Annotated in this window: 57 protein-coding genes, 3 tRNA genes, 1 other RNA gene and 9 pseudogenes (1 of these 70 running past the window's edge); 21 read left to right on the forward strand and 49 right to left on the reverse strand. The window is 52.6% G+C overall.

The window, feature by feature from the left end:
• Positions 1-46: 46 nt before the first annotated feature.
• The 5 genes from NSS88_RS00560 to NSS88_RS00580 form a co-directional block, all read right to left on the reverse strand.
• On the reverse strand, positions 47-223 hold the full coding sequence (locus NSS88_RS00560; RefSeq protein WP_230581318.1) for a hypothetical protein: 177 nt from the start codon (positions 221-223) through the stop codon (positions 47-49).
• A gap of 189 nt (positions 224-412) precedes the next feature.
• Positions 413-979 (reverse strand): YdhK family protein, encoded by a 567-nt coding sequence (locus tag NSS88_RS00565; protein WP_061580971.1) that lies wholly within the window; start codon positions 977-979, stop codon positions 413-415.
• 126 nt (positions 980-1,105) lie between these two features.
• The gene (locus NSS88_RS00570) at positions 1,106-1,663 is read right to left on the reverse strand and encodes a TVP38/TMEM64 family protein (protein WP_015374808.1); all 558 of its coding nucleotides are present in this window, start codon (positions 1,661-1,663) and stop codon (positions 1,106-1,108) included.
• A gap of 31 nt (positions 1,664-1,694) precedes the next feature.
• Positions 1,695-2,375: a response regulator transcription factor gene (locus tag NSS88_RS00575; protein WP_055358988.1), complete on the reverse strand. Its 681-nt coding sequence runs from the start codon at positions 2,373-2,375 to the stop codon at positions 1,695-1,697.
• A gap of 2 nt (positions 2,376-2,377) precedes the next feature.
• Complete coding sequence (locus tag NSS88_RS00580) at positions 2,378-3,751, reverse strand: sensor histidine kinase (protein WP_055358969.1); 1,374 nt, start codon at positions 3,749-3,751, stop codon at positions 2,378-2,380.
• Between the two features lie 216 nt (positions 3,752-3,967).
• On the opposite strand from NSS88_RS00580, the gene NSS88_RS00585 reads away from it, so the two are divergent.
• The 3 genes from NSS88_RS00585 to NSS88_RS00595 all read left to right on the forward strand — a co-directional run bounded on the left by NSS88_RS00585 (position 3,968) and on the right by NSS88_RS00595 (position 7,206).
• Entirely contained in the window at positions 3,968-6,061 is a 2,094-nt protein-coding gene (locus NSS88_RS00585) for a DNA topoisomerase III (protein WP_341082487.1), read from the forward strand.
• Positions 6,062-6,181: 120 nt separating this feature from the next.
• Complete coding sequence (locus tag NSS88_RS00590; protein ID WP_049626148.1) at positions 6,182-6,379, forward strand: hypothetical protein; 198 nt, start codon at positions 6,182-6,184, stop codon at positions 6,377-6,379.
• The gene (locus NSS88_RS00595; RefSeq protein ID WP_033014158.1) at positions 6,379-7,206 is read left to right on the forward strand and encodes a serine/threonine protein kinase; all 828 of its coding nucleotides are present in this window, start codon (positions 6,379-6,381) and stop codon (positions 7,204-7,206) included. The genes NSS88_RS00590 and NSS88_RS00595 overlap by 1 nt, the downstream gene beginning before the upstream one ends.
• A 180-nt stretch (positions 7,207-7,386) precedes the next feature.
• Here NSS88_RS00595 and NSS88_RS00600 read toward each other — a convergent pair whose 3' ends face one another.
• Together NSS88_RS00600 and NSS88_RS00605 are read right to left on the reverse strand one after the other, a co-directional pair.
• Positions 7,387-7,629, reverse strand: a complete 243-nt coding sequence (locus NSS88_RS00600; RefSeq protein ID WP_049626149.1) for a hypothetical protein — start codon at positions 7,627-7,629, stop codon at positions 7,387-7,389.
• A gap of 30 nt (positions 7,630-7,659) precedes the next feature.
• Positions 7,660-7,926 (reverse strand): hypothetical protein, encoded by a 267-nt coding sequence (locus tag NSS88_RS00605; RefSeq protein ID WP_033014171.1) that lies wholly within the window; start codon positions 7,924-7,926, stop codon positions 7,660-7,662.
• Positions 7,927-8,079: 153 nt separating this feature from the next.
• Here NSS88_RS00605 and NSS88_RS00610 point away from each other — a divergent pair, with 153 nt between their 5' ends.
• Positions 8,080-8,286 (forward strand): hypothetical protein, encoded by a 207-nt coding sequence (locus tag NSS88_RS00610; protein ID WP_033014172.1) that lies wholly within the window; start codon positions 8,080-8,082, stop codon positions 8,284-8,286.
• A gap of 152 nt (positions 8,287-8,438) precedes the next feature.
• Here the strand turns inward: NSS88_RS00610 and NSS88_RS00615 are convergent.
• The 3 genes and pseudogenes from NSS88_RS00615 to NSS88_RS00625 all read right to left on the reverse strand — a co-directional run bounded on the left by NSS88_RS00615 (position 8,439) and on the right by NSS88_RS00625 (position 12,431).
• Positions 8,439-9,225 (reverse strand): annotated as a pseudogene (locus NSS88_RS00615) (ABC transporter ATP-binding protein).
• Positions 9,222-9,530: pseudogene (locus NSS88_RS00620) on the reverse strand (nitric oxide synthase oxygenase); the annotation flags it as partial. The pseudogenes NSS88_RS00620 and NSS88_RS00615, both read right to left, overlap by 4 nt.
• Positions 9,531-10,313: 783 nt before the next feature.
• Positions 10,314-12,431 carry a YhgE/Pip domain-containing protein gene (locus tag NSS88_RS00625; protein WP_121678224.1) on the reverse strand — a complete coding sequence of 706 codons (2,118 nt, stop codon included), beginning with the start codon at positions 12,429-12,431 and terminating at the stop codon, positions 10,314-10,316.
• A gap of 355 nt (positions 12,432-12,786) precedes the next feature.
• Between NSS88_RS00625 and NSS88_RS00630 the strand changes: the two genes are divergently transcribed.
• Together NSS88_RS00630 and NSS88_RS00635 are read left to right on the forward strand one after the other, a co-directional pair.
• The gene (locus NSS88_RS00630) at positions 12,787-13,845 is read left to right on the forward strand and encodes an IS630 family transposase (protein WP_339239467.1); all 1,059 of its coding nucleotides are present in this window, start codon (positions 12,787-12,789) and stop codon (positions 13,843-13,845) included.
• 325 nt (positions 13,846-14,170) lie between these two features.
• Positions 14,171-14,677, forward strand: coding sequence for a QueT transporter family protein (locus tag NSS88_RS00635; RefSeq protein WP_033014176.1), 507 nt, complete (start codon positions 14,171-14,173; stop codon positions 14,675-14,677).
• A 425-nt stretch (positions 14,678-15,102) separates the two neighbouring features.
• Here NSS88_RS00635 and NSS88_RS16695 read toward each other — a convergent pair whose 3' ends face one another.
• From NSS88_RS16695 to NSS88_RS00695, 12 genes and pseudogenes are all read right to left on the reverse strand, one after another.
• A complete protein-coding gene (locus tag NSS88_RS16695; RefSeq protein ID WP_053532807.1) occupies positions 15,103-15,555 on the reverse strand; it encodes a multidrug resistance efflux transporter family protein in 453 nt (150 codons plus the stop codon).
• A 144-nt stretch (positions 15,556-15,699) separates the two neighbouring features.
• A complete protein-coding gene (locus NSS88_RS00645) occupies positions 15,700-15,828 on the reverse strand; it encodes a hypothetical protein (protein ID WP_259463347.1) in 129 nt (42 codons plus the stop codon).
• A pseudogene (locus tag NSS88_RS00650) lies at positions 15,828-16,502 on the reverse strand (branched-chain amino acid ABC transporter permease); the annotation flags it as partial. The pseudogene NSS88_RS00650 and the gene NSS88_RS00645, both read right to left, overlap by 1 nt.
• Positions 16,503-16,529: 27 nt before the next feature.
• Positions 16,530-17,273 (reverse strand): NAD-dependent protein deacylase, encoded by a 744-nt coding sequence (locus NSS88_RS00655; RefSeq protein WP_033016746.1) that lies wholly within the window; start codon positions 17,271-17,273, stop codon positions 16,530-16,532.
• Between the two features lie 73 nt (positions 17,274-17,346).
• The gene (gene nfsA / locus NSS88_RS00660; protein ID WP_033016745.1) at positions 17,347-18,096 is read right to left on the reverse strand and encodes an oxygen-insensitive NADPH nitroreductase; all 750 of its coding nucleotides are present in this window, start codon (positions 18,094-18,096) and stop codon (positions 17,347-17,349) included.
• Between the two features lie 95 nt (positions 18,097-18,191).
• Positions 18,192-18,392, reverse strand: a pseudogene (locus NSS88_RS00665) (pirin-like C-terminal cupin domain-containing protein); the annotation flags it as partial.
• A 186-nt stretch (positions 18,393-18,578) separates the two neighbouring features.
• Complete coding sequence (locus tag NSS88_RS00670; RefSeq protein ID WP_033016743.1) at positions 18,579-18,908, reverse strand: type II toxin-antitoxin system PemK/MazF family toxin; 330 nt, start codon at positions 18,906-18,908, stop codon at positions 18,579-18,581.
• Positions 18,908-19,177, reverse strand: a complete 270-nt coding sequence (locus tag NSS88_RS00675) for an AbrB/MazE/SpoVT family DNA-binding domain-containing protein (RefSeq protein WP_023634676.1) — start codon at positions 19,175-19,177, stop codon at positions 18,908-18,910. Before NSS88_RS00675 ends, NSS88_RS00670 begins: the two co-directional genes overlap by 1 nt.
• A gap of 239 nt (positions 19,178-19,416) precedes the next feature.
• Positions 19,417-19,506, reverse strand: a tRNA-Ser gene (locus tag NSS88_RS00680).
• Between the two features lie 9 nt (positions 19,507-19,515).
• Positions 19,516-19,588: transfer RNA gene (locus NSS88_RS00685), tRNA-Ala, on the reverse strand.
• A 10-nt stretch (positions 19,589-19,598) separates the two neighbouring features.
• A tRNA-Pro gene (locus NSS88_RS00690) sits at positions 19,599-19,675 on the reverse strand.
• Between the two features lie 34 nt (positions 19,676-19,709).
• Positions 19,710-20,003 carry a hypothetical protein gene (locus NSS88_RS00695; RefSeq protein WP_235434201.1) on the reverse strand — a complete coding sequence of 98 codons (294 nt, stop codon included), beginning with the start codon at positions 20,001-20,003 and terminating at the stop codon, positions 19,710-19,712.
• A 151-nt stretch (positions 20,004-20,154) separates the two neighbouring features.
• Here NSS88_RS00695 and NSS88_RS00700 point away from each other — a divergent pair, with 151 nt between their 5' ends.
• Positions 20,155-20,409 carry a hypothetical protein gene (locus tag NSS88_RS00700; RefSeq protein ID WP_235434202.1) on the forward strand — a complete coding sequence of 85 codons (255 nt, stop codon included), beginning with the start codon at positions 20,155-20,157 and terminating at the stop codon, positions 20,407-20,409.
• Positions 20,410-20,679: 270 nt separating this feature from the next.
• Here NSS88_RS00700 and NSS88_RS00705 read toward each other — a convergent pair whose 3' ends face one another.
• From NSS88_RS00705 to NSS88_RS00745, 9 genes and pseudogenes are all read right to left on the reverse strand, one after another.
• A complete protein-coding gene (locus NSS88_RS00705; RefSeq protein WP_033016739.1) occupies positions 20,680-21,660 on the reverse strand; it encodes an ABC transporter permease in 981 nt (326 codons plus the stop codon).
• Positions 21,653-22,567: an ABC transporter ATP-binding protein gene (locus NSS88_RS00710; RefSeq protein ID WP_053532806.1), complete on the reverse strand. Its 915-nt coding sequence runs from the start codon at positions 22,565-22,567 to the stop codon at positions 21,653-21,655. The genes NSS88_RS00705 and NSS88_RS00710 overlap by 8 nt, the downstream gene beginning before the upstream one ends.
• Complete coding sequence (locus NSS88_RS00715) at positions 22,564-23,361, reverse strand: SGNH/GDSL hydrolase family protein (RefSeq protein WP_013145381.1); 798 nt, start codon at positions 23,359-23,361, stop codon at positions 22,564-22,566. Before NSS88_RS00715 ends, NSS88_RS00710 begins: the two co-directional genes overlap by 4 nt.
• A gap of 9 nt (positions 23,362-23,370) precedes the next feature.
• On the reverse strand, positions 23,371-23,670 hold the full coding sequence (locus NSS88_RS00720; RefSeq protein ID WP_061567432.1) for a transporter suffix domain-containing protein: 300 nt from the start codon (positions 23,668-23,670) through the stop codon (positions 23,371-23,373).
• A 230-nt stretch (positions 23,671-23,900) separates the two neighbouring features.
• Positions 23,901-24,046, reverse strand: a pseudogene (locus NSS88_RS00725) (MBL fold metallo-hydrolase); the annotation flags it as partial.
• Positions 24,047-24,632: 586 nt separating this feature from the next.
• Complete coding sequence (locus tag NSS88_RS00730) at positions 24,633-25,520, reverse strand: sulfite exporter TauE/SafE family protein (protein WP_055358982.1); 888 nt, start codon at positions 25,518-25,520, stop codon at positions 24,633-24,635.
• A 263-nt stretch (positions 25,521-25,783) separates the two neighbouring features.
• Positions 25,784-27,142: a type I glutamate--ammonia ligase gene (gene glnA / locus NSS88_RS00735; protein WP_055358983.1), complete on the reverse strand. Its 1,359-nt coding sequence runs from the start codon at positions 27,140-27,142 to the stop codon at positions 25,784-25,786.
• Positions 27,143-27,333: 191 nt separating this feature from the next.
• Complete coding sequence (locus NSS88_RS00740) at positions 27,334-27,723, reverse strand: gamma-glutamylcyclotransferase family protein (protein WP_061580520.1); 390 nt, start codon at positions 27,721-27,723, stop codon at positions 27,334-27,336.
• Between the two features lie 259 nt (positions 27,724-27,982).
• A complete protein-coding gene (locus tag NSS88_RS00745) occupies positions 27,983-28,546 on the reverse strand; it encodes a thioredoxin family protein (RefSeq protein WP_061580519.1) in 564 nt (187 codons plus the stop codon).
• Positions 28,547-28,927: 381 nt separating this feature from the next.
• Between NSS88_RS00745 and NSS88_RS00750 the strand changes: the two genes are divergently transcribed.
• The 3 genes from NSS88_RS00750 to NSS88_RS00760 all read left to right on the forward strand — a co-directional run bounded on the left by NSS88_RS00750 (position 28,928) and on the right by NSS88_RS00760 (position 31,606).
• Positions 28,928-29,932: an LLM class flavin-dependent oxidoreductase gene (locus tag NSS88_RS00750; RefSeq protein ID WP_033016728.1), complete on the forward strand. Its 1,005-nt coding sequence runs from the start codon at positions 28,928-28,930 to the stop codon at positions 29,930-29,932.
• Between the two features lie 4 nt (positions 29,933-29,936).
• A complete protein-coding gene (locus tag NSS88_RS00755) occupies positions 29,937-30,584 on the forward strand; it encodes an MOSC domain-containing protein (protein WP_061580518.1) in 648 nt (215 codons plus the stop codon).
• Between the two features lie 143 nt (positions 30,585-30,727).
• Entirely contained in the window at positions 30,728-31,606 is an 879-nt protein-coding gene (locus NSS88_RS00760; protein WP_289493462.1) for an IS982-like element ISGsp1 family transposase, read from the forward strand.
• Between the two features lie 494 nt (positions 31,607-32,100).
• On the opposite strand, the gene NSS88_RS00765 is transcribed toward NSS88_RS00760, so the two are convergent.
• Genes NSS88_RS00765 through NSS88_RS00775 form a run of 3 tightly spaced genes read right to left on the reverse strand, consistent with a single transcriptional unit; the run spans position 32,101 to position 36,082 of the window.
• Positions 32,101-33,204 (reverse strand): GerAB/ArcD/ProY family transporter, encoded by a 1,104-nt coding sequence (locus tag NSS88_RS00765; RefSeq protein WP_341082506.1) that lies wholly within the window; start codon positions 33,202-33,204, stop codon positions 32,101-32,103.
• Between the two features lie 53 nt (positions 33,205-33,257).
• Positions 33,258-34,460: a Ger(x)C family spore germination protein gene (locus NSS88_RS00770; RefSeq protein WP_341082507.1), complete on the reverse strand. Its 1,203-nt coding sequence runs from the start codon at positions 34,458-34,460 to the stop codon at positions 33,258-33,260.
• A complete protein-coding gene (locus NSS88_RS00775) occupies positions 34,457-36,082 on the reverse strand; it encodes a spore germination protein (RefSeq protein ID WP_341082508.1) in 1,626 nt (541 codons plus the stop codon). The genes NSS88_RS00770 and NSS88_RS00775 overlap by 4 nt, the downstream gene beginning before the upstream one ends.
• A gap of 125 nt (positions 36,083-36,207) precedes the next feature.
• Here NSS88_RS00775 and NSS88_RS00780 point away from each other — a divergent pair, with 125 nt between their 5' ends.
• Positions 36,208-36,435 carry a hypothetical protein gene (locus NSS88_RS00780; protein WP_341082510.1) on the forward strand — a complete coding sequence of 76 codons (228 nt, stop codon included), beginning with the start codon at positions 36,208-36,210 and terminating at the stop codon, positions 36,433-36,435.
• A gap of 69 nt (positions 36,436-36,504) precedes the next feature.
• Here the strand turns inward: NSS88_RS00780 and NSS88_RS00785 are convergent, their stop codons facing one another.
• The 4 genes from NSS88_RS00785 to NSS88_RS00800 all read right to left on the reverse strand — a co-directional run bounded on the left by NSS88_RS00785 (position 36,505) and on the right by NSS88_RS00800 (position 39,858).
• A complete protein-coding gene (locus NSS88_RS00785; protein WP_055358637.1) occupies positions 36,505-38,211 on the reverse strand; it encodes an ABC transporter permease in 1,707 nt (568 codons plus the stop codon).
• On the reverse strand, positions 38,186-39,085 hold the full coding sequence (locus NSS88_RS00790) for an ABC transporter ATP-binding protein (protein WP_049626705.1): 900 nt from the start codon (positions 39,083-39,085) through the stop codon (positions 38,186-38,188). The genes NSS88_RS00785 and NSS88_RS00790 overlap by 26 nt, the downstream gene beginning before the upstream one ends.
• The gene (locus NSS88_RS00795; protein WP_061567361.1) at positions 39,082-39,459 is read right to left on the reverse strand and encodes a GntR family transcriptional regulator; all 378 of its coding nucleotides are present in this window, start codon (positions 39,457-39,459) and stop codon (positions 39,082-39,084) included. Before NSS88_RS00795 ends, NSS88_RS00790 begins: the two co-directional genes overlap by 4 nt.
• 120 nt (positions 39,460-39,579) lie before the next feature.
• Complete coding sequence (locus tag NSS88_RS00800; RefSeq protein WP_055358638.1) at positions 39,580-39,858, reverse strand: YetF domain-containing protein; 279 nt, start codon at positions 39,856-39,858, stop codon at positions 39,580-39,582.
• Positions 39,859-40,119: 261 nt separating this feature from the next.
• On the opposite strand from NSS88_RS00800, the gene NSS88_RS00805 reads away from it, so the two are divergent.
• Complete coding sequence (locus NSS88_RS00805; RefSeq protein WP_341082515.1) at positions 40,120-41,199, forward strand: GerAB/ArcD/ProY family transporter; 1,080 nt, start codon at positions 40,120-40,122, stop codon at positions 41,197-41,199.
• A 260-nt stretch (positions 41,200-41,459) separates the two neighbouring features.
• On the opposite strand, the gene NSS88_RS00810 is transcribed toward NSS88_RS00805, so the two are convergent.
• On the reverse strand, positions 41,460-42,896 hold the full coding sequence (locus NSS88_RS00810) for a DDE-type integrase/transposase/recombinase (protein WP_095859072.1): 1,437 nt from the start codon (positions 42,894-42,896) through the stop codon (positions 41,460-41,462).
• A gap of 168 nt (positions 42,897-43,064) precedes the next feature.
• On the opposite strand from NSS88_RS00810, the gene NSS88_RS00815 reads away from it, so the two are divergent.
• The 6 genes and pseudogenes from NSS88_RS00815 to NSS88_RS00840 form a co-directional block, all read left to right on the forward strand.
• On the forward strand, positions 43,065-44,597 hold the full coding sequence (locus NSS88_RS00815) for a spore germination protein (RefSeq protein ID WP_341082516.1): 1,533 nt from the start codon (positions 43,065-43,067) through the stop codon (positions 44,595-44,597).
• Complete coding sequence (locus NSS88_RS00820; protein WP_033015181.1) at positions 44,594-45,742, forward strand: Ger(x)C family spore germination protein; 1,149 nt, start codon at positions 44,594-44,596, stop codon at positions 45,740-45,742. The genes NSS88_RS00815 and NSS88_RS00820 overlap by 4 nt, the downstream gene beginning before the upstream one ends.
• Before the next feature lie 121 nt (positions 45,743-45,863).
• Positions 45,864-46,001 (forward strand): annotated as a pseudogene (locus tag NSS88_RS00825) (MFS transporter); the annotation flags it as partial.
• Positions 46,002-46,149: 148 nt separating this feature from the next.
• A pseudogene (locus NSS88_RS00830) lies at positions 46,150-47,082 on the forward strand (histidine kinase dimerization/phospho-acceptor domain-containing protein); the annotation flags it as partial.
• A gap of 135 nt (positions 47,083-47,217) precedes the next feature.
• A complete protein-coding gene (locus tag NSS88_RS00835; protein WP_095859072.1) occupies positions 47,218-48,654 on the forward strand; it encodes a DDE-type integrase/transposase/recombinase in 1,437 nt (478 codons plus the stop codon).
• A gap of 264 nt (positions 48,655-48,918) precedes the next feature.
• A pseudogene (locus NSS88_RS00840) lies at positions 48,919-49,296 on the forward strand (ATP-binding protein); the annotation flags it as partial.
• A 56-nt stretch (positions 49,297-49,352) separates the two neighbouring features.
• Here the strand turns inward: NSS88_RS00840 and NSS88_RS00845 are convergent.
• From NSS88_RS00845 to NSS88_RS00880, 8 genes and pseudogenes are all read right to left on the reverse strand, one after another.
• On the reverse strand, positions 49,353-49,559 hold the full coding sequence (locus NSS88_RS00845) for a DUF6501 family protein (protein WP_014195730.1): 207 nt from the start codon (positions 49,557-49,559) through the stop codon (positions 49,353-49,355).
• A gap of 146 nt (positions 49,560-49,705) precedes the next feature.
• The gene (locus NSS88_RS00850) at positions 49,706-49,933 is read right to left on the reverse strand and encodes an NETI motif-containing protein (protein ID WP_050488636.1); all 228 of its coding nucleotides are present in this window, start codon (positions 49,931-49,933) and stop codon (positions 49,706-49,708) included.
• Between the two features lie 64 nt (positions 49,934-49,997).
• Entirely contained in the window at positions 49,998-50,147 is a 150-nt protein-coding gene (locus NSS88_RS00855; protein ID WP_079936670.1) for a DUF2639 domain-containing protein, read from the reverse strand.
• Positions 50,148-50,280: 133 nt separating this feature from the next.
• Positions 50,281-51,993 (reverse strand): DHA2 family efflux MFS transporter permease subunit, encoded by a 1,713-nt coding sequence (locus NSS88_RS00860; protein ID WP_061581025.1) that lies wholly within the window; start codon positions 51,991-51,993, stop codon positions 50,281-50,283.
• A gap of 10 nt (positions 51,994-52,003) precedes the next feature.
• Positions 52,004-52,642 carry an HlyD family secretion protein gene (locus NSS88_RS00865; RefSeq protein ID WP_061581026.1) on the reverse strand — a complete coding sequence of 213 codons (639 nt, stop codon included), beginning with the start codon at positions 52,640-52,642 and terminating at the stop codon, positions 52,004-52,006.
• A gap of 2 nt (positions 52,643-52,644) precedes the next feature.
• On the reverse strand, positions 52,645-53,085 hold the full coding sequence (locus tag NSS88_RS00870; RefSeq protein WP_011231100.1) for a MarR family winged helix-turn-helix transcriptional regulator: 441 nt from the start codon (positions 53,083-53,085) through the stop codon (positions 52,645-52,647).
• 205 nt (positions 53,086-53,290) lie between these two features.
• Positions 53,291-53,479: non-coding RNA, 6S RNA (ssrS, locus tag NSS88_RS00875), on the reverse strand.
• A 152-nt stretch (positions 53,480-53,631) separates the two neighbouring features.
• A pseudogene (locus NSS88_RS00880) lies at positions 53,632-53,946 on the reverse strand (TetR/AcrR family transcriptional regulator); the annotation flags it as partial.
• A gap of 33 nt (positions 53,947-53,979) precedes the next feature.
• Between NSS88_RS00880 and NSS88_RS00885 the strand changes: the two are divergent.
• The gene (locus NSS88_RS00885; RefSeq protein ID WP_013145420.1) at positions 53,980-54,228 is read left to right on the forward strand and encodes a hypothetical protein; all 249 of its coding nucleotides are present in this window, start codon (positions 53,980-53,982) and stop codon (positions 54,226-54,228) included.
• 6 nt (positions 54,229-54,234) lie between these two features.
• Positions 54,235-54,369 carry a hypothetical protein gene (locus NSS88_RS00890; protein ID WP_020755515.1) on the forward strand — a complete coding sequence of 45 codons (135 nt, stop codon included), beginning with the start codon at positions 54,235-54,237 and terminating at the stop codon, positions 54,367-54,369.
• Positions 54,370-54,418: 49 nt separating this feature from the next.
• On the opposite strand, the gene NSS88_RS00895 is transcribed toward NSS88_RS00890, so the two are convergent.
• Entirely contained in the window at positions 54,419-54,610 is a 192-nt protein-coding gene (locus NSS88_RS00895) for a GNAT family N-acetyltransferase (RefSeq protein WP_082432201.1), read from the reverse strand.
• A gap of 253 nt (positions 54,611-54,863) precedes the next feature.
• Here NSS88_RS00895 and NSS88_RS00900 point away from each other — a divergent pair, with 253 nt between their 5' ends.
• On the forward strand, positions 54,864-55,121 hold the full coding sequence (locus NSS88_RS00900) for a DUF6154 family protein (RefSeq protein WP_049624278.1): 258 nt from the start codon (positions 54,864-54,866) through the stop codon (positions 55,119-55,121).
• Positions 55,122-55,286: 165 nt separating this feature from the next.
• Here NSS88_RS00900 and ilvA read toward each other — a convergent pair whose 3' ends face one another.
• Positions 55,287-55,863 carry the end of a threonine ammonia-lyase gene (ilvA, locus tag NSS88_RS00905; protein ID WP_055358454.1) on the reverse strand. Its footprint extends 632 nt past the window's final position, so only the last 577 of its 1,209 coding nucleotides appear in the window; its start codon lies off the right edge, out of view — the gene reads right to left on this strand; the stop codon is at positions 55,287-55,289.

Consider the following 55,863-nt stretch of genomic DNA (forward strand, 5'->3'; position numbering starts at 1 on the left):
CCGCCTCTTTTCGCTCGGGCGACAGCTAGAGACGGGCGTCCTTTCATCATAGACGGCGCCCGTCTTCCTTTTTTCGTGTCCAACCGTTCCCACGATATTCGTCCCATGCCCGCCAGGCCATGATCGCCATGCCGAGCGCGAGAATCAGCGCCTGTCCGTCCATCCGGTGTTCCGTCCATAAGTGATGCCCTGCCGCTCCGATGCCGTAAAGCACCCAAACCACTGAAAACCACATAACTCCCAACCAAAATCTCCGCATCGTTTCTCCCTTTCTTTCTCCCGTTTTGAAAAAATAGGGGATTTTCGTATAATTATACCACAATTTTCACAAATGAGCCGAAAAAAACAAGCCATTCCCCTATGCTCCAAGGGAAATGGCTGCGCGTTTTGCGGAAACACCGATGATGATTCGTTAGTTGGCCGGCGACAGCTCGTCTTCGGTCACCCATTTGTGGTTGGTCACTTTTTGACCAGTTTCCGTATCGATGTAATCGACCATATACACCGTCGTTTGTTTCGCCGAATCAATGACTGCTTTGGCCCCTTTCATCCCTTCCATGTGATCGGCATTCAAGACGACTTCATCGCCCGGCTGGAACGGTTTGTCTCCGGCGTTTTCGATTTCTTCGTGAACGACCCATTTATGGTTTTTCACTGGGTCCCCGCCTGTAGTTGGGGTGTATGTGACCGTATAGACGATCGTGTCAAAGGCACCGGTGACAGTCGCCTTGGCTCCATCCATTCCCGGCATATGGTCGGCATGGATGATGACTTGGCTTCCAACCGGATACTTTGGTTGTTTTGCCTCCTTCAATCCGGCCGGCACCTCTTTGGAGCCCGAGTGATTCATTCCTTCATGCCCGGTGTGAGAAGCTGTATGTTCCTTTGGCGCTTTGTTGTCGTTGGCACCGGTGCAGGCCGATAACAAGAGCGCTGCCATAACTGAAGTTGTTCCCAATAACATTTTCCAGTTTTTCATCGTTTTCACCCTCCTTGCCTTGTTAGCATACCGGACTTTTGTGCAGATTTTGTGGAGATGGCCTTGGATTTGCCGCTAAAGGCCGTATGGCGCCTAGGCTGACTGTCCTTTTGGGCGGGGGCTGTTTCACCCCGCTGCTTTTTGCCCTATCTTTCGCCAGACGAACCACAAAAGAACGATCGATGCAACAGCGAGCATCAGTTTGCCCGCCCAGGCGGCCTCGAGGAATTGATGGACGGCATACGCTTCCATCCATAAAGCCGGGAGCTTGCCGAGTGAGCTAGCCGTTGCAAACACAGAAAGAGACGTGCGGCCGATGGCAGCAACGAACGTCACCGCCCCGGATGGCACAAACGGCAACAGTCGAAGCGCGAAAATAAGCCCAAACGCCTCCTTGCCACTTGCATGGAGCAACGGCTTCACCTTGGGATGGGAAAGCCATGTCGTCTCGCTCCATCGGCGAAGTCCTTTTCGATACAAGACAAACGAGACGACCGCTCCGATCGCCTCGCCGGCAAACGACACCCAAAAGCCGGGCCAAAATCCGAAAACGGTCAAATTGGCGGCAGTTAAAAAGGCGCTTGGGACGACTCCGAGCACGCTGATCACCACATTGCAGGCTAGACTCAAGAAGTACGCCGCTCCGCCGTATGCTTGAAGGAACTCAATCATCCGTTCTTCCATTTGACCCAAACGCCTCTCTTTCCGAAAATGGTTATGACTTGCGCCCTTCCCATTTGTAGCCGACGCCCCAGACCGTCTGCAAATAGTCGTCCACTGGGAACCCCGCTTTCCGCAATTTTTCGCGGATGTTTTTCATGTGGGAGTCAACGGTCCTCTCTTCCGTATCAGCGAGATAGCCCCATAGCGATGCGATGATTTGCCCGCGGCTGAACACCTGATTCGGGTGCTTTAACAGCAGCCCCAAAATGGCAAATTCTTTCGGCGTCAACGCAATCGGCTTATCTTCGTAGCGGACCGTATGTTCCTCTTCGTCCCATACAAGCCCGGCCGCGCGAATGGCGGAACGACCGCCAGCTGTACGGCGCAGCACCGCTTCAATGCGAGCAAGCAGTTCCCCCTCGTCAAACGGTTTCGTCACATAATCGTCCGCTCCGATTTTCAATCCTTGGACAATATCCGCCGTCTCATCGCGAGCGGTGACCATCATGATCGGCACATTCGAAAACGATCGAATGCGGCGGCACGTTTCCCATCCGTCGAGTTCTGGCATCATGACATCAAGCAGCACCAAATCGGCGTGATGGCGCCGCAAATAGTCAATGGCTTCCGCCCCTGAACGCCGTTTCACGCAACGGTAGCCGTTCGGCGCTAAATACAATTCCAATAAATCGAGCATCCGCTCTTCATCATCAACCAACAGCAAGGTATACATCATTATCCCTCCGGCAGCGTAATGAGGATGGTCGTTCCTTTTCCTTGTTCGCTTCGAGCAGCGATCGTTCCCCCGTGCGCCTCGACGATTTCTTTGGCAATCGCCAAACCGAGTCCGGTCCCGCCGCTTGTCCGCGACCGCGATTTGTCAACCCGATAAAACCGCTCGAAAATCCGGGGCACATCTTCCGGTGGAATACCGGTTCCTTCATCGGACACGGCAATGACGATTCCTTGCTTTTGAAGGTGAACGGCGACGGCCACCGTCGTGCCAGAAAACGCGTACTTTCGTGCATTGTCAAGCACATTGATCATCACTTGCTCGAACCGCTGCCGATCAATCGCAGCCATGACCGAACCGGGGCACTGGCACACAAGCGACAACGATTTTTCCTGAAACGCGGGGCGCAGTTTTTCACACAATTTTGTCAAAAACGAACAAAGATTTGTCGGTTGCTTTTCAATCTGGAACGAGTGTTGCTCCAGTTTGGCTAATTCAAACAAATCTTTGACCATCTTTTCGATCTTTTCCGCTTCTTCGTAAATGATCGCCATATAGTTCGCCCGTTGCTCCTCAGACAGATGCGGACGCCTAGCAATGTCGGCGTATCCTTTCACATACGTCAGCGGCGTGCGCAATTCGTGAGAGATGCTCGCTAGAAATTCGCTCCGCTCTTGTTTCAAATACGCCAAATCGTTGGCCAGCGTTTGAATCGCTCTCCCGAGTTGCGCCAGCTCGTCGTTGCCTTTCATCTCGAGGCGGACGGAAAAATCCCCCCGGCTGAGCGCTTCGGTCGCTCGCTTCATGCGAAGGAGCGGCATCGTGATGGCGCGGGAGAAAAAGGCGATGGTCAACACGGTGATCGCCACCGACAGCACGCCAACGACAATAAAATGATGCTTCAGTTTATACACCATCGTCCGGATCGAGCGAGTGTCTTGAAACATATACACATATCCCCTTGTTTTCCCCCCGATTTGAATCGGGCTGACGGCTGCGATATGCGACGCCCGCTTCCAGTCGGTTTCGACCATCATTCCCCGGCGGGGAATATGACGGCCGTTCGTTAAAGGAATGAGGCGCTTGGCAAACGGAACAATGCCGCTAGATGCCGATACAATTCGGCGCCGGGCGTCCGTGATGGCGACATCGGTTTCCGCCTCTGATTCCATCATCACGACATGCGCCAACGTCGTTCGATCGTTATTTTTCTCCAAGACGTTGCGGTGGCTGTTTCCCCGCGCTATCAGTTGCGCGAATTCTTCCTCGATGCGCGCATGGACGAGCGTAGCGTAGAGGGAAACGAACAGCACCATTTCAATGGCCAAGACAAAGGCAAAAAACAGCATTCCGAGTTTCCATGACAGTTTTCGCACGGATTCCTCTCCTCATCCATCAAGTCCGAGTGTCATTTCAATTTTACTATTTTATTTGGCAAATGTGCAGAAAGTGTGGAGATGCAGCTTTGCGCCACGCCAAGGCGTCTTGTCCCGCCAAGGAGACAAACCTTGACGGATGCGTCTTTTTCCTTCTTCCTTTATACTTAAGAAGCAGACTATGCTCATGTAGAGACGACAGAAAGGGGTTTATCGATGAAATCGCTCGTGTTAGCGGAAAAGCCGAGCGTCGCCCGCGACATCGCCCGCGTGCTCGGCTGCAAGCAAGCACATAAACATTATTTTGAAGGAAAGCAGCACATTGTCACCTGGGCACTCGGCCATTTAGTGGAGCTGAAGATGCCGGAAGACTACGACCGAAAATACGAAACATGGCGGCTGGAGGACTTGCCGATCATCCCAAAGAAAATGGGCTTGAAAGTCATTCGGCAAACAAGCCACCAGTTTCGCGCCATTGAACGGTTGGCGAAACGACCGGATGTGAAAGATGTCATCATCGCGACCGACGCGGGCCGCGAGGGGGAACTGGTCGCGCGCTGGATTTTAGAGATGATCGGTTGGACGAAGCCGATTTGGCGGCTATGGATTTCGTCGCAAACCGACCGCGCCATCCGCGACGGCTTCCGCCAACTCAAGCCCGGGGTGCAGTTTGAACGCCTGTATCAATCGGCCGTCTGCCGCGCGGAAGCCGACTGGCTGATTGGGTTAAACGTCTCGCGCGCCTTGACGACCAAATACAACGATCCGCTCTCAGCCGGGCGGGTGCAGACGCCGACGCTTGCGATGATCATCGAGCGCGAACGCGAGATCCAATCGTTCGTTCCCGTGCCATATTGGACAATTCGGGCCAAGATCGGGTCCATCACAGCCGTATGGGAGCGGCATGGCGGACATCGTCTGTTTGACCAAGACGAGGCCAACCGGCTGATGACTCGTCTCAAAGGCCAGCCGGCGCGCGTCACATCGATCAAACGGAAACGAAAAAGCGAGTCCGCCCCGTTGCCGTATGACTTGACCGAACTGCAGCGGGACGCAAACAAGCGGTTTGGCTTTTCGGCGAAAAAGACGCTCTCGGTGTTGCAGCGACTGTACGAACAACACAAGCTTGTCACGTACCCGCGCACCGATTCGCGTTATTTGCCAAGCGATATGGAAGCGACGATGACCGAGCGGTTGTTGGCGATGAAATCCGGTTATGAGGACGTCATCGTTCCGCTTCTCGCCAAAGGCAAAGCCAAAGCAGCCAAGCGGGTATTTAACGATGACAAAGTAACCGATCATCACGCCATCGTTCCAACGGATGAGCGGCTCGACCTTAGCAGGCTGTCCACTGATGAGCGCAAGCTGTATGATCTCATCGCCCGCCGTTTTTTGGCGCTTTTCTACCCGCCGCATGAATCCGAAACGACGACAGCCGTCTTTGACATCGGCGGCGAAACGTTTGTCGCCAAGGAGACGGCGGTTGTCAACGCCGGATTTCAAGCCGTTCTCAGCAAAGAAGACAACAAGGCCCAACCAACGTTGCTGCATCTCGCGGAAGGCCAGACGCTCCCATCAGTGCAACTTGAGCTGGAACAATCGTTCACGGAACCGCCTGCCCGTTATTCGGAAGCTGACTTGCTCGCGCAAATGGAGAAATACGGGCTCGGCACGCCGGCGACAAGAGCGGACATCATCGAACGGCTGGTTGAAACCGAAGTGGTCGAGCGAAAAGACGGACGGTTTTATCCGACGAAAAAAGGGAAACAGCTGATTGAGCTCGTCAATGAAGAGCTGAAATCGCCGGAATTGACCGCCCGCTGGGAGCGGGAGCTGGAGGCGATCGCCCGCGGGAAAGGAAATCCACAACAATTTTTGGCCAACATCCGCCGGCAAACGCAGCAGCTCGTTGCCGAAATTAAGCAAAGCGAGCAGGTATACAAAGCGCCAAACCTCACGAATCTGACGTGTCCAGAATGCGGCGCGCTTTTAAAAGAGCGGAAAACGAAAGACGGACGGATGCTTGTCTGCTCGAACTTACAATGCCGCTACCGCCGTCGGCGCGATCCGAAACTGTCGAACCGCCGTTGCCCGCAATGCCACCGGCGTATGGAAATGCATGAAGGAAAAGCAGGACTTTATTTCCAATGCCGCCCGTGCAATATTGTCGAAAAAGCGGACGAGACCAAACGCATTGCCGCCAAAGGCAGCGAACGGGCGCTGCTGAAAAAATACAGCCCGGCCAACGAATCGTTTGGCACGAGTTTAGGGGAGCTGCTCAAGCAGGCGTTGAACGAAAAAAAGGAATGAGGTTGCCGCACCGCGCTAGGGGCTAATGCCCCTGGCGGTTTCTTTTTCATCTTTGAATCTGAAACCTCCCTCTCATTGCCTCGTATATATAGATAAATCTATCACAAAGGAGCGATCACGATGTTGAAAAAATGGCTAAAATCCCTTTTCGGCCATCCCCATCATCCGTCGCACTACCATAAACATTACAGCAGCAGCGACCACCATTATTGCAACCCGACGTATCATTCGCACCACCACCCGTCCCAGTACGGGCATCATCACTACAAAAAGAAACATCATAGCGGCAGCTTCTTCTCAAGCTTTTTCGGCAGCTGATGAAACGGTTTTTTGAACGCCATCCGTTCGTTTCCCGCTGGGTTGATCGGCCGCATCGGGGCGGGAAGGTGCTTTTGGGCCGCTATGAAATCATCGAAGAGCTTGGGATGGGAAGCTACGGCATCGCCTACAAAGGGCGCGATCACCTGACAGGCCGTCTTGTCGTCATCAAACAAGCGCGGCGGACAAAAGGCGAAGACGGCCGCCGCTTGCTTCAACGCGAAGCTGACGTGCTCGCCCACCTGCGCCACCCGCAAATTCCGAGGCTGTATGATCGGTTTGTGGAGCGCGGACAGCCGCATCTCGTGATGGAGTATATCGACGGAGAAACGGTGGAAGACCAGATTTTCAAGCTGGAAGCCAAGTACACGGAACAAGAGGCGTTTCGATTGTTAAAGAAGGTGCTTGAGGTCGTCCGGCACGTCCATGCTTTCGGCATCGTCCACCGCGATTTGCGCATCTCGAACATCATTTGGCGCGATGGAACGGCGGCGATCATCGATTTCGGCTTGGCCTGCCGCATCGGCGAACCGGTGGATTTCCGCGATGACGACCCGCTTGAGAAACGGTTGCGGCGCGAACCGCATCCACGAAGCGATTTCTATGCCCTTGGACACTTCACCTTGTTTTTATTGTATTCTGCCTATGAACCGACAAGTGACGAGGAAAAAAGCTGGGAAGAAGAGCTCGATTTATCACCAAACGCTCGTCGGATCTTGCGGAAAATGCTGCAGCTGGATGCGCCGTATGACCATGTTGACGAGTTGATCGACGACGTGGATCAGTTGCTCGCAGAACCCATCCGGAATCAAGCAGGGGCGCTTTGACGTTTGATCGCACCGTTCCCCGACCAGCCACCCCTTTTCCCCATTTGGAAAGGGGGCTGTTTCAACACCATGCTGTTAAGGAAAAAAGAGGAGCCGCAGTTTTGGCTCCTCGTTTATCCATCGATAAGGTCAGCGGCGCTACTGGTGGTTCGGCCTTCATCATCTCCCCTGTCTTGAAATTTAGAAAAAGAACGATCGACACACGGAATCCAATGACTGCAACCGCTCGATCAGCCCCTGCAAATCGCACGTATGGAGCGTATCGCTCAGTTCGCGGCCTTCCTCCGTCACCAAGTACAAGTGAATTTCCATGCATCCGTCCCAGCGAACGTTGGCGTCAAGCCACCCATCTTCGCTCTCGAGCTCCAGCCCGACCGTCTCCCCTTGGTCATTTTCGTGTTTTGTTTTGATGACCCATACCATCCTTTGTTCCGCCCTTTCCTGTTCGCCGCCTCACTCTTGTTGTTCCGCCCCGATTCCTGACACCGGGGAGCCAGTGGACGTATGTTCATTCACCCAACGGAGTGCCGCGTCCACCACTGCATCGGCGTCAGAAAGCTGGGTGCGGTGCTCAATGATCCAATTGAGCCCGTCTTGCGGATCAAGGTTATGTTGTAAACATTCCACCAAAAATGATTGGACACATGCCACATCGCTCCACTCCCACGCTCCGCACTGGCGGCGCCAAATCGCTTCGATCGCATCTTTCCCAAATTGCATTGAGTTCCTTCCCTCCTGTTGCCCATATTGTCATCCATAGTATGCCTACAACAGATGACAGGGCTCCACAAAAGAAATTGGCGGGAAAGGATTTGATTTCCATTTGTACGGCATCCATCAATGGCCATACTGAGAATATGGAGGTGTTGGTTCATGAGAGAACCTTGGGAAGAACGCAGCGCCGCTTCCAACCTGCCGCGCTATACCCCGGGAATCGGCGTTCCCGATGAAATGAGTCCGATTCGCGATATCGCCCGCGGCTTTGAAAACGGACGGCCGCCGGTCATTGAAATCACGCCCGCTGACGGCCGCCAACAAGCGGACGATATCGATTTTCCGCCCGTTGACCGGGCGTTTTGAAACGTCGAGCCACAAAAGAGGATGTCACGCTGCTTGGCGGACATCCTCTATGCGTTGATGGCGCTATGCGGGTTGAAAATTGAGAAACAGGTGGAGCTACCATTATTTTGTACTAAATCACCAACCTCCTAGCGGTGGAGGAATCGGCCGGCTCAGCGGCGCACAGACGCCCACGGCCGCCCGTTCTCCCAATGAACGCGCATATGGAGGCGAAACGCCGCTGAAAGCCGCTCATCGGTCAGCACATCCTCTTTTCGCCCAGCGGCGGCAATGCGCCCGTCTTGCAAGAGCAGCACATGGGTGATCGATCCCACAATCTCTTCAATATAGTGGGTGACGTATAATACATGGCACGGACGGGACACGACCTGTTCGATCAAGGAAAGCACTTCTTCACGCGCCAATAAGTCTAGGCCAACGGTCGGCTCGTCCAAGATCAGCAGCTTCGGATTCGCCATCAACGCTCGGGCGATCAATGTTTTTCGCTTTTCTCCTTGCGACAGCGTCGCGTATCGCTTCCCTTTTACCGCTTGCAGGCGGAACGATTCCATCAATGCCTCCGCTTGATCCCGGATCCTCGCTAGTTACTGCATCATACAGGCCAATCGTTGCAAACTTGCCGCTGATGATGACATCTTCAACTGTTTCCGTTTGCAGCGTGTCGTGAAATTGATCAAGGAGCGCGCTGCTGACAAACCCGATGTGCCGGCGCAACTCCGGCAGACTCGCCTGTCCAAACCGATAGCCCAATACTTCAACATCCCCGCTCGTCGGGTACTGATAGCCGGTGACGATATTGAGAAGCGATGTTTTCCCGGAGCCGTTTAGTCTAAGAATCGCCCATTGCTCGCCTTCTTTTACTTCCCAGTTTATATCGCGCAAAATCATGCGCTCTCCTCTTGCCCATGACACATCGCGCATGCGGATGATGACGGTCATTGTTCCTCTCCCCTTTGTGGTTCGTATGGACGGTCCTGATAGAAAAAGTTGGGCAGCATCATCGTGTTGTCATACGACCGATGAAAAATGTGCGTTGTTGCCGGAGAAAGAGGCGGAATCAGCCATGTCCAATCGCCGGTGACATGGCGGCCGGCTGCTTTCTCTTGCTGTTCAAACAACTGAAATTGGCGCGCGGCGGTATGATGGTCAACGATGCTGACGCCCGCCTTTTTGTAGGAATACAAAACCGCGATATTCAATTCGACCAACGCCTTGTCTTTCCATAATGATGCGTTGGAGTTGGTGTCAAGCTATGATAAACTGTTCTGCTTTTGTCATCAACTGCTCATCGTGCTGTCTGAGCTTATCGCTCTCGATCGTTACCATATATGCTTCTTTTCCTCCACTTCGCCGTCATTCCAATTCCAATCAAGAGGCAAATTCCCCCGACCCACCACATTTGCTCGATAAACATCGAAATCGCCAAAAAAATGAGCGCAAAACCAAGCAGTCGACGGATCGACATGATTCTCTCCCCTTTTCCCCGCCATCGAGCGCTCTCCCATCGCGCAAAAGCAGCAGTGAACAATGCTTGGGAGACGTCTATCCTACGGGGCAATTGAGAGTCAACTACCCCCACTTCGCGAACGCTTGAAGTGGGGGCTTGCAACTCCCCAGAAGTGCAAACGGACTTCGTCCTCCTTCCTTGACTTGGGGTTGCATCAGGGGGCAGGTTGACGACTGCCCAACGACGCAGGTCATGCCTGCATCGTTACCGATTCTCTCGGTGTGTCTGTTGGCAGTACTTGGCTTCCACACACAACAGACAGACCTACGCTCGATGTTTTGCGGTTGCAACGTTTCCTGCAACCAACTCCATACATCGAGCAGCTGTGATTGGAGTGCCTTTATTGAACGGTTTTCTCCATGCCTTTATTCTATCATACACAAAAGAAAGGGGGAACACACATTCCTCTCCCACTTACTCCCTTTGGTCGTTGAAGTGGGAGTCTCCTGCGCGAAATAGGATGAAGCAACGCTCTCGTCCCTATTGTAACAGATGCTTCCATAAAGAGAACAGACAATTTTCAATGAAACAAACCACTTTGAACAGCTTTTTCCTTCAGCACGCGCATCCACGTGCTTAACGGGCCTTTCAACACAAGCCCAGCCAAAAGGGCGGCAACGGCAAACAAGAGAAGCCGCTTGACGTCATGCTCAACATTTTCCCATACGATCCCGCCGACTGCCTCGCGCATGATGTCAATGGCGTAGGTAAACGGCAGCCAAGGGTTTAATTGCTGAAAGAACGGAGGAATCAGCTCAATCGGATACGTGCCTCCCGCTCCGGCAATTTGCAAGACGAGCAACACAATCGCCATCGCTTTTCCCACATTGCCGAACAAAGAAACAAGCGAAAAAACCACCGCCATAAAGACAAAGCTGCACAAAAGGCCGAACGTCATGAACCATCCCGGCTCACGGACGAAAATATTCGGCAAGATGAAAGCCGCTCCAGCTGTCACGACCATCGCCTGCAAAGCATTCAGCGTCCAAAAGGTCAACAGCCGTCCGACATATTGTTCCCGCTCATTCGCTTCCGAAAACGAAGAAGGATCGGTCGACAAGACGGAAACAAGCAACAAACATCCTACCCATATGGCCAGCACCGTGTAAAATGGATTCATGCCCGAACCATAGTTCGGCAGCGGGAAAAGGCGGAACGTTTTGACGTCAACCGGGTGAGCAAAAAACGCCCCTTTCGCCTGTGGATCTTGTTTCAACAAGCGAATCAGTTCGTCGATGTCGGTTTCTCTTTTGATTTTCGATAGGAAGGCGGCCAGCTCGCGGACCTGGCGGGAGAGAAATGGATATTGAGCCTGTGCGGTCTTTAGCGCTTGTTGCGCGGCCGCTAAATCACGATCTGTGTTTGACAACCATTGCTCTGCCTCATGTAACGCTTGATCCATGCGAAGAAGCGTTTGTTTCGCTTGGCGCACCTGTTCCCCTGTTTGATTCCATTTTGCCCGCAGCATAGGTAGCAGCCGTTGGCGATATGCTTGATCAAGTTGCTGCGCCTGTGCGTCCAATAAGGCCATTTGTTCACGCAGGTGAGTGATCTTCCCTTCGACGCCTGTTGGATGTTGTTTCACTAGCGCCGCTGTTTCTTGAATAGACGCTAGCGTCTGCTCGATACGGCTGACTGTGCGTTGCACAGGTTGAAGCGAAGAGGAATCAATCATCCCCTCCCATGTTCTCAACGTTCGGCGCAATTGCTGAACCAATGGGCTCGCGTCTGTTGCCGCCTGTTGGATGAGAGCCGCCCAACGCGCTTGCTTTTCCGGTGTATCGAGGGACTGTGGCGTCTGCTCTGCAAAGGAATAGAGCGCATGAACCGCCATTTCCACCGGCTTTTCCCATAAGTGCGATGAAGCATTGACTTGCATGAACAACTTCTCAACGCGGCCTGTCCATTCTAAACCGCGCCGCACCGTTGTTTTGGCAGCCGGCAGAAGCTCGCGGCCTGTACGAACTAGTGATCTTGCCTCTCCCACATCGCGATCTAGGGCTTTCAATTGTCGTTGAATCGTTGGCAATTCGTTTTCCAAACGAAACACGAACGCTTCAACGCGGCGAATGGTAGGAAGCTGCTGTTCGAGCGTCACTCCCGCTTGGTGGAACAAGGAAAACAATGCGGTATTGACCACCCTCACAAACTCATCGCTGACTCGCGCTGACAATGTACTTGCTCCGCGCTCCGTGATTTTGGGAGCGATGGCGTTCCGTTTGTCGTTTTCATAATAGTAAATAACCGCCCTTTTCGGACGTTTCTGCACTACAGTGGCTAATTTAGCCGAGAAATCAGCCGGAATGACGATCGTCGCAAAGTAGTCTCCCCTCCGAACGCCTTCCATTCCTTTTTTCCGCGTGACAAATCGCCATCCCAACTGGTGGTTGTTTTTTAAGGTCTTGACGATCTCATCGCCGGCGTGAAACCGGTGACCGGCGAGCTCCGCCCCTCGGTCTTCGTTCACGACGCCGACCGGTAAATCCTCTGTATGGGCATAAGGGTCAATCGAAGCCTCTACATTGATCCAAGCGTAAAGCGATGGAAGAACGATCAGACCGAGAGCCAATATGGATGCGGCCCAGTTGGTCGTGAGATGTTTCAAATCGCTCATATAAATGCGCCATGCCTGTTTCACTTTGATCCACTTCCTTTCAAGTCGATCATGCTGTTGTTAGTATGAGCGGATCACGGAAAACTAAACCAACTTGGCCAGTCCTAACGAGGTTGACGATCGACGCCATCGTGCTCGCCACGATGGTCGGCGGCGGCTGGATTGCTTGCGGCGCAGATCGCACTCGGCCCCTTGTTGTCTGGTTTGACCTCCCGCCTGCTATTGTGACCATCCATTTTCTCATAGCGTTTCTCTTGGCTGGCGCTGCTGTTGATCGATCTATATATATGCTCATTGAAAAGTTAACCTTCGTATAAGTGGTGCCCACTCCGGTTATACTGCTCCTAAGGAAAAGCATGGAAAAGGAGCGGAATTCTGCATGAAACGTCTCAAAATCACCAACGATCACGGATGGACACCTCGGACACTTCGCAAACAGGAACGGAAAATCAAAAACACCCTTCTTCGCCAACGGGTGATGGCGGTTCGCCTGGTCATGGAAGGCTATTTGGGCAAAGAGGTGGCCTCCATGGTCAACGTGTGCCGACAAACCGTTTCCCATTATGTGTCGCTGTTCAACGAAGGCGGTCTGGAGCTCTTGCTTCATCGGGATTTCGCCCCCGGGCGGGAGCCGTTTCTCACCGAAGAACAGCAGGAAGAGATCAAACAGCTTGTGTTGACCACCACTCCCGCGGAACTGGGCTGGGACGTCGCTTCGGCGTGGAACACCAAACTCCTGCAATCCTATGTCGAAAAGCACTTCGGTGTTTCCATTTCCCGCGAAGCGTTGCGAAAACTCCTGCACCGCAAAGGGCTGTCGTGGACACGGCCGACCTACACATTGGCGAAAGGCGATCCGGATCGACAAAAGAATTTTGAGAAACAGATCGACTTCATAAAAAAAAACTTAATGGATCCTGATTCGGTCTTGTTGTACCTTGATGAAACACATATCCGCTCTTACCATGTCTTGCGGTCCACATGGTCGGAAGTCGGCCGCCAAAAACAAGTGCCGACGTTCGGCCATCATGCCCACGTATCGCTGTTTGGCGCGGTCAACATCCACGATGGCGAAACGGTGCTTCATCAAACGACCGCTGCCAATGCCGCGACGTTCTTGGATTTCTTGAGAATGCTCAAAGAGCGCTATCCGGACCGTCTCATGGTCTTGGTGTTGGATAACGCCCGCATTCACCATGCCAAAATGGTCAAGGAGTTTTTGCAGGAAGAAGGGCAGTGTTTTCACTTTATTTACCTTCCTCCCTATTCGCCACAGCTGAACCCGATCGAACGCTTATGGAAATGGCTGAAAGATACGGTGATTGCCAATGTATTTCACAAGGATCGCAACGATATCATTCAAGCCATTACTCGGTTTGTCCACTACATCCACGAACGTCCGGAGGAAGTGCTGCAGCGCTTAGGGTGTGCAGGATGACTGAGAAGTTAACTCTTCATGTTGCATGTATATATATAAGTTGCAATTTTGTTTTACATGGCATTGTTCGCTCTTCTTGTCACCGTGCCAGCTTGTTAGGTGATAAAGTAAAGACGGGACATGGAGGTCGGAAATTCTTTATTACAACCTATGCGACCGGTCCGCCAAATGACGTCAAGCCGAGGCGAAGCGCCGTAATTGCGACCTCCCAGACGGAACCGTATCGGTCTGCTGCTTGTTTCTTTGCAGCCATGGATCCCGCTCCTTTCGTTCACGAGAGTGGTATGCTACAATCATATCATCATGCACGAGAGGAGAGGATACCATGAACGTTCGAACGATGGCGACAAACGGTTTGATCGCCGCCGTGTATATCGCCGTGACGGCATTCATCCAGCCGTTTGGCTTTACGAACATTCAGTTTCGCGTCTCAGAAATGTTAAACCACCTAGTCGTATTCCGCCGAACATACGCCGTGGGCATCGTGCTCGGCGTCTTTTTGGCCAATTTGTTTTTCTCGCCGATTGTCGCGTATGATCTTGTATTCGGCGTCGGCCAGTCGGTGCTGGCGCTTCTCATCACGATTGTTTCTATGCGTTATGTCGAGAACATTTGGGCGCGTATGGCGATCAATACGTTGTCGTTTACCGTGACCATGGCCATCATCGCCTTTGAACTAAAGCTCGCGCTCGGCTTTCCGTTTTGGCTCACATGGCTGACGACGGCCATTGGCGAGTTTGTTGTCATGGCGATCGGCGCACCGATCATGTATGCGGTTGGCCGCCGGATCGCTCCAGAAGCCTTCCGGGCCGCTGACGGCCGCAACGACTGACCAAGTGTTCCTACGGCATCGAGCGCACCGCCCATTCGATGATCAATGAACAGACGGCGGCAAGCATCGACGCCGCCGTCATCGTGTGCGCCCGGCACGGGTGCAGTCTATAGGGTGAAAGTCCCGAACTGCGAAGGCAGAAGTAGCAGTTAGCTTAACGCAAGGGTGTCTGCGGCGACGCAGAATCTGAAGGAAGCAGGCGGCAAACTGGGATGAATACGGGGGCGAAAGTGAAGGATGGTGAGGCTGACAGCAACCCCTCCGCCCCATACGACAAGACCCACGGGCGTCATAAGCACGTCCCAGTCGCTAATCCAGAGATAAATCACAGCCGCATGGCAGGCCAGCAGCGCGTATATAGATGCAATTTGAAGATTTACCATTTGCAGCTTTTATCGACTGTCAGGCGACCGAACAACGCCGCTTCACAGACCCATATATGGATCTGTGAAGCAGGTGGTTGTTCGGTCTTCCGTCACGCCTTGGCGTGACGGGGCAAGCCATAGGCTTGCCTTCGACAGTCGAAAATGGACAAACCGCTTTTCCGTCAAGGATATGTTAAACTTCTTCGTTGCATCTATATAGATGCTCGTTTTCACCGCTCTCCCTCCACCCGATACGAAGGCTGGGCCTTCGAAACAGCCGAAACCGACCGTCTCCCAGACGATCCATGTCCATGGATGGCGCTTCATGTCGCGCCAAACCGGACCGAGATTGCGGCGGGCAAGAAGAATGACAAACAACAGCGGAACCATAAAGAAAAAACGAAGTGACGAGCTCCATGTCCAACTCCCGCCAGCTAGTTCCATAGACCGGTTCAATATGAACGTAACGGCAAAAAAGAACGAGGCGGCAAGGCCGAGGGCCATTTCCCGCATGGTCGGTCTCTCCTCTCCTGTGATTAGATTCATCATGTGGCAGGGCAGTTTTATTTTATTTCATTATTGAAAATTTTTCTATTTGTTTCTTTGATTATTTAGAACATAGTTTTTTTATGATAATAAGTACACAATAAGAATTGATCAACCCGAAACAGTGCTTCCAGGCGGCAATTCTATCATTAACGAATCAAAAAACGTCATAATGCGAACGATGTCAGCCGGCGCCGCAAGAACGGCGATCCATAAGCGCCGGTTGGCGAATACAGCCATCAATGTCCCTCCTTGGCAAACAGTCCGTTCGGTTTGACCGTTAAAATGATGACGAGGATGGCAAAAGCGATAATGTCTTTGTAGTCGTTCGACACATACGTCGCTCCCAAGCTTTCGCTGAATCCCAAAATATAGCCGCCGACAATGGCGCGGGAATGCTTCCCATGCCGCCGAGAATGATGATGCCAAACGCTTTCAAGATGACGAGATGCCCCATGCCGGGAAACACAAGGTTGATCGGCGAAGCGAGCGACGCGGCGAGCGCTGCCAAACTGCCGGAAAGGAAAAACGTCAGCATGGCGACTTTATTCGTGTTAATGCCGCCCAAATTCGCCCCTTCGCGGTTTTGCGCCATCGCGATGATGGAAGACCCGATGAACGTCTTTTTCAAGAAGAGGTAAACAAGATCATGATGATGACAGCGGATGCGATGATGAGGATGCGTTGAATGGTCAATGTGAATCCGAACAACGTGACGACATCGCCATACGGAGTCGGCATCGTCTGATAGTCCGCCCCCAGACGAACTGGGCGAATGCCTCCAAAAACAACAAAATGCCAATCGCCGCAATTTTGTCATGGAGCGGCGATGCGTCGCGAAGCGGATAAAACACGAGCCGCTCCATCAAGACGCCAAGCAGCCCGACCGCCGCCATCGATGCGACGATCGGCATTTCTTTCGTGTCATGGAATCTATCGATCTATTCCGCCTGTATTTGCTTGCGCACGCTAGCGACCGTTTCCCCGATTCCGCCATAAATGACAAGGTCAAACATCCCGTCCATTCTTGTCGCTGTTTTGTTGATCAATACTTTCCTTGTTGCCGGCGATTCGGCGGCGACATAAAACGGGATTTGATTCGCGGGCGCCACTTCCAAACTTGTTCCCATCGCCAGAAGCAAGTCGCTGGCGGCCGCCGCAGCAAACGCTTCTTCCATGCGCGGCACGAGCCCGCCAAACAAAACGACATCCGGTTTGACAATCGTCTGGCACTTTTCACAGCGCGGCACCTCGTGACGGTTGATAAACGACAGATCATACTTGTTGCCGCATGACGGGCATGTCGCCGTCTGCAGCGTGCCGTGCAGCTCAATGACATTCGTGCTTCCTGCTTTCGTATGCAGCCCGTCAATATTTTGCGTCAAAATCGTCACCGTCTTGCCCATCTCCTCAAGCCAGCAGAGAAACCGATGCCCGTCATTCGGGGCAAAGCCGCCCATCATTTTTAATGAAAACATCCGCTTGAATCGACGCCAAAAATCAATCGGATCTTTTTTGTAATAATGCTCTGACAAATAATATTCGACATGGTCCTCTTGGGCGTAAAGGCCGTTTTCGCTGCGAAAATCAGGAATGCCGGACTCCGTGCTCATCCCGGCCCCGGTCAGGACGGCGATTGTATTCGCCTCTTTGATCCATTGCGCCAGTTGCCGGATTTTGTCCACTCTCGTTCTCTCCTTTCTTACGAACCTCTTGGACTTCGGGAATGGGAGCTGGGGGCTCCCGCCTGCAGCGAGGCTACCGTAAATTGAACCCTTTCCCTTCCACAAACTCCTTCATGTACATCCGGACTTGGCGGCTGAGCATATCGGCCATCTGCCCGGTCCATGTGTCGCGGCGGCGGCCGTTTGTCCGCTGCTCATAATACGCCGAAACCGTTTCGTTGTAGCGTTGCAATTGTTCGAGGAATCGGGCGCGGTCTTGGTTGTATTCGTCCTCATGATAAACGTGTTCAAACGGCAACCGCGGCTTTTGATCCGGCGTTTGTGCAGGATAGCCGACGGCAAGCCCAAACAGCGGAATGACCCGCTTCGGCACATTTAGCAGCGCACATACTTCCGGCAAGTTGTTGCGCAGCCCGCCAATGTAGCAGATGCCAAGCCCCATCGACTCCGCGGCAATGGCGGCGTTTTGCGCCGCAAGCGCCGTGTCAATCAGCGCAACCATAAACTTTTCCGTACTCTCAAGCGATGGAAGCACGTCTTTTCCTTCTAGCTCGCCAATGAGCTCATGGCGGTGAAAATCAGCGCAAAAGACAAAGAAATGGCCGTTATGCTCGACATAGGATTGATTTCCCGCCAACTCGGCGAGCTTCCGTTTTTTCTCCGGATCTTTCACCCCGATGATCGAGTACGCTTGAACATAGCTTGAAGTGGATGCCGCCTGGGCGCATTCGACGATCGTGCGGATTTGTTCATCCGTGAGCGGCCTGTCTTCAAACCGGCGGATCGAACGGTGCTGGAGAATCGTTTCGATGACTTGGTTCATGACTATGTCCTCCTTGAACAACCCAACGGCTTCTTTTTGTGAACATGATAACAAAAAAGAAAGAGCCATACAACGAATCGGCTCTTTCCCTTCCATTATCGCCCAAACCGCCCTTCCTGGTAATCGCGAATCGCCTCGCGGATTTGTTCCGGCGTGTTCATGACGAACGGCCCGTAGGCGACGACCGGTTCGTTCACCGGCTCGCCGGCATAAAGAAGAAGGCGGAGTTTTTCGCGGGCGGTCACGTTTAGCTCCGTTTCCTCGCCGCAGTTGTGGCGGCTGAAAAACAGCATTTGTGCAAAATAATCTCCAGTGTGTCAATCCATGCAAAAAAGCGGGACGATCCGCCTTCTTTTCGTTGCTCGATTCTGCCTTTTTAACAAAATATCCGAAGGAAGTCTCCCGCCTCAAGGAGCGTGAAGGGCAAAAATGTACGCAAAAAGTATGCTAAAAGTGAACAAAAGGCCAATATAAATGGCCTTTCACGAAAGAAAAGTATGAATCAGATCCAAGCAATCCGAAACAACTTCATTGGGCGCCCGTCCTACTATTTGAAGCTGTCGGGCGCGCCAATCTAAACTTTTGACCTGATCGGTTAAAATCACGCCTTCAACGGCCAAGCCTGATGGCAATTCCACTTCAAATGGATATCCTTTTTGTTGCTGGGTGATCGGGCAAAGCACCGCAAACCCTGTCAATTGATTGAACCGCTTTGGTGATAGAACGATGCCGGGCCTTTTTCCTGCCTGCTCATGCCCTGCTTGTGGATTGAAATTGACGTAAACAAGATCCCCACGATCCGGCGCTTGCATCAGAACAATTCATTCCCTTCTGTTCCAAAATCAATTTCAGCATGGCGATTTTCCGGCGTGATTTTAGCCAAAAGTTCCTCCAATGTCGGCTTTTTCTTTTTCGGGATCAACTTGATCGCTTGGTTCTCAACGATCACCTCCACTTCTGATCCTTGATGAAGCGCTAAACGTTCAGCAATCACGCTTGGGATACGAACCGCAAGGCTGTTTCCCCATTTTTGAACTGTTATTGTCATGATTGACACTCCTTTCTGTTTGTTTAATTCCACTATACCTCTCTCCTTTCATTTCGTATATACATAGTATATACATAAATTCAAAAAAAAAGATGCCATCGAGACGGTGTTTTCGATTCGAAACGAACGATTACGATTGATGATAAGACGCTGAACATGTTAAAAGATTTGAAGAAAAGTCAAAAGGATTCCGAAAAAATGAAAAAACGACTGCCAACGCAGTCGTATCAAGGGGTTCATGATTTACAATTTGACAGGATGGATATTAGAAATGGAGGAAGAGGGATTCGAACCCCCGCGGGCTGTGACACCCCTAGCGGTTTTCGAAACCGCCCCCTTCAGCCAGACTTGGGTATTCCTCCGTATGAAAATGGAGCCTATCGGATTCGAACCGATGACCTCCTGCGTGCGGGGCAGGCGCTCTCCCAGCTGAGCTAAGGCCCCATGTCTATAATGGTCGGGAAGACAGGATTTGAACCTGCGACCTCACGGACCCGAACCGTGTGCTCTACCAAGCTGAGCTACTTCCCGACATAGGCTGGTTTACCTTGCGACAATTCATATTCTATATGAACCTCAAAGGAAAGTCAATAGTTTTTTTATCTTTTTTTCGCCATAACGGATGAAAATTGATCTTTTTTCTGAAACGACCTGCATAGCTGCCGCTCCTTTTTTCTACTACTAAAAACACAGCAACCGTGTAAAGGAAAGGGGGCGCTTTGTGAAACTCATTCCGCCGGCGCGGCGCAAACGGGCGCATTTGTCGCAATTGACAACCATCCATTTCCATTTGCGTCATCCGCTTGTCGTCGCCTTTTTTTCCTTTTCGTTTCCGGGTTTCGGCAATTTGATGCAGCAACGCTACGCCACGGCCTTTATGTTAATCCTCTGGGAGCTGTTTATCAACACAAAAGCCCATATCAATACAGGTATATTATACTCGCTGCTTGGCGATTTTGAAAAGGCAAAAGCCGTTCGAACGATGGCTCATGTTTTATGTGGCCATCTACATGTACAGCATTTGGGACAGCTACCGCGGCTCAGTCGACATGAACAAGCTGTATTTGCTCGCCGACCGCGAAGATGCGCCGATCTCTTCCATACCGAATGGGATCGTGCTTCTCATCCGTTGCGATGAACAGCAATGGCCGGCCGTGGAGCATATAGATGCAACAAAGAAGTTTAACATATCCTTGACAGAAAAGTGGTTTGCTCATTTTCGACTGTCGAAGGCAAGCGTGTGGCTTGCCTCCGTCACGCCTTAGCGTGACGGAAGACCGAACAACGACTCGCTTCACAGACCCATTCATGGGTCTTTAAGCGGCGTTGTTCGGTCACTCGACAGTCGGATGCAATGACCGGCAAAGACGAAAAATGTTAAAGCTTTAAATTGCATCTATACAGTTGCTGCGGGGCCATCACGCGCTTGGACTCGCCGGCGTTCACGACAAGCAGCCGAATAGATAGGCATTTCATCCCCTTTCACTGAAAAACCCGAGGGAACACCCCCTCGGGTTTTCGCCGCTCTGCCGTTTTCAATAGACATCTCGTCGCATAAAGACAAAAAAAGCGACAAGAAGCCCTGCAAGCCCCCAGACAGCCAGCACGGCCATCGAAAAGCCAAGCGTCATCCCCTCAATCGGCGGAGCCGCTCCTTTTATGTAATCCGTCAGCCGCAAATTGACCATAAACAAATATTTTGCCGAATGCCACGACGACACCATGTTCGACAAAATCGCGCCAGAAATCAATGCTGCCAGCATGATGCCCATCACCGCCGCCGTGCTCCTAAGCAGCACGGAAAACATAAACGTCAGTGTGCCGACGACAACGCTCACAAACGCTGCCAGCCCGAGCTCGATCAAAATGTATTTCCATTGCGGAATCATGTGGACATTCGCTGTATTGAGATCCTCTCCTTGCTGGACAAATCCGGTCAATAGCGGCAGACGGAAGCCGCCATATCCAAACACGAGTCCGGAGATGGCATACGACAGCACCGCCGCCATCAGCATAATGAGCGACACCGACAGGAGCAACGCGATATATTTGCTCAACAAAATTTTCCACCGCTTCACCGGCCGAACGAGAAGCAGCTTGATCGTTCCAGCGCTTGCCTCGGACGACACTAAATCGGCCGCAACCACCATCACTAAAAGCGGCAAAAACAAGTCGATGGCGTTTTCGATAAACGTGCGCATAAACGTCGGCGCTCCAGGGGCGGACGGATTAATGTTGTGCTCTAAGTAGTACTGCTGCTGCTTGAGGCGGATTTGCAAGTATTTCTGCCATTCCTCAGACATGCTCGGCGACTGCAAGCGGTTTTGCAAATCGACGATTTGCTGCTGCAGCTGCGTCCGCCAGTCGGTCGTGCCAAGCCGTTTTCTCAACTCTTCCGTCTCGCGGTATTGGGCGTATGTAAACAAGGCGACGAGCACCACAATGATGGCGGCGATCACCCATAGCCGCTTTTTGCGGACGATTTTCAACATTTCATTATACACGAGCTTACTCAATCGTTTCGCCCCCTGTCAGCTCGATAAACAAGTCCTCGAGCGTCGGCAGCCGCGGTTCAATTTCCGAAACCGAGACGCCGGCTTGGACAAGCTTGGCGTTCCAAGCGGCTAGTCTCGACGGCTCATATGGCGTGACGATCGTCTCTTCATCGGCGCGCAACACCTCGGTTTCCGCCGCTAACAGCGCCCGCGCCCGATCCGTTGGAGCGGCTTTCCAGACGACGCGCGCCTGTTGGTTTAACAGCCGCTCAACCGTGTCCACGGCCAAGAGCCGTCCTTTCGCCATAATGGCGACGCGGTCGCACATTAATTGAATTTCACTTAACAAATGCGATGAAACAAGGACGCTCAACCCTTCCGTTTCCGCCAAAAAGCGGATGAAGGCGCGCATTTCGCGAATGCCGGCCGGGTCAAGGCCGTTGGTCGGCTCGTCCAAAATGAGCACCTTCGGCTTTCCAAGCAGCGCCTGAGCGATGCCGAGCCGCTGCCGCATGCCGAGCGAATACGTGCCCACTCGGTCATGGATGCGCTGTTCAAGGCCGACGAGCTTCGCCACTTCCATGATCCGATCTGCACCAATTCCCGGTATCATGCGGGCGAAATGTTCAAGGTTTTCCCATCCTGTTAAATACGGATACATTTCTGGGTTTTCGACGATGCAGCCGATCTGGCGGATCGCGTCGGTAAACTGGCGGTGAAGATCATACCCGCAAATCGCCACCGTCCCCGACGTCGGCCGAATGAGCCCGACGAGCATGCGGATCGTCGTCGTTTTCCCCGCGCCGTTCGGCCCTAAAAAACCGAATACTTCTCCCTCATGCAACTCAAACGAAATGCCTTTAATAATTTCCTTGCCGCGAATCGTTTTCCGCAGCTCTTTGACCGCTAACGTCACCTGTTTGGTCATTGCTCACCCTCCTCCGTCAACGTGATGAGCGAGGCGACGCGCTCTCCAATCCGCTTGTAGCCTGCCGCGTTTGGATGAAAATGGTCGCTGTACAAATAGTCGTTGACATGGAGGGCAAACAAATCAAACGTCGGCACCGCGACGATGTTCGGATAGCGGGCCGCCACTTCCGCTGATGCAAAATTCCAATCGCGCACAACCGCCGACGTCCGTTTGGCATCGTCTAAATCGCCAAACGGGTTGTACAAACCGATCGCAAAAATGACCGCTTCGCTGTTGAAGCGGCGCAGCGCGGCGAAAATGCGGTCTAGGTTGGCTACATATCGCCGTTTCGCCTCATTCAGCTGCTTTCGATCCAGTTTCAACGCTTCCCCGCCTTGAAACAAGTCGTTGCCGCCGATGGTCATCACAATAAGATCCGCCATGGCGACTTGCCGCTGAATCTCAGGCTGGCCAAGCTGGCGAAGCAGTCCGTCAGAGCGAAGGCCGCGGATGGCCAAGTTCGTCACACGGATCGGTTTGTCCGTTTGCCGACGAAGCTCATCGACCATATAGCCGACATACCCTTTTCCGCTTTCATCGCCCGTTCCTCTCGTCAACGAATCGCCAAGAGCAACAATATCCATTTTCTCGTCATGTTGCCTTGTTTCAGCCGTCGGCGGCCGTTGTTCTTTCGTCGGCGGCTTGGCGGCCGAAAAAAACTGGTCTTGCACCGCCAATGCCAGGCCGCCAAGCCAAAGCACTCCGGACAGGGCGGCAACGGCTATGAGAAGCGCAACTGTGCTCCGTCGCATGCAACCACCTCATTTCTTCATCGTTGTCATCTCTCGCGATCCGTCTTGGCGTTGTTCGCCATCATTGGTTTGATCCGACAACCGCCGTTTTATTCGCCAATGTTTCGGATCCCAATACTTCTTCAGCTTCGACGCCGCTTCCTTTCCAACCAACAGCGCCCCGATCCAAAACATGATTTCCGCCGCCACAATGGCAACCGCAACGATCGACGCTTTGGCCGCAGTCGAAAACGGTAAAAATGGCGCGATGGGCGGAATGACCCCAACGACGAACGATGCGATGATGAGCCCGACGCCAATGTGATGCATGACGGACCGCCTCTGTTTCACTCTTCCGGTCCCCCTTGCTCATGGACGCTCTTTCCAACAGGAATCAGGATCGCTTATTTCCACTCTAACATATACACCGCGATTTCACGAAATGATCCGCCTAAAAACCGAACACACAAAAACAGTTTTTCCTGTTTTTCCAATTTTCGCTTTCCCGTCAAAAAAGAAACCCAGCCGAATCGGCCAGGCCAATCGAATGATCACCGTTGGGTGACGATGATATAGCGAATATCAGACGGATCAATATAAAACGCTTTCAACCCAGCAAGCAATACGGCACCGACGGGCTTGGCCCTGTTTCCACGATCGCCAAGTTCTCTTCGTGAAGCACGTATGTACCGGTGCGCCGCGGCATGCGCAAATCATACAAATCGATGAGTGAAATGCGGCGGCCGAGATCAAGCGGCTGTGCCTTGTTCCCTCTCCCCCTTTGGTTGATGATGCCGAATATTTTAACTTCCCTCCGAAAGAAGTCTCCTACTTCTAAACGTGAAGGTGCGCCAGCACCAGTGAAAGTGGGAGATGAATTTCGGTTGGCGTTAGCCAACGAATAGGATAGAATATGGCTAGAACGGACACCTTCGGAACGAAGGGAAGCGTAAAGGGTTCTTGTGTGTGGCTTACCGTTCAGCGAACACACACAAGTCGCTTGAAGCCCCCACCTCTAAGCGAAGCGTAGGTGGTGGGTAGTTCACCATAGAAACCGGCTTCCCGCTACAGGGGTTGATAAAAAAGCAGCCCCTGCCCAGAGGGCAAGAGCCACCTTCTCGTTTCAACTGTCGTCAACGGGGCAACAACTGCTCCGCGCGCTATTTTTGAGGGCAGGCGCTGTCGACCGTTGCCCTTTGCAGCACGAACAAGCTCCCTGATGCTCAACCCGATCGCATCCAACGCTGCCGCCAACGGAAAGACACTGTCGTTTGCCAAGCGCCCCCTAATGCTTACGACGCCAACTCCCTGCCAGTCGCCTTTCCTTTCCGTCCATTTCTGATCGCCACCCATACTGCCGCCGCCCAGCCGATGACGATGAGGCCGTACACAGCAGGATAAACCGGCGCCGGGGCTTCCCAAGCGTGCAGAAGCGTGCGAACGTTTGTCAAAATAATCAATCCGCCAACCAACACTCCAAGCAAATGGGACGGCAGTTTACGCACAAGCCAAGCCGCGATCGGCGCAGCGATGACCCCGCCAGCCATGAGCGTCAGCACCCAGTGCCAGTTCACTTGCTCCCAACCAAGCGAAATGACGAATCCGAGCGTCGCCGACAGCGCGACGGCAAATTCGGATGTATCGACGGTGCCGACCACCTTGCGCGCTTCCGTGCTTTTATTGGCCAACAACACCGGCGTCGCAATCGGCCCCCATCCTCCACCGCCGGTCGCATCAAGGAAGCCAGCCACCAATCCGAGAGGGACGAGCTGCTTATTGGACCACTGTTTTCCGGGCGTCGACGGCGCACGTCCGTTCAACACTAAAAATCGATAAATAATGTAAAAACCAAGCGCCAACAAAAACAAGGATACATATGGTTTAATCAAATCTCCCGGCAAGTTGCTTAAAAAGCAGGCTCCGACAAACGCGCCGACCGACCCGGGAATGATGAGCCTAAAGGCCATGCGGCGGTCGATGTTGCCGAACTTCCAATGGGAAACGCCAGATGCCGCCGTCGTCACCACTTCCGCCAAATGAACGGACGCCGAGGCGACGGCCGGAGCAACGCCGAACGTCAATAACAACGTCGACGACGTGAGGCCATACGCCATTCCAAGCGAGCCGTCAATCAGCTGGGCGATAAATCCTACAAACACAAAAACGATCAGTTTTTTCATTGGTTTCCCTCCGTTTGCAATGGTTGAGCGCGTTACTTATAATTTAAATCTCATTATTCATAGATGTCAACTATGAATTTAAAAAATAAAAAAATGCAGTCATCTTTTCCTCCCCACGCGCAAGATGACGTTGCGAACACCGACGGCTTGGCGGCCGACGGGCGGAAGGCGCCGCGCGGCCGTCCATCAAGACAAACAGCCGCCTGCAGAAAAAAGGCGCCCCGAATATGGCGACGGGGCACCTTTTGGATGGTGGCTTTCGATCAGAACTTTCCTTGATACCGCTCGACTTCCCAAGCATGAACCGCCGTGCGGTAGCTGTTCCATTCGTCTTTTTTCATCGCGACGTATTCGTTGAATACGTGCTCGCCAAGCGTCGCGCGGCCGATTTCTCCGCTTTCTAGCGCTGCGATGGCCTCGCCCAAGTTTTCCGGCAAGTTGTCAATGCCAAGCTCCGCACGTCGTTCTTCCGACATATGGAAGATGTCTTCATCAATCGGCGCCGGAGCGGTTAACCCTTTTTCGACACCGTCAAGGCCAGCGGCAGCGATGATGGCATACGCCAAATACGGATTCGCCGACGGATCCGGGCAACGGAGCTCAACGCGCGTCGCAACGCCGCGTTTGGCCGGAATGCGGATGAGCGCCGAACGGTTGGAAGCGGACCAAGCGATGTAGCAAGGCGCTTCATACCCTGGCACAAGCCGTTTGTACGAGTTGACAAGCGGGTTCGTAACCGCCGCGAAGTGTTTTACGTTTTTCAGCAAGCCCGCGATGAATTGGTACGCTGTTTCTGACAACTGGTTCGCATCGTTCGGATCAAAGAACGCATTTTCCCCATCTTTGAAGAGGGAAATGTTGACATGCATGCCTGAACCGTTGATGCCAAACACCGGTTTTGGCATAAACGTCGCATGGAGGCCGAACTTGCTGGCAATCGTTTTGACAACCCATTTGTACGTCGTCGCATTGTCAGCCGCACCGAGCGCATCGGCATATTTGAAGTTGATCTCATGCTGGCCTTCCGCCACTTCATGGTGCGACGCTTCAATCGTAAAGCCCATCGCTTTTAAGGCGCGGTAAATTTCAAGGCGAACGCGTTCGCCCAAGTCTTTCGGAGACGGTTCGAAATAACCGCCGCCATCATGGAGCTCGAGCGTCGGATTGCCGTTTTCATCGGCTTTGAACAGGAAAAACTCCAGCTCCGGACCGACCGAGATCGTATATCCTTTTTCCGCCGCCCGCTCGATCGTTTTTTTCAGCACGTTGCGCGGGTCGCCTTCAAACAGCGTGCCGTCCGGATTGGTCACCGAGCAGAGAAAGCGCGCTTCCGCATAGCCTTCCTCGACCGTCCACGGCAAAACAGCAAACGTATTCAAATCCGGAAGAAGATACAAGTCGGAACGGTTGATCGGCGAGAAGCCTTTGATCGACGAACCATCAAACATGATTTTCCCTTCGACAACATCATCAAGCTGTTCAGCCGTCACGGTCACGTGCTTTAAGATCCCTTCAATGTCGACAAACTGCAAATGAAGAAGTTCAACGTTCTTTTGTTGGATCGTTTCTTTAATTTGTTCGAGCAATCCCGTTTGGGTGGAGGAAACGAACGTTTTTGACATGTCACATTACCTCACATTCGTACGTTTATTTTTCTAACATGCTTTTATTATAGAAAAAGAGTGGCCGTTTGGCAACACTTTTTTAGCAATTTTTCTGTATTTTTATAACGATTTTTTGCAATCGTTTTCATATTCATGTAAAAAATAAACAGCCCAGAGGATGACCGTTCCTCACAGGCTGTTTCTAGATGTTACATTTTCTCCTCACGCCGCCGCCATGATCCGGACGGAATAAGCGGCAAGCCGGCCGCTTTTTCCGGCGGATAGACGTACACATATCCTTCGATCGGTTTACGCGCGTCGCGAACCCACACCCGTTCGTATTCGTTATCGCGCCGCCCTTCAACGTAATCCTCGAGCTCATCCATTGCCTTGAGCCCTTCTTCCGTCACCGTCAGCCACTCCCCTTCCACTTCCCCCTCTTCTCCAAGCACAAGCGCGGGGTACGGACCAACATTGTATAAGCGGCCGTTTACTTTCCCTGGACACGCGGCGCGAACGTATGGAGCGGCCACTTCATGGCTTTCTTCGCCAGTCAGCAACGTTCCATACACAAACACCCGATATCGCCCTTCCGCCATCTCCTCGTTCTCCTTTTGTTTACATAACATAAATTACGAAAACTCAAGGAAAGGAAACAAAAACAATGGAAGCCCTTCCTCTCATCCATCCTTGCCGCTCCGAGGCGGCGCCAGTGTGAATTTGTTCAGTAGATCGCGGTCACAAAAATGCCGTGCCGGCTGCACTCGCAAGCCAACGGCACGGCGGTGGCGATTCCGCAACGAACGAATGATGCTTTTTCCATCATACCCGCTTCACAATGAAAAGTCAAGCACATTGTTACAGTGCTTGTTTCCATTTAATGCTGCAGCCGATGCTCGGCTTCTGCTTTTCCGGCACCGGGCGGCCCTCCAACAAAGCATCCAGCGCGGTGCGGATCGACTCCCCGGTGACCGGGATGCCGTTGTTCGGGCGCGAGTCGTCCAACTGGCCCCGGTAGACGCATTTCAGATCCCGGTCGAAAATGTAAAAGTCCGGGGTGCAAGCGGCGTCGTATGCTTTCGCCACCTCTTGCGTCTCATCGTACAAATACGGAAACGGATAGCCGAGCTCTTCCGCCACCTTTTTCATGTTTTCGGGTGAATCTTCTGGATACTGTTCCGCATCGTTGGAGTTGATGGCGACAAACGACACCCCTTTGGGCATATAATCGTTCGCGAGGCGAACAAGCTCGTGCTGGACATGCTTGACAAATGGGCAGTGATTGCAAATGAACATAATGACAGTTGCGACGTCCGATTTCACATCCTCAAGACAAACGACGTTGCCATCGATGACATTCGTGAGGGCAAACGGGGGCGCTTGTTTGCCAAGCGGAAACATATTCGATTCGACAGCTGGCATCAACAACACCCTTTCTCCAATATTTTCTTTCATTATATCAAAAGGAAGGCGGGTGTCACAAATCCAGCGCCCAAACCGAACTGCACAGCTCGGCATATGATGCCACATAGACGACGGAAAGGAGGCGTTTGTGCATTGATTTATATGAATAAACACATGACCCCGCGCGTGTACGGGCCAGCTGCCGCACCGCCCGCATCCCACCCGATGTTTTATTATCGCCGCACTGCCGCGCATCTTGACGGGATTGGCCGATCCGCCGACGGCGGATCGGTTTTTGCTAGACGGGTGGACAAATGAATGGACAAACCGAAACAAAACAGCGCATAATAGAAACTAATCATTATTTCCACCGCTGCGGCGGAAGAAGGGGGAATCGCAATGGCGCTGCAACTGAGCGTCCTCGACCAGTCGCCGATCGCCGAAGGCATGACGGCAGAAGAAGCGCTCGAGAACACCGTCAAGCTCGCCCAACACGTTGAGCAGCTCGGCTATAAGCGGTTTTGGGTGTCGGAACACCACGATACAAACAGCCTTGCCGGTTCGTCGCCGGAAGTGCTGCTCGGACACATCGGAGCGAAAACGTCGCGCATCCGCATCGGCTCAGGCGGCGTGATGCTGCCGCATTACAGCCCGTACAAGGTGGCGGAAAACTTCCATGTGCTTGCCGGCCTTCATCCCGGCCGCGTCGATCTCGGCATCGGGCGGGCACCCGGCGGCATGCCGCGGGCGACGATGGCGCTCCAAGACGGCCGGCCGCGTTCAGCGGATCGCTATCGGGAGCAAATCGATGACTTGCTTGGGTATTTGCACGATGCGCTTCCGCCCGTCCACCCGCTTTATGGCGTCAAGGCGACGCCGATCGTGCAGTCCCCGCCGGAACTATGGCTGCTCGGCTCCAGTTCGGAAACGGCGAAGCTGGCAGCCGATAAAGGGCTGCCGTACGTGTTCGCCCAGTTTATCAACGGGGAAGGCGGCGAACATTATATGCGGCTGTACCGCGACCGGTTTGTTCCATCGCCGTATTTGGCCGAGCCGCGCGGAATGGTCGCGGTGTTTGCAATTTGCGCCGAAACGGATGAAAAAGCGGAATGGATCGCCGGCAGCCTTGATCTGTCGCTTCTTATGATCGAGCAAGGGATGGCGCTGAACGGCACGCCAAGCCCGGAAAAAGCGGCTGCGTATCCGTACAGCCCGTATGAGCGCAAACGGGTGGAAGACAACCGGCGGCGGATGATCGTCGGCAGTCCGACGCGCGTCAAAGACAAGCTGTATCGGCTGAGCGAAACGTATGAAACAGAGGAAATCATGCTCGTGACGATTACATACGACTTCGAGGATAAACTCGCAAGCTTCCGGCTCATCGCCGAGGCGGTATGGGGGTGAACCAATGCGAATTGTTTCAATTAATGTCGGAAAGCCGAAAACAATAGAGGTAAATGGCGAGCGGCTAGTGACCGGCATTCACAAAACGCCGGTCGCTCATCCCGTTGCGGTCGGCAAACAAAACTTGGCTGGAGATGGACAAGCTGACCTCGTCCATCACGGAGGAGAAGATAAAGCGATTTGCGCCTATCCGTCCGAGCATTTCGTCTATTGGGAAGAGCGATACGGCCGCCCATTTACGGCGGGGGCGTTTGGCGAAAACTGGACGCTTCTCGGGTTGACGGAAGACGATGTATGTCTTGGCGACATTTATGCCGCCGGCACAGCGCTCGTACAAGTGTCACAGCCGCGCCAGCCGTGCTCCAAATTGGCGTTCAAACATCAGCTGCCCGATTTGCCGAAAGCCGTCTGCCAGACAGGAAAAAGCGGGTTTTATTTCCGCGTCTTGCAAGAAGGCGTCGTCGAGCCGGGCGCGCCGCTCGTTCTCGTCGAACGGGGCGTGGGGGCGCTGTCCATCGCGTATATCAATCACATTTACTATCATGAGCGCGACAATGCTGCTGCCATGAAGCAAATCGCCAGCCATCCGGCCTTATCCGCAAGCTGGCGCGAAACGTTTCAAAAGCGGCTCGCCGATCGGCCCCGGCCGTAAAGCACAAAGCGGCGGAAATGACTAACAAAATATCTTTATACCCGTGGTGCTAGATAAACTTGATCAAGCATAAAAATAGCCCTTGCTGGCGGATCTCCAGTAGAATGAAAGTGTCACCCAACATTCGAAAGGAGAGATCCCCCATGCAAGAGCACTTTCATTTTACTACAGATCCAGCCAAACTTCAAAAACAATATGCCGCTATTTTCTGTTTTGTTTCTGCCCAACTGTCGTTGATTCAAATGTATCTTCATCGCCGCAACCGTCACTTGGTCAAGCAAGAAGACGAAGTGGTCATGGCGGTTCACCTTTTGGGGAAGCTGCTGGGCTTTTCTTCCGAACGAGCCTGGCATCGTTTTGTCACGGGAAATTTGTTCACAAACGGCTCGTTTCTTGAACGCTCCCGATACAACCGCCGCTGCCGGGCGCTTGGTTTCGCCATCAAATGGATCCGTCATGAGCTGGCGAAACGTGGCCAACACCATGCTTATGCGGTCGTCGACAGCTTGCCTCTTCCGTTGTGCCATCCCGCAAGAATGCAGCGCGTCAAGCGATTTCGAGGGATCGCGGATATGGGGTATTGTGCTTCCAAAAAGCAATGGTACTACGGTTTCAAGCTGCATCTTCAAGTGACCAATCAAGGGCTGGCCATGGGCTATGTCGTGACGGAAGCGTCCTGCCACGACGTCAAAGCCGCTGAAACGGTGATGACTCAAATCCCTCATCCCTACAACTTTGGGGACAAAGGGTACATCAGCCGCGCTCTTCGAGAAAAGCTGTACGAAGAACACCAAGCCGCGTTCTGGACACCGTCTCGACACAATCAAAAGCACGGCCCATCCAAGGCATGGGAAGAATGGATCAGGAAAAAACGCAAAGTCATCGAGACGGTGTTTTCGATTCTCGTAGACCAATACCGGATCACCGACATTCGAGCGAATTCCATGGCCGGGTTTGAAGTGGCACTCGATGGCATCTTGTTGGCTTATTCCTTGGTCACACTAGGGCTGGTTGAGCGCTGACGCTCAACTAGCACCACGGGTATATATATAGACTCCCATGACAAAAAAATTTCGTCACCATCGGAAGGATGAAAACAACCTTCTGTCGAATGGTCTCCTTGCAGCTGGGGTCATGAGGTCGTTGTATCTATGGTACGTAAAAGTCCGATATATAGACGGACCCCAGTAGTCTGGTGCACTACGGAATGTCGCTCCTTTGGAATCAAATTCCGAAGGCTAGGCGGATTCCGTTTTTTTATCTTAAATGGTGTTTTCAGGATAGATGCAACGAAGAAGTTTAACATATCCTTGACAGAAAAGCGGTTTGTCCATTTTCGACTGTCGAAGGCAAGCCACAGACTTCTCCGTCACGCCAAGGCGTGACGGGAGACCGAACAACCACCTGCTTCACAGCCCCATATATGGGGCTGGAAGCGGCGTTGTTCGGTCGCCTGACAGTCGATAAAAGCTACAAATGGTAAATCTTCAAATTGCATCTATATAGTCCGTTTTTCTTATTTTGCTGATTGTCCAAACCGCCGGCGAATCGCCGCAATCACAAGCAAGAGCACCGGAATGATGATTTGCATCGGGATGTGCAGATAGAACGTGACAATCTTTAATCCTTCATGAATATGTTCCCAGTAGTTGCTGGCCATCGCCACTGACCACAATAAGACAAGCACCCCAAACGCATAAACAAGCCGCTGGTGGTTCGAAAACCCGAATACATGAGCCACCCCCACGATGCCGGCATAAAAAAAGATGGAGACTTTAAAAAACCCCTCGATCACTAGAGCGACCATAAAAAAGACATCAAGCCGCTCTAAAAAGTGAGCGACTCGAATGCAGCGGATCGTATCGAGCAACGGAAACGATGAACGTGACACCGCATCAGCTCCTAAGACGGCCGTATTAACGACCATAATGATCGCCAGGTTGATCCCGGTCAACACCATCCCGGCAACGGCGGCCCGCCGCGCTTTTTCCGGACGATTCAAGTATGGAAACAGCATGGTAAACACGATCATTTCGCCAAACGGCACGTACAACGTTTCCGTGAACACCGTTTTCCACACCCGTTTCCACCCTTCCTCTAACACCGGTTGGAGCTGGGTGAGATCAACAACTCCGGAAGCGATAACTAAGATGAATCCAACAACTGCCAGTATATGCAACAACGTATAAAGCAGTTCGCCGGTGCGTGCCAATACTTCAATGCCTTTATAGGCGCCGTACATGACCGTCATAGCCATAAGGGCATTCAAAACAAACAGCGGCGTTTCCGGATAGGCAAACGTGAGCAACAGTTCGCCAAAATCACGCAACACACGGGCGGCGATATGAAAAAAATAGGTAATATAGAGAACTGCCAACACCTTGCCGAGCGGCTTACCGACGATATGTGTCACATAGGAAGTCAGCGGCTGATCGGGATAATAATGAAACAAACGCTCATAAACCAAAATCAGAAATAGCCCAAGAACCAGACTGAGCAAAATGGCGATCCACGCATCTTGCTTGGCGCTGGCGCCGAGCGGAATGACTATCGCACTGCCATGCTCAAACAATACGATCAGGACAAACAGCTGGCGCATATTGATTTTACTATGTTCCATCTCGCTCCATCGCTCCTCACGCTACCGTATCCAAGTTTTTAAGCCGAAAACGCTTATTTGATATATGGCGTATTCCGCAATCCCGTGCGTCGAATGGAAGCATCCACTTTCACTGTCACCGGAAGATGAGGGAAATAGCGGTCATCCCACTCTTTTTTGATTCTTTTCCACAGGCGGGGGTGGGCGCGATGCACCGCCTCGCCAAAACCAAAAACATCCGTTTTTTCATGCTGGGCCGTTTCAATCGCCTGTCTCACTTCCCGTTCAATATCCCGACCAATCGCCTTTTCCAATTGAAACAATAATCGGTAATCAGCCAAATTGATCGGGACGTACGTCTCACTGATATCCCCTTCTGTTTGGATATGAACCAAAATGGAAGGATGGCCGTTTTTCAATTCCACTTTTAACCTCGTTGTCACTCCCATCGCTCGATAACCAATCGCTTCTTTTTTTCCTTTCCATGGGATCGTAATATTCGTTTCTTTGATTCGATCCAACACCCAAAGCACGCCTCGTTCCGTTGAGCCGTTCACCCAGCGAACAAGACGGTCTTTTTTAAATAACGCCAGCCCATCCAAGCTGATGCGAGCATCTGGCACAGAGGATTGAACGTTTGTTTGCCGTTTGCCCCGCTGTGTGTTTCCTTCAATGACAACACCCGTCAAGACTATATTTTTTCCTGAAGATGTAAAATCACGAATCACTTCCCAGACATCAGTGCTGATTGTCTGCCCCAAGGCCATCTCGGAAAACTCCAACGTCTTAATAATTTGATTGGCGGGAATTTTGTCAATGGGTGTTAATACGCTTAACACCTCTTTCGCTGAGTGGCCATGAGCAATAACCAGCTTCGTTGTCGTCCGAAACTCTTGATTCCGTTCTATCGCATCGAATACCCCATTCAACCCTTGGCGTGCCAATTCCTCGCTGATGACCACCAAGTTGGTATGAGCGTAATACAGGATGCGCGACAACTTTTTCGAGGCTTTCCGGCTTGCCTCGACCAATGTGTCTCCGGTCGACGTATAAACGGAAATGGGCACGCCGCCCGCCCCGCCTCCTCGTTGGAGCGCTCCCGCAACGTTGCCCGGGTTGACGACTTGAAACGAGGCCAAATATCTGCCGTCTTTTGTTTTATCGAGGCCGACGGCAATGACAACGGACAAATAGGTTAACTCTTTTTTACTCCAACAGCCAGCCAGCAACACCGCACAAACAAAAAAGGACACAAACATGGCGATAGATCGTTTCATGATTCATCCTCCTTTTCCTGGCGTGTTGGTGCCGGAGGCTGCGGTTTCTGATCCCCTGATTGGCGAATGATATTTTTCTGATTAATCAGGCGCGGCCGCTCGCGGTACATCCATGTCGGAATCCGAAAGAGGGTATCGCCTACATTGGTTGAAATAAATGGAGCAAGCGGCGACATGTATGGCATGCCAAATGAACGCAAGCTGCATAAATGGAGAATCATGATCAGCAGACCCATTATAATGCCATAAAACCCGAACATCGCCGCTAAAAACATCAACCCAAAGCGGATGAGGCGTGCTGAGATGGCGATGGCAAACGCCGGCGTTGCAAAGCTGGCAATCGCGGTGATCGAGACAACGATAACCATGGCCGATGAAACAAAACCGGCATCGATCGCCACCTCACCGATGACAAGCGCCCCGACAATCGACACCGCTTGCCCGACCACACGCGGCAGCCGAATCCCCGCTTCGCGCAAAATCTCAAATGTCACTTCCATGATTAATGCCTCGACAAAAGTGGGAAACGGCACAGCCTCACGCTGGGCGGCAATGGTGATGACAAGCTGAGTTGGGATCATTTCTTGATGGAACGTCGTCGCAGCAATATACATAGAGGGCGCGACGAGCGAGAGAAAAAAAATCAATACGCGCAAAAGGCGAAGAGCAGTGGCGATATCAAAACGGGCATAATAATCCTCTACCGCTTGAAAAAATTGGATAAACAAAACCGGCACAATCAGGATAAACGGCGTCCCCTGAATCAAAATCGCAATCCGCCCCTCCAGCAAATTCGCCGCCACCACATCGGGACGCTCGGTATGGTAGATCGTCGGAAATGTCGTAAACGTTTGATCTTCGATTAACTGTTCAATATAACCGGACTCAAGCACGCTGTCCGTATCAATGCGGCGCAGGCGCGCTCTCACTTCCTCGATAACCTCGTCATTGGCAATGCCTTTGATGTACATGATCGCGACATCCGTTTGCGTCACGGTGCCGATTTGCATCGTTTCCAGCCAAAGATTGGGATTTTTAATGCGGCGGCGGATCATCGCGGTGTTTGCGCGCAACGACTCCGTAAATCCCTCGCGCGGCCCGCGGACGGCGAGTTGCGTCTGTGGCTCCTCGATTGCACGATATTGGCCGCCTTTGGTGCTGGCGCTGACAGCGGACGGCACCCCATCCAACAAGATGATGGTCTCTCCGGAAAACAGCTCCAAAAACAGGTGTTCCCAATCGATGACATGCTTCACACCGCCCACCGCGGCCAACTTTTGTTCGATCCACGGAAACGATTCTTTTTCTGTTAATGACAGTGGAAATGACGCCTCTAGCAACGGCGTTAGCAAAAACTCGTACACATGTTTTTCGTCAACAAGACCATCCACAAAGACGATGGCTGCATTGATTTGCTTCTCTTGGCCAAGCGAAAACCGGCGGATGACAACATCGCTGCTTTGTCCAGTCGTTTGGCGGATGATGTCAAGGTTGACGGCTAATTCAGCTGACATCGGCTCTTGCGGGACGTCCGTTGCCTCGCCGCTATGGTCCGGTCCTTCTTGTTTCACCCTGTCATTGATCTGCTTTTTTTGTCGGCCCATTCCCCATTGAAACAGCATGTTTTTCCTCCTCACTCCGCTTCCTTTTTATCCCTCATTATGGACACGAAATCGGGAGGGTATACGCCCGTGCATCGGTTTTGAATCAATAGCAAAAACTAAAGAAAAACAGCAGGTGGAACGCCATGAAACTAATTGTTGTTTGGCTGATGTTTGCCTTGCTCGCCATAGGAACGATGGTAAGCATGGATCAGTTGATGGGGATGACCTTGCATCAATCGTTGCATATCGTGCTGAATCCCTTTCGGGCAATGGAAATGCCGGAACTATTTATTTTATCCTTGTTCATTTTTTTTCTGTTGCTCGATCTATTGAACGTTTGGATGTGGAAACGAAAAAACAAAACGTCTTGACCAACAGCCGGTGGAAAAAAGAGGAAGGTGCCCCAAAAGCAACGGGACACCTTTTCTCTTCATCGGGCGTTACCTTTTCTGTATTTGCTCCCAATGATGCCGTTGTTGCAACCACTCGCGAACATGGGTGCTGTGTGAAGACAAGGGAACGGTAAACGAATCGCCGTCGCTTTGCAGCAATTCAATATCCCCCTGCCATGTTCTCCCCCCGCGGATGATGTCCTCCACCGGCTCATTCCACAAATCTTGTTTGAGCGCCTGGACAAACGACTCGATCTCCTTCGGCTCGGCCAGCACGACCACCGGACGCCCCGTTTCGACATTGCGGATCGTCACTTGGCGGATCGGAGAATAGCTCGGGCGAAGGAGCAAATAATATTGCTGCTTATATTCGTTTGAACCCATGATGCGCTGAAAATACGGCATGTACGGTTCAATCGGCACTTCGTAGCGGCGGAGGAGACGCGTGCCGTCTTTGAGCACATAGCCGATCACAATCACGTTGCCAAAACGTGACAGGAGCGGCTGATCGTGCACAAGCTGCGCATGAAGCGCCCTGACAGCTTTGATGTTGTCCTTCGTGCGCAAAAACTGATCGAATGCTTCAAACTCTCTTTCCATCAAGTTAGGATTTTGCCAATTCATCACCGACTGGCCGAAATAGACTTTCTCAATATCGGACAAATTCGGAACGTGTCTCACATATCCAACCGGATCAAGGCGCACAGTCAAAAATAAGACCGACATCACAGCGGCAAAGGCGATATACCCTTTCCATTTATGAAAAACACGCCATGTTTTCATCACGACCATTTGCGCAACGGCATACCCGATAAGCGAAAACGCAACATACCCAAAGATGATCCATCCCCACTGCCGTTGGACTTGTCCAAAGTAGAACCCGCCGGTCAAGCACATGCAAAGCGCCACTCCATACACAAACAGCGGGCGAAGCACTGAAAAGGCGAGCGCCTGTCCGGCCGCTTCCGTCGGCCGCCGCTCGTACAACCAAATGGACACCCCGAAAAACAGAAGCGACAACAGCAGCAACAGTCCGGCTTCCCCCGCGCTCATCGCCTGATCCGTCAGCATCGCATAACGAATCGGCAGCGGCAGCGCCCAATCCATCAGATTTCCCGATAAATAGTACCCATCGGGGAATCCATACAACCATAACGGCAAATTGCTAAACAGCAGCACCATGATGCCTGTCGGAAAAAAGAGAGCAATATTCGTTAACACAATATGAACGATCGATTGGCCGACGAGCACGCCGACCATGACACCTAGCGCAAAAATCACCGTCTCTACGACAAGCGTCTCGCCAAGCCATCGTCCCACATCCCCCGCTCCAATCGGCCACGGGAGATCAAGTCCGTACAGACATCCGATCGCAACCAAGGCGGTCAACACGAGCGGAACCGCCAAAAAGAGCCATCCAATAAGCATCTGCCCGGCAAGCAGTTCGGTGCGGCGGATGGGCAAGCTATGGATGAAATCAGCCAACCGTTTCTCATGCATATAGCGAACCACGCCGGCCGCCGCCAAGATCGGGACAAGCCAAGCAATCAACGTCTCGAACCCGTTGGATATATCGTAAACGTCTTTCCATGGCGACACATTTCCGACTTTTGGATCATATTGCGAGTACGAAAGCCCAATCGGCAATACGATCGCCGCTAGCCATAACAGCAGATGAATGATGGCAATCCAGCCGATTTGGCGAACATTTTGCGTCCACATGGCGCGGTTAGCCGACAACCGTTTCGCGGACATCGACAACATCCCCCATTTCATACACAAAAATTTCTTCCAACGACAACGGCAAGACGTCAAGAATGAGCGGAGCAAACGAACTCACCGTCTCTTCGATGGATCGTTTCTCGCCGCGGACGACAAGAAGAACGATGCTGCCGCGCTCCTCGCGATGCACGATGTCAAGGCGTTCGGCCAACTCGCTCGGAAATCCGCCGCGAAACGCGACTTGAATTTTATGCATCCCGGCGCGCAGCTCGTTTAAATCGCGCTCCATCCGTACGGTCCCTTGCGCCATCAATCCGACGATGTCGCATAAATCTTCGAGCTCGCGCAAATTGTGCGACGAAATGACGACCGTCATCTCCCGTTCGGCCACTTCTTCTATGAGCAGCTGCTTCACATGGCGACGGACGAATACGTCGAGCCCATCAAGCGGCTCATCCATCATGAGCACGTCCGGCCGGACGGAAAAAGCAAGCCAAAACGCCGCCTGGCGCTGCATGCCTTTGGAAAACTGCTGAATCTTTTTGTTTGGATCAAGCGCAAAGACGGACTGCAATTCCAGAAACCGTCCGCGGCTGAACGAAGGGTACAGTTGCTCGTAAAAATCCGCCATTTGCCGAATTGTCGCGTGCGGAAAAAAGTAGACAAAGTCTGGCAAAAACAAAAGGCGTTGCTTGATGCGGACATTTTCCCACACATCCTCCCCGTCCACTGCAATCGTTCCGCGATCTTGGCGGAGAATGCCTGCCATCATCTTTAGCAGCGTCGTTTTTCCGGCGCCGTTCGGGCCGAGCAGCCCGTAAATCGCTCCTTTTGGCACCATCATGTTCGCGCCCTTGACAGCGGCAAATCGATCAAACATTTTCGTCACGTCCACAAGTTGAATCACGATTCTCCCTCCTCTTTCTCCCCTTCTCGAATCCATTGCCATAACTGCTCATTTGTCACCCCTAAAAACCGTGCTTCCTTGACAAGGCGGACAAACTGCTCACGGACCGCAGCGATCGCCTCGATGTTTGGTTCTTTCGAGCGCGGGGCAACGAAGCTGCCTTTCCCTGGAATCGAATAAATCCAGCCGTCGCGTTCCAGTTCGCGGTACGCTTTTTGAATCGTATTTGGGTTGATCATCAGCTGTTTCGCCATCGTCCTGACCGATGGCAGCTGATCGTGCGGCTGCCATAGTTCGCGAACGATCATTTCTTTCATTTTGTCAATCAGCTGCTCGTAAATCGGCTGGCGGCTTCGCAAATCGAGCTCAAACATCTCCCCTCCTCCTCTCATTGTCACAACCGCACTATAACCAATAGTACACATAAAACAGAAGAAAGGCAAGAATTTTTTCCAAAATAAAGAAAGAATCCATTCCTGGATTCTTTCTTCCTCTCATTCCGGCGCCGTCGACCGCCGCGTTGACCGTTGCCGCTCGGCGGGCTGATACGTCTGAACAAACAGCCCATCTCCTTCGAGCCACTCGGCGATCAACACGTCTTTTGGCGAGGCAATTCCTTGTTTTTGCAGTTTGGCGGCCAGCCATTGCTCCGTTTTCCCAAGCTCCGCTAATTCGTCTGCCAACAGCTGGCCATCCCGGATCAGCGTCACCGGGACATACACCGGGTGGAGCGGCAGCTGGAAATCTTCACGCCGATCGTCAAATGAAGCCATTTCATGCTGCGCCCCCTTGCATGCCGTTGATGTTCGCCCTTTCTTCCCTGTATTGTGCCCCCTGCCGCCTGAGAAGTTTCGCTGTTGGGTTGCCGTTTGCGCGGATAAATTCCCCTGGACTGGAAACACTATCGTTTTAGAAAGCCAATCAGCGGCATTTCATCAGAAAAGAAGCCGGTTCAGCAAGGTTTCTGGAATCAGCAGCCTTTTGCCCTACATCCCCCGCCCTTTGGAGATTGCATGGAAAGAAAGGGATCCATGATGAACGGACAGCCGCTTAGCGCTCTGCAACTGTTATTTATGGTCATGCTGTCGGTCGGGCTGATGAATCATGTCATCATCATCCCCTTTATGCTTGAGGCCGCCCACCGCGATGCGTGGATCGCCGCCTTGGGAGCGTTGGCGTGTTTGCTCGTTTGGCTGCCGCTGCTTTATTTCACCATCCGACAACTGAACGGCGAGCGGCTGTTTGACTGGCTCAAGGCCCGATTTTCGAGCGCGGCTGCTTATGCGATGGCCGGTGTCAGCAGCGCATTCTTGCTTCTTCATAGTTTTGTCACGTTAAACGATACGGTCACGTTTACCACCACCTCTTATTTGACGGCGACGCCGAGATGGGCGCTGATTTTGGTCATCGTGGCCGTTTGTTTTTATAACTCGTACCAAGGCATCGACTCGATTGCCAACACTTCCATGATCATTTGCCCGTTCGTCATCGTGTTTGGTTTTTTCGTTATGCTCTCGACCACGCCTCATAAAGATTATTCACTGCTCAGACCAACGCTTGAACATGGTGTTGGACCTGTGCTCAACGGCATGATGTACGCCGGAGCGGGATATGTGGAAGTGATCGTTCTATTGTTTCTCTCCCATCGCCTGCCTCGCCCATTTTCATGGAAGGCGCTTGCCGCCATCGCTGTTTTCACAGCCGGGCTGAGCATCGGGCCGACGATTGGCACCATCACCGAATTTGGCCCCGAGCAGGCGACGCGCCTTCGCTATCCGGCGTTTGAGCAATGGCGGATGGTCAGTTTAGGGACGTACATTGAGCATGTGGACTTTCTGTCGGTCTATCAATGGCTGTCCGGCGCCTTTATCCGCATCTCCTTATCGACAGCGCTGATTGTGGAATTGTTTCCGATCCGCCATCCGCAAACCCGCCGTTGGGTGCTCATTGTCCTCTACTTGGCGATCACATTGGCGGCGCTGGCGCCGGTCAGCGATGAACAGTTTTTGCATTTTGTCAAACATGGGGTGCTGCCGGCATCGCTGCTGTTTAGTCTTGCGCTGTCCGTTGTGTTAAGTGGTTTCGCTTTGTTGGCATATCGAAAAAAGAGGTAGCGTCAAAAGTTCTATGAAAACTCCACACAGATCATCCCATTGAGCATCGTGGGGCATGCGGAGGGCCGGATTCGCCCTTGACCAACACCCGCCAAAGGTGCGGAAGAGTCGTCAAGGGCGACGGGGACAAAAAAGAAGGCAATAAGAAAGCCGCCCTTGCCATGACCGAATTTTACCTTTGGCGGTGTTCGGTTGGTCAAGGGTTCGCTTCGCCGAATCCGGCAGGAGTTCTGTTCAACGGGCTCCGGAGGACAAAAAAGTCAGGCCGCCTCTTGTTGGAGAAACGCTTGTGCCATGGCGATCAGCTTCGTCCACCGGGCCGGCATATGCGGAAGATCCGCCAGTTCCGGGATGACGACCGGCACCCGGCCTTCGAGCGCGCTGTGTGGGCGCAGAAAGTTGAAATACGCCACAAACAGCGTCACAAAGGACACCGAGCCTTCTTCCGCACCAAACCCATGGGTCGGGCGGTAGTTGCCTTTAAAGGTCCGGTTGAATCGCTCGATGATCTGCTTGAGAGGGCGAAACTCTTCCGAGACCGGATCCTCATTGGTCAGCCCGATCACTTGGCGGACGTCAAATGAAATCCCGTGTTGGGCGAAGAAGTGTTGCGCCAGCAGGTAAATCGGGTTGCCATCCACGACGAACGACAAGTCGTCTGGGAGGGACGCTAGCTTCCTGAGGACATCATCGATGGCCTTGATGGCCGAGAGCGTGTCCCGGTTGGGCGAGACGCGATACGACAGCACGATCTTTTTGACGGCGTCAAACATAAAGAACAGGTAATGCCAGCGCCCTTTGACGCGAATATACGTCTCGTCCCCGCAAAACGAACCGGACAGCTCATACGGGAACCGGTCGACAAAGGGCTTGATCCAAAGCGCGACGCTGTTGGCGTAGTTGAGCACCGTCTGATGGGAGATCGAGACGCCATGGATGTCCTTCATGGCGGCGGCGGTCTCCCTCGAGGACATCCCAAAGTTGACGTAGTACGTCAACACGAGCCCCAACACGTGCGGCGACGCAGCCAGCCGGGACAAATCGACCTTCGGCTTGATGAGCGACGAGGAAGCCAACGGGAGAAAGTCAAACAAGAACTCTCGAAACAAATACCGCACCTTGAAGGCTTGAGGATCCTGTTGAAACTGTTGGCGCTCCTTCTTCGTCATCCGGCGAAGGTTGGCCTGGTAAAACGGGCAAGCGTTGTTCTTGCACTTATAGATGTTGTATTCTTTGCGTTCCTTGATTTTTTCCAGCGTCTTTTTGCAGTGCGGGCAGCGAAAGACCGCTTGCTTGGTGAACCGATTTCGGTGGTTGAACCGGCACTGGCACACTTTGCATTGGTATTGCCCGTTTCCGCCGTTATTGGCGTACAGGTAAGAAGAGGGAGCCTGGCAGCGAGGGCAGGTCAACGAATCCGGAACACGGTGTTTCGCATTCGCGCGGCGCTGGATGGGCCGTAAAGGACGTCCGTGCTGGGCTTCATAGTCTGCCAACAGCTTCCGGTAATCAAGGGTTTCCGGCACATCGATGATCGGAAGGTCATCGACCTGAAGTTTCCGGTACGGCTTTTGGATGGGTTCGTCCAAGTCCTCGAGATTCAAGGATTTTCCCACGATCACACCCATCAAATACACAATGATTTGATATTGGGTCTTGATTATTTCGAGCAAATAGGCTAATAATTGAGGTAACAAAGCTTGTCACTCCTTTGTTTTGGCTGTTGGGTGTCGTTACCTCAATGATGGCCGAAAACAACGGGGGTGGCAAGCTTTTTTTCTTCCAACCGTTGAAACTCAAGGGAAAACCGTGAGTGTGGAGGATAAACTTTTGACAATACCAAAAAAGAAAAGAGGGGTGGCAGGATGAAACGACCCATGCGAGCCGCCGAAGGCAAACGGTTGAAAGACGATTACACGGGGCTCGAGACCGTCATCATCTCCGAAGAGGCGTTGCGCACGATGTACGCCAAATGCCCGGATGTCATCATGACGGAAGCCGCGATTCCAACCTCTTTTGACGGCTCGGCGGCTGTCGTGCACTTGCTGTTTATTTATTGTGAAGAACTGTGCGATACGCAAATGCTGCAAAAGGCCATTTATCCGATGTTCCGCGAGCTGTGCGAACAGCATCCGTGCTTTACGGCTGCTGACATCGAGGCCCGCAAACCGGCGGCGCTTGAGTATATGGGAAAAGAAGTGCGGATCGATGATCTCAACTTCAGGCTGTTTAGCGGCGATTTGCTCATTTATTTCCATGAAGCCGATGTCTTGTACACGATGCCGCTCGCCAGCCCGCCCAGCCGCGATCCGGAAGAGCCGAACACGGAAGTATCGATTCGTGGACCCAAAGATGGATTTATTGAAGAAATCAGCAAAAATGTCGCCCTCATTCGCAAGCGGCTGCGCTCACACCGGCTCGTCTACGAACCGTTTGTCATCGGCACACGCAGCCAGACAAAAGTCGGGCTCCTCTATGTCGATGATATTGCCAATACAGAAATCATCGACGAGGTGAGAAGCCGTCTGCTCAGTTTGTACATCGACTCGGTGACAAGCACCAACCAAATTGAAGAGTGGTTTTCCGACACCCGTTTTTCTTTGTTCCCGATGTTCGGCTACACCGGGCGGCCCGATTTTGCCGTCAATTCGCTCCTCAACGGCCGTTTTATCATCTTGGTGGACGGGGCGCCGACCGCCTTGATCGGACCGGGCAATTTAACGTTTTTGCTGAACACGGCGGAAGACAACAACACGCTTTTCTTGTTTGTCGTGTTTCAGCGCCTGCTTCGGCTCGTCGGCACTTCGGTCGCCATTTATTTGCCGGGCGCCTGGGTCGCCTTGACCTGCTTCCATCCGGACCAGCTTCCGTTCACCTTGCTGGCGACGCTCATTTTGTCGCGCCAAGGAGTGCCGCTTCCGGTGCCGCTGGAGATGTTTGTGATGATGATTTTGTTTGAGGTGTTTAAGGAAGCCGGGATGCGGCTGCCAATCGCCATCGGGCAGACGCTGTCCGTCGTCGGCGGCTTAATCATCGGCCAGGCGGCGATCAACACCGGGCTCGCCGCCCCGGCCACACTCGTCATTGCCGCCATTTCCGTCATCTCGACATTCACGCTCGTCAATCAAAATATGGCCAGCAGTGTCACCTTGCTGCGCTTTATTGTCTTGACGGCTTCCACCGTTCTTGGCCTGTTTGGCTTCATTCTGTCGCTGTTTTTCATCTTGACTTATGCGGTCAACTTGCGCACCTGCGGCGTTCCGTATCTCACGCCGCTGGCGCCGCCATCAAAAGATATCAGGAAAGTCTTTATCCCGAGTACATGGAAGCAGTTCCGCACGCGCAACCGCATTGTGCACCCAAATGATCTCATTGCGAAAGAGAGGGAACAAAAATGAGGAAGCGGCTCTTTCCCGTCATCGCTTCCGTCATCTTGCTCAGCGGCTGTTGGGACACGCGCAACATCGATCACATTGTGTATATTCATGCCATTGGGGTGGATTATAAAGATGGCCAAGTGGTCGCCTACGTTCAGCTGGTTGGTTTCACCGCCCTCGCCAAAGTCGAGGCCGGAGGCGGCAAAGAGAAAGCGGCCGTTTCCATCGGCAAAGCCGCTGGCGAAACGTTTAATATCGCGACCGACAAAATCTACCCTTCCATTCAACAAAGGGTGTCATGGGGCCATGTAAAAAGCATTGTCTTTACCAAACGGGCCTTGCAAAAAGGCATCGTGGCCGATGTGATCGACGTGCTGAACCGTTACAACGAAATTCGCCATACAGCATGGGTGTACGCCACCGATGAGCCGCTGTCCGAGCTGTTTGAAGCGACGCCGCTGTTAAACGCTTCCTCGTATTATTCGCTGTTGTCCAATCCGGAAGAAATCTTTCAACAAAGTTCGTTTATCCGCCCGATCCGGCTCAGCCGGCTGATTGTCGATATGGATGAAAAAGCCGATACGGCAAGGCTTCCGTATTTAACGCTCGACCGCCGGCGCTGGATCGAAAATAAAAAGCCGAAACCGATGCTCGCTGTTTCCGGCGTGTGTTTTGTCCACCATTACAGCCTCCAGCAATGTGTCCGCCGTTCCGATCTAGAGGGACTTCGCTGGCTCGAACACGACATTCGCCGCACCCCGATTTATGTCAAACAAAAAGGGAAAACGGTCGCCTCTCTTGTCGTCCGGGACCCGAAAACGAAATGGTCGGTCAAAGTGAAGGATGGAGAGCCTGCGTTTACTGTCCAAGTGCAGGCGCAAGGCGCCATCATCGAACTGCGCAAACCGCTCTCGCGAAAACAACTGACCAAACTGGCGGAACAAACGGTGAAGCAGGAGATCCGCCGCTTGTATGAACTTGGCAAGAAGCAGCAGATCGATATATTGAATCTGTCGGAGCAGCTGTATCGCCAGCGTCCGGATCTCTGGAAAAAACATCAGATCAACGGCCTCATCCCACTCCATAACAACACGCTATTCGTAAACGTCGAGCTCGTCATCAGTGCATCTGGAAAAGAAAAGCTGAATTACCGCGCTGGCGATTGAAAAGACAAAAATGAAGCGCCCTCTTGCCTGCGCTCACGCTGGGAAATGGGGCTTTCTCTGGTGGCAAGGATCAAGTATAATTTAGCCATATTAAGATCTATGGTTGGAACGGGGGAGAACGATGGGGGTTCATACGGAACGAACAAGCGCCGTCAGCATGACCGTCTACCCGATTTTTGTTCGCATCAGCCTCGGCCACTTTTTGAACGATGCGATGCAGGCGGTCATCCCGGCGCTCTTTCCGATTTTGCGCTCGACGGCGGCTTCGTTTACGCTCGCTGCCGCTCCTTGGCGCCTTGGCGGTTTGGCTGCTGAAAGACCGGACATAGCCAATGCATATTTTTCTTTCAATCTCTTTCCGCTATAATGAAAGGTGATGATGTCTATTCAGTTAGGAGATTTTTCGTATGGCGGGTTTATACATTAACCAGCACGTCCTGAACAACTTATTTTATATTTTAGTCACGATCTTTGCCTTTTCCTTTATTTATGACCATAGTCGAGCGATCCGGCAGCGCCCGCTCTATGGCCGGGCGCTGCTTGGGGTTTGTTTGGCGTTGGCGGCCGTGTTGTGCATGAAATTTCCGATTTACATGGATCCGCTGTGCGTCCATGATTTCCGGCAAATTCCGTTTTTGCTTGGGACATTGTATGGCGGCGGCGCAGTCGGGGCGGTGCTGTTTGTTTTCTTGATGGGTGCGCGCACCATATTGTACGGTTTTCAGCCACTTACAGTGGTCGTCTATGCCATTATGTTCGCGGCAGCGGCCGCCGCCGCCCCGCTGTTTCGAAAACTGCCCCGGTCCGGCAAGCTGCTGACTGCGCTGTGGCTGACGTTTTTGCTGGCGGTGCTGACGACATTTGTCGCCGTGATTGTTGCTGATTTTCCGGTAACGAAGCCGTATATCGTGTATTTCATTATGATGCCGCCGTTCGTCATGCTGTTCGCTGTCTATTTGATGGAGACGCTTCATGAGGCGCAGCTCGCTCGAGCGGAGCTGATGAAGATGGAAAAAATGCAGATCGTCAGCCAAATGGCAGCCAGCATTTCCCATGAAATCCGCAACCCGCTCACCGTCGTCAAAGGATTCATCCAGCTGCTGCAAACGGGTCGGCTGCCGCGCGAAACCGAAGAGCGGTACATTCGCATCGCCTTAGAGGAACTCGAGCGGGCGGAAGCCATCATCCGCGACTATTTGACGTTTGCCAAACCGGCGCCGAAAGAAACCGAGCCGATTAATGTGTCCACCCAGCTTCAGAAAGTGTTGCAAATGATTACGCCAATGGCGCATATGCATTCGATCCATGTATCCTCTTCCCTCGAAGATGGCGGTATTGTCAAAAGTTTATCCTCCACACTCACGGTTTTCCCTTGAGTTTCAACGGTTGGAAGAAAAAAAGCTTGCCACCCCCGTTGTTTTCGGCCATCATTGAGGTAACGACACCCAACAGCCAAAACAAAGGAGTGACAAGCTTTGTTACCTCAATTATTAGCCTATTTGCTCGAAATAATCAAGACCCAATATCAAATCATTGTGTATTTGATGGGTGTGATCGTGGGAAAATCCTTGAATCTCGAGGACTTGGACGAACCCATCCAAAAGCCGTACCGGAAACTTCAGGTCGATGACCTTCCGATCATCGATGTGCCGGAAACCCTTGATTACCGGAAGCTGTTGGCAGACTATGAAGCCCAGCACGGACGTCCTTTACGGCCCATCCAGCGCCGCGCGAATGCGAAACACCGTGTTCCGGATTCGTTGACCTGCCCTCGCTGCCAGGCTCCCTCTTCTTACCTGTACGCCAATAACGGCGGAAACGGGCAATACCAATGCAAAGTGTGCCAGTGCCGGTTCAACCACCGAAATCGGTTCACCAAGCAAGCGGTCTTTCGCTGCCCGCACTGCAAAAAGACGCTGGAAAAAATCAAGGAACGCAAAGAATACAACATCTATAAGTGCAAGAACAACGCTTGCCCGTTTTACCAGGCCAACCTTCGCCGGATGACGAAGAAGGAGCGCCAACAGTTTCAACAGGATCCTCAAGCCTTCAAGGTGCGGTATTTGTTTCGAGAGTTCTTGTTTGACTTTCTCCCGTTGGCTTCCTCGTCGCTCATCAAGCCGAAGGTCGATTTGTCCCGGCTGGCTGCGTCGCCGCACGTGTTGGGGCTCGTGTTGACGTACTACGTCAACTTTGGGATGTCCTCGAGGGAGACCGCCGCCGCCATGAAGGACATCCATGGCGTCTCGATCTCCCATCAGACGGTGCTCAACTACGCCAACAGCGTCGCGCTTTGGATCAAGCCCTTTGTCGACCGGTTCCCGTATGAGCTGTCCGGTTCGTTTTGCGGGGACGAGACGTATATTCGCGTCAAAGGGCGCTGGCATTACCTGTTCTTTATGTTTGACGCCGTCAAAAAGATCGTGCTGTCGTATCGCGTCTCGCCCAACCGGGACACGCTCTCGGCCATCAAGGCCATCGATGATGTCCTCAGGAAGCTAGCGTCCCTCCCAGACGACTTGTCGTTCGTCGTGGATGGCAACCCGATTTACCTGCTGGCGCAACACTTCTTCGCCCAACACGGGATTTCATTTGACGTCCGCCAAGTGATCGGGCTGACCAATGAGGATCCGGTCTCGGAAGAGTTTCGCCCTCTCAAGCAGATCATCGAGCGATTCAACCGGACCTTTAAAGGCAACTACCGCCCGACCCATGGGTTTGGTGCGGAAGAAGGCTCGGTGTCCTTTGTGACGCTGTTTGTGGCGTATTTCAACTTTCTGCGCCCACACAGCGCGCTCGAAGGCCGGGTGCCGGTCGTCATCCCGGAACTGGCGGATCTTCCGCATATGCCGGCCCGGTGGACGAAGCTGATCGCCATGGCACAAGCGTTTCTCCAACAAGAGGCGGCCTGACTTTTTTGTCCTCCGGAGCCCGTTGAACAGAACTCCTGCCGGATTCGGCGAAGCGAACCCTTGACCAACCGAACACCGCCAAAGGTAAAATTCGGTCATGGCAAGGGCGGCTTTCTTATTGCCTTCTTTTTTGTCCCCGTCGCCCTTGACGACTCTTCCGCACCTTTGGCGGGTGTTGGTCAAGGGCGAATCCGGCCCTCCGCATGCCCCACGATGCTCAATGGGATGATCTGTGTGGAGTTTTCATAGAACTTTTGACGCTACCAAGATGGCATCGTCATCGGAAACGTACAATATTTCCAACAGTGTTTTCTCAACTTGTTGAAAAACAGCATTGAGGCGATGCCGAACGGCGGCACGCTCCATGTTGCGGCCGAGAACCGGGGGGCATCAGTCGTCATTACCATTTCCGACAACGGCGTTGGCATGACGAAAGAACAAGTGCGCCGCTTCGGCGAGCCATACTTCAGCACAAAAGAAAAAGGCACTGGGCTTGGTGCGATGGTCGCCGTCAAAATCATCGAACAAATGGGAGGAACGTGGACGATCGAAAGCGCCGTACAAAAAGGGACGACGTTGACGATCACGTTGCCGGCAAGTCGGGTGGGACCGCCGACGGCAGAACAAAGCGCCGTCGGCTGATCGAAAAAACGGATGCCCTGTTTCGGACATCCGTTTTTTCTTGGTGATTGGCGCGATCATTTGACTTCCTCAAAATAATCTTTGTAAAACCCGCCGACTTTTCCGCTGTTGTCAATGACAAAATAAAACTCGTCGGTTTCGTTTTTTACTTCATATACTTTGCCCGGCGTCAATACATTGCTGACCATGTATTTTTCCGCGTTCGTGTGAACGCACTTTACTTTTTTGATCGTCGGCCGGGTCGCCCATGTGTGATGAATCATGGCGTCATCTCCTTCTCTTTATATTTTTCCCCTTCTTTATTGTAGCGACCCGGACAACCGGCTGCAACGTCCCATTCGCCATTTGCCGCTATGGCCGACGCCTCAAATCGTTGACGTCGGCGGGCAACCGTGCTAACGACCTGTTGCTACGGCTCATCGCGCACCCCCTCAAATTCGATGATGCGCCCGCACGGCTCAACCATCGTTTCGCCGTTCGTTTCCACTTCGCGGAAAATTGGCTGCTCGATGCGGCGGATGGGGCGGTAGCCTTCCTGTTTCATTCGCGCTAAACAGGCGGCGATCGTTTCCCCTTCCGCTACCGTAAACCGTTTTTTCTTCATCGCTTCCGGCGCGTCCCCACTCTTGTCAACCATCAGGCGCGCCTCCCTCCTTTCCCCTTTAGGTTGTCCAAAAAAGAAGCCGGATTTTTCATCCGGCCTAGCGCGTTTTCTGCACATATTTTCGGTACAGCCCGTACAGCTCCGCCGCCTTGTACGTTTCAATTTTTTTCCGTCCGACCGGATGACGGGCGATGCCCGCCTTTTTCAACTCAGCCACAAGCCATCCTTTCGAGCCGAAATGCGCCATGGGCGCTCCCCTCCCCTCTTTTGTCATCCGCTTGTCTTTATGATGTATATGTATGCAAAAAGGGAGCAAGAACATTGTTGTCCATAATGGCATAAAACAAAAAAAGAAGCGGCTTCTGCGCCGCTTCCTTTGTTTACGCTGATGGCGATTTATGCTTTTTTCCCTTTAAGAAAAACGCCATCATTAACGCCAATACCGTCAAGCAGGTGGCGACGAAAAAGGCATCGTTAATCCCTTCGACAGTCGATCTCTGCTGCACGAGCCCATACAGCAGCTGCACCACCGCTTCATCGCTCGGAATCGCCTGCTTCAGCTGGCCGACAAGGCTCATGAAAAACGGATTGTTTTCCGTCATCTCATTTCGGTACATGTCCGCATGGAATTTGGCCCGGTTGGACATGATCGTCACCAAGAACGCCGTTCCGAGCGAAGCGGCCACTTGGCGGATCGTATTGGACATCGCCGTGCCGTGGCTGTACAAATGGCGCGGCAAGGCGTTCAATCCTTCCGTCATAATCGGCATTCCGAGCATCGACATGCCGAACATGCGGAAAATATAAAGCCAAATTAACTGGCTGTACGGTGTATCCATCGTCAGCTTGCTGAATTCCCACGTCGTGACCGCGGTGATGATCAAGCCGACGATCGCCAGCGCCCGCGCGCCGATGCGGTCAAACACCCAGCCGGAAATCGGCGACATGATCGCCATGACAATCGCTCCCGGTAGCAACAGCAAACCGGCATCAAGCGGCGTAAAGCCGCGCAAGTTTTGCAAATACACCGGAAGCAAGACCATGGCGGCAAACATCGCCATGTTAATGACCGAACCGATGACGGTCGCCAACGTAAACACTGGGTAGCGGAACACACGGAAATTGAGCACCGGATGCTCCGAGCGGAGCGAACGCCATGTGAACATGATGAGGAACAAGGCGCCGATGACAAGCGACACAACGACTTCCGTCTCGCCCCATCCTTTGCTGCCGGCTTCGCTGAAGCCATACAGAACGCCGCCAAACCCGATCGTGGAGTAGACCGCCCCTTGCACGTCCAGCACTGGATTGCCTTTACGCGGCGTATGTTTCAGCCAGACGGAGGCAAGCACAATGTCTACAATCGCGATCGGCAACACGACGTAAAACAACAGCCGCCATGTATAATGTTCAACGATCCAGCCAGACAGCGTCGGCCCGACCGCCGGCGCAAACATCATGGCGATTCCGACCGTTCCCATGGCCACCCCGCGGCGTTCCGGCGGGAAAATCGACAACATAATGACCATCATCAGCTGCATAATAATGCCCGCCCCGACCGCCTGCATCAGCCGCCCTGCGAGCATGACGGCAAAGGTTGGAGCGATCGAGCAAACAAACGCGCCGATGGCGAAAAACGACATGCCAGACAAAAACAGCCGTTTCGCTGGAAACTTCGCAATTAAAAACGGGCTGATCGGGATGAGCACCCCGTTGACGAGCATATATCCTGTCACGAGCCATTGAATCGTCGACGTTTCCACGTTGAAATCTTGCATCATATGGGGCAAGGCGACGTTGATCAACGTTTGGTTCAAGATGGCGACAAACGCGCCCAGCATGACCGTCGCCACAACTTTTCCGCGGCTGCCGATATCCCCGAGGCCGCCTTGCCCGGCTGGAGCGGCCGGACGCCCATCCGTTCCTGCCGCTGGCTCTGCTTTCGTTTCCGCTAACGGTTGAGCGTTGGCTTCCGCCGCTTCATCCGCCGCCTTCCCTGCAGCTGAAGCCGGTTTGCGGCGGCGCAGCGCGATGTTGACCGCCGCCAAAACCAAAACGGCAAACACAATATAACCAATGACAAATGTTGTCATGTCCCATCACCTACTTATGGATGCGGACGGTGACGTTCATGCCCGGCACAAGTCCGGCTCCGCTGTAATTGTCAATGGAAATCGTGACCGGAATCACTTGGGTCACTTTCGTGTAGTTGCCGGTCGCATTGGAGCTCGGCAGCAGGCTGAACGTATTCGCTGTCGCATTGCCAATCTTTTCGACTTTGCCGCTGAATTTGCGGTCCGGATACGCATCGACATAAATATCGACGTCTTGCCCGACTTTCACGTCTTCAATATCGGTCTCTTCAATGTTCGCCGTCACCCACAAATCGTTCAAATCAAACCCTCGGGCAAGCGGCGTCCCCGCGGCGACAAACGAGTCCTTGACTGCGTTTTGCTGCACGATCGTCATCCGATGCGGCACTGTCACCGGAATCGTTGTTTTGCCGTCAAACACCTCGCCGATTTCTTCCCCAGCTGAGAAGGTTTTTCCCGTGTCGCCCCGCCAGGATGTTAACTTCCCGGACAGCGGCGCAGCGACGGAGATGACCTGGCCGTCGATGCGGGCGTTGTCCGTTTTAATGTAGTTCGTTGCTTCATTCACATAGTAGTAGGCGGCAAAGCCTCCACCGACAAGCAAAATGAGCACAATGATGTTCAGCGCAACCAGTCGTTTCACGTTCACGTCTATTCCTCCCCGAGTAAAATCGCTTTAATTTTTTCATGAAGATGCAAAAACTGTTCAATCTCCTCTGGAGAGACGAGTTCTTGAATGCGGCCAAGCCGCCGGCGCAGCACCGACTGCTCGCCAAACGCTTCCGACACCGTCTCTTTTCCTTTTTCCGTCAAACTCAAAATGACCGCGCGCCGATCTTGCTTCGACGGCTCTCGGACAACAAGGCCGGCGCCGACGAGCCGGTCAACCGTGCCGCTGACATTGCTGTTGCTTAAGTTTAATTTTTCCGCCAAGTCATTCAGACGAATATGCTCTTTTTTCAGCAGCGTATATAAGACGATCAGCTGCACCTCTGTCACCCCGACGCGGGCGGCGTCCTCGCGGATGAGGCGATAAAGCGCCTTTTGCGTCCGGAAGACAGCATACATGATGTCCCGGCTGATCCCTTCCATTCATCCCCCCTCCTTGCCTCATCTTTCTTGTTGGAATAGTTTCAATACGAATTATTACTGTACGAAATATAGTTATTATAACATGAAAACAGGAAAAATCAACTATATTGTTTCATGTCTTTTTGAGAAAACATACGCAACGAAAAAGAGTCCAACCGGATGTTTTGCATCCAGTTGGACTCTTTTGCCAACTCCTCATTCGTGAATCCGCGCCGCTGTTGCCGTTGGCTGAATGCAGTTTCTCAACCACGCTCCACCAGGTGGGTGTTCGCAGAAGCGTTCCTGCCGTCCTCCATCACGAATATTGAGGCATGACATTCCCGCTTCAATGTAGAACTCCCTTTTGATTGCCATCGGTTGAAACTTCATTCTACAACGCACAACGCAGCAACGGATTGGTGATTATTATGATACATGATCGGCCGTCCCTTGGCAAGAGGGACATCCATCCATTTTTTCAAACTGGATACACCCCATGCTTCCGCTCAGAAAAGATCCATGGGCAATGGTTTGCCCTCCACCCAGGGATGAAAATCACCACTCACCAACGTGGGATTTTCGCAGAAAATTATGGTAAAACCCGCCTTTCGACGTATCGCTTTCCGCAACGATGCGGTCGACCGTCACGCCGTGGTAGCCGTATTTCTCAAATAAATGAAGCGCCGTATCGATAATGCGGTCTCTGAGCGGTTTGTCAGCCATAGAAAATCCCCTTTGCCATTTATAATACACTATTTTCTGAAAAAGTGAAATATTTTTTGTTTTTCCTTTACCATACCCGAACTGCACCATGATTGTCAACCATTGTTTCTCATGACCAACACGGTCGTACAGGGCCTGCTGATACATAATGGCCGCCATGTTTTCAAATGATAAAGATGGAGGTGGCTTCGATTGGAACCGATGCTATGCCCAAACTGCAAAACGAACCGGACGCGGTTTCATCTCATTGAGCAGCACCCGCGTGCGGTCAAGCTCGATCCGCACACCGGCGACATCGAGCACGAATACACAAACGAAGCGCTCGAACCGTTCCATCTCCCATACCGCGGCCCGAGCTACCGCGTCCAATGCGGCGTCTGCGGGCTGATCGAAGATGCGGACATGTTCATTCAGCGCGCTAAATCGTCTCCATTGAGGTGATTCGATATGGCGAACAAAAAACAAACACCTTCTTCCATCGCTGACCAAAAACAGCTCGTCAACGACAAGGCAAAAGCGATGCGGGAGCACGGCGGCGAGCACATTCGCCGCGGCACGCCCAACGGCGCAGACGGACAATAACCGCCAGCCTGCTTTTGTACACAAGCAAGCTGGCGGGACTTCCTCCCTTCTAACGGTACATCGCCCACAATCCGATATCGCGAAAACCAAGGCGATGGTAAATGCGGCCGGCGTCTGGATTGTCATAAAACAAGCACGGCATCTTCCTTTCAGCGAGCAAATCGCAAACGAGCTTCGCCACGACGGTGCTGGCATACCCTTTCCCTCGATGCTCCTGATCCGTGCAGACACCGACGATCATCGCCGACAATGAGAATTGAACGACGGATCTTGCCGCAAAAACGAAAATACTTGTTGATCGTCTTCGGCCGTTAACCGGCGAATCATAGAATTCCCCCGCTTTTCGAATGATATTTTTTCCATTATACTATGCATCATCCCTGTTGCCAATGGCATTTGTGGCGTCAAACCGAGAGGACTGCCGATGCCCCTAAGTCTGCATCGGCCAACTGCAAAGAAAGGAGGAAGCCCGCTCTCAAAAAAGCGAGGCGACGATGCCGATGAAGTTTATTGATAATCTGTACGAATACTATAAAGATCGACTGACCGGGGATGAAGAAGATGCCGAAGCGGTGGCGATGTCGATTTTAGATGAACTTAGCCGCCGCGATGTGCTCAAGCTGATTGGTGAGATGACTGATGAAGAGCTTCTCGGCATGTTCGGTTTGTATGTCCTGGAAAGCTTGAAAGCGAAAATGGCCCGCGAAGGCCTCGGCGCGACGCGGCCGCAAGATGCGCCGCGCGTGCATTGACAAAACAAAACGGCTGTCCCCCATGTCATAAGGAACAGCCGCTATGTTGGGCAAATGATGGTTTCGTATTCATGTGGCAGCCCTGTGAACATGATTTCGAAGACGGCTTTTCCACTGTTTGCTTAACAGACAGTGGCGAAACACAAACCGTTTTCCCACGCGCGCTCATCGGTAAAACTGTACATCATAGCCTTCTTTCAACAACACTTGGTAGATTTGCTGAATGTGGTCTTCGTTTTTTGTCTCGAGCGAAAAGTGAATTTCCGCCTGACCTGGCAGCACTTTGGCGCCGATGCGCTGATGATGAATCGACATCACGTTTGCCTCAAGCTCCGCAATAATGCGCAGCAGCTTGTTCAACTGGCCCGGCTTGTCGGAGATGACCGTTGTAAACGTCACAAATCGTCCGGCTTCGACGAGCCCCCGCTCGATGATGCGGGAAATGAGCGTCACATCGACGTTGCCGCCGCTTAAAATGGCGGCGACTTTTTTGCCGCGAAACGGCAGCTTTTGATACAACAATGCCGCCAGCGGACAAGCTGCCGCCCCTTCGATTAACAGCTTGTTCCGCTCGAGCACATACAGCATCGTCCGTGAAATTTCCGCCTCTTCCACGCACACAACGCCATCGACGTATTGCTCAATGTATTGGTACGTAATATTGCCCGGCTTTTTCACGGCAATCCCTTCGGCGATCGTATTCGATGCGGCAATGGAGACGGGCTGTTTATGGCGTATGGCC

The sequence above is a fragment of the Geobacillus sp. FSL W8-1251 genome (assembly GCF_038005945.1).
Lineage (GTDB): Bacteria > Bacillota > Bacilli > Bacillales > Anoxybacillaceae > Geobacillus > Geobacillus stearothermophilus.

Bases quoted from the DNA above. Each gene is read 5' to 3' on its own strand.
- NSS88_RS00565 (WP_061580971.1), bottom strand. From the start codon at position 979: ATGAAAAACTGGAAAATGTTATTGGGAACAACTTCAGTTATGGCAGCG.
- NSS88_RS00570 (WP_015374808.1), bottom strand. From the start codon at position 1,663: ATGGAAGAACGGATGATTGAGTTCCTTCAAGCATACGGCGGAGCGGCG.
- NSS88_RS00575 (WP_055358988.1), bottom strand. From the start codon at position 2,375: ATGTATACCTTGCTGTTGGTTGATGATGAAGAGCGGATGCTCGATTTA.
- NSS88_RS00585 (WP_341082487.1), top strand. From the start codon at position 3,968: ATGAAATCGCTCGTGTTAGCGGAAAAGCCGAGCGTCGCCCGCGACATC.
- NSS88_RS00590 (WP_049626148.1), top strand. From the start codon at position 6,182: ATGTTGAAAAAATGGCTAAAATCCCTTTTCGGCCATCCCCATCATCCG.
- NSS88_RS00595 (WP_033014158.1), top strand. From the start codon at position 6,379: ATGAAACGGTTTTTTGAACGCCATCCGTTCGTTTCCCGCTGGGTTGAT.
- NSS88_RS00600 (WP_049626149.1), bottom strand. From the start codon at position 7,629: ATGGTATGGGTCATCAAAACAAAACACGAAAATGACCAAGGGGAGACG.
- NSS88_RS00605 (WP_033014171.1), bottom strand. From the start codon at position 7,926: ATGCAATTTGGGAAAGATGCGATCGAAGCGATTTGGCGCCGCCAGTGC.
- NSS88_RS00610 (WP_033014172.1), top strand. From the start codon at position 8,080: ATGAGAGAACCTTGGGAAGAACGCAGCGCCGCTTCCAACCTGCCGCGC.
- NSS88_RS00630 (WP_339239467.1), top strand. From the start codon at position 12,787: ATGAAACGTCTCAAAATCACCAACGATCACGGATGGACACCTCGGACA.
- NSS88_RS00635 (WP_033014176.1), top strand. From the start codon at position 14,171: ATGAACGTTCGAACGATGGCGACAAACGGTTTGATCGCCGCCGTGTAT.
- NSS88_RS16695 (WP_053532807.1), bottom strand. From the start codon at position 15,555: ATGCGGGAAATGGCCCTCGGCCTTGCCGCCTCGTTCTTTTTTGCCGTT.
- NSS88_RS00645 (WP_259463347.1), bottom strand. From the start codon at position 15,828: ATGGCTGTATTCGCCAACCGGCGCTTATGGATCGCCGTTCTTGCGGCG.
- nfsA (WP_033016745.1), bottom strand. From the start codon at position 18,096: ATGAACCAAGTCATCGAAACGATTCTCCAGCACCGTTCGATCCGCCGG.
- NSS88_RS00670 (WP_033016743.1), bottom strand. From the start codon at position 18,908: ATGCAAGCGCCGGATCGTGGGGATCTTGTTTACGTCAATTTCAATCCA.
- NSS88_RS00700 (WP_235434202.1), top strand. From the start codon at position 20,155: ATGTACAGCATTTGGGACAGCTACCGCGGCTCAGTCGACATGAACAAG.
- NSS88_RS00710 (WP_053532806.1), bottom strand. From the start codon at position 22,567: ATGACCAAACAGGTGACGTTAGCGGTCAAAGAGCTGCGGAAAACGATT.
- NSS88_RS00715 (WP_013145381.1), bottom strand. From the start codon at position 23,361: ATGCGACGGAGCACAGTTGCGCTTCTCATAGCCGTTGCCGCCCTGTCC.
- NSS88_RS00720 (WP_061567432.1), bottom strand. From the start codon at position 23,670: ATGCATCACATTGGCGTCGGGCTCATCATCGCATCGTTCGTCGTTGGG.
- NSS88_RS00730 (WP_055358982.1), bottom strand. From the start codon at position 25,520: ATGAAAAAACTGATCGTTTTTGTGTTTGTAGGATTTATCGCCCAGCTG.
- glnA (WP_055358983.1), bottom strand. From the start codon at position 27,142: ATGTCAAAAACGTTCGTTTCCTCCACCCAAACGGGATTGCTCGAACAA.
- NSS88_RS00740 (WP_061580520.1), bottom strand. From the start codon at position 27,723: ATGGCGGAAGGGCGATATCGGGTGTTTGTGTATGGAACGTTGCTGACT.
- NSS88_RS00745 (WP_061580519.1), bottom strand. From the start codon at position 28,546: ATGCCAGCTGTCGAATCGAATATGTTTCCGCTTGGCAAACAAGCGCCC.
- NSS88_RS00750 (WP_033016728.1), top strand. From the start codon at position 28,928: ATGGCGCTGCAACTGAGCGTCCTCGACCAGTCGCCGATCGCCGAAGGC.
- NSS88_RS00755 (WP_061580518.1), top strand. From the start codon at position 29,937: ATGCGAATTGTTTCAATTAATGTCGGAAAGCCGAAAACAATAGAGGTA.
- NSS88_RS00760 (WP_289493462.1), top strand. From the start codon at position 30,728: ATGCAAGAGCACTTTCATTTTACTACAGATCCAGCCAAACTTCAAAAA.
- NSS88_RS00765 (WP_341082506.1), bottom strand. From the start codon at position 33,204: ATGGAACATAGTAAAATCAATATGCGCCAGCTGTTTGTCCTGATCGTA.
- NSS88_RS00770 (WP_341082507.1), bottom strand. From the start codon at position 34,460: ATGAAACGATCTATCGCCATGTTTGTGTCCTTTTTTGTTTGTGCGGTG.
- NSS88_RS00775 (WP_341082508.1), bottom strand. From the start codon at position 36,082: ATGCTGTTTCAATGGGGAATGGGCCGACAAAAAAAGCAGATCAATGAC.
- NSS88_RS00780 (WP_341082510.1), top strand. From the start codon at position 36,208: ATGAAACTAATTGTTGTTTGGCTGATGTTTGCCTTGCTCGCCATAGGA.
- NSS88_RS00785 (WP_055358637.1), bottom strand. From the start codon at position 38,211: ATGTCCGCGAAACGGTTGTCGGCTAACCGCGCCATGTGGACGCAAAAT.
- NSS88_RS00795 (WP_061567361.1), bottom strand. From the start codon at position 39,459: ATGTTTGAGCTCGATTTGCGAAGCCGCCAGCCGATTTACGAGCAGCTG.
- NSS88_RS00800 (WP_055358638.1), bottom strand. From the start codon at position 39,858: ATGGCTTCATTTGACGATCGGCGTGAAGATTTCCAGCTGCCGCTCCAC.
- NSS88_RS00805 (WP_341082515.1), top strand. From the start codon at position 40,120: ATGAACGGACAGCCGCTTAGCGCTCTGCAACTGTTATTTATGGTCATG.
- NSS88_RS00815 (WP_341082516.1), top strand. From the start codon at position 43,065: ATGAAACGACCCATGCGAGCCGCCGAAGGCAAACGGTTGAAAGACGAT.
- NSS88_RS00820 (WP_033015181.1), top strand. From the start codon at position 44,594: ATGAGGAAGCGGCTCTTTCCCGTCATCGCTTCCGTCATCTTGCTCAGC.
- NSS88_RS00845 (WP_014195730.1), bottom strand. From the start codon at position 49,559: ATGATTCATCACACATGGGCGACCCGGCCGACGATCAAAAAAGTAAAG.
- NSS88_RS00850 (WP_050488636.1), bottom strand. From the start codon at position 49,933: ATGGTTGACAAGAGTGGGGACGCGCCGGAAGCGATGAAGAAAAAACGG.
- NSS88_RS00855 (WP_079936670.1), bottom strand. From the start codon at position 50,147: ATGGCGCATTTCGGCTCGAAAGGATGGCTTGTGGCTGAGTTGAAAAAG.
- NSS88_RS00860 (WP_061581025.1), bottom strand. From the start codon at position 51,993: ATGACAACATTTGTCATTGGTTATATTGTGTTTGCCGTTTTGGTTTTG.
- NSS88_RS00870 (WP_011231100.1), bottom strand. From the start codon at position 53,085: ATGGAAGGGATCAGCCGGGACATCATGTATGCTGTCTTCCGGACGCAA.
- NSS88_RS00890 (WP_020755515.1), top strand. From the start codon at position 54,235: ATGGCGAACAAAAAACAAACACCTTCTTCCATCGCTGACCAAAAACAG.
- NSS88_RS00895 (WP_082432201.1), bottom strand. From the start codon at position 54,610: ATGATCGTCGGTGTCTGCACGGATCAGGAGCATCGAGGGAAAGGGTAT.
- NSS88_RS00900 (WP_049624278.1), top strand. From the start codon at position 54,864: ATGCCGATGAAGTTTATTGATAATCTGTACGAATACTATAAAGATCGA.